This window comes from Gemella sp. 20925_1_85 (genome assembly GCF_041433735.1).
GTDB lineage: Bacteria > Bacillota > Bacilli > Staphylococcales > Gemellaceae > Gemella.
The window spans coordinates 1-44222 of sequence record NZ_JAPWCC010000017.1; the positions used below are offsets into that span (position 1 = coordinate 1).

41 protein-coding genes and 2 other annotated features are annotated in these 44222 nt (G+C 30.9%); of the genes, 28 read left to right on the forward strand and 13 right to left on the reverse strand.

Going from position 1 to position 44222, the window contains the following annotated elements; genetic code table 11:
* Positions 1-96: 96 nt before the first annotated feature.
* The 12 genes from murA to O3884_RS06100 all read left to right on the forward strand — a co-directional run bounded on the left by murA (position 97) and on the right by O3884_RS06100 (position 9891).
* A complete protein-coding gene (murA, locus tag O3884_RS06045) occupies positions 97-1368 on the forward strand; it encodes a UDP-N-acetylglucosamine 1-carboxyvinyltransferase (RefSeq protein WP_371452424.1) in 1272 nt (423 codons plus the stop codon).
* A 57-nt stretch (positions 1369-1425) separates the two neighbouring features.
* Positions 1426-1545 carry a DNA-directed RNA polymerase subunit beta gene (locus tag O3884_RS06050; RefSeq protein ID WP_224207478.1) on the forward strand — a complete coding sequence of 40 codons (120 nt, stop codon included), beginning with the start codon at positions 1426-1428 and terminating at the stop codon, positions 1543-1545.
* Positions 1546-1557: 12 nt separating this feature from the next.
* Positions 1558-2538, forward strand: coding sequence for a phosphate acetyltransferase (gene pta / locus O3884_RS06055; RefSeq protein ID WP_294681383.1), 981 nt, complete (start codon positions 1558-1560; stop codon positions 2536-2538).
* A 367-nt stretch (positions 2539-2905) separates the two neighbouring features.
* The gene (locus O3884_RS06060) at positions 2906-3553 is read left to right on the forward strand and encodes an O-methyltransferase (protein WP_371452426.1); all 648 of its coding nucleotides are present in this window, start codon (positions 2906-2908) and stop codon (positions 3551-3553) included.
* 48 nt (positions 3554-3601) lie between these two features.
* Positions 3602-4528 carry a peptidase U32 family protein gene (locus O3884_RS06065; protein ID WP_371452428.1) on the forward strand — a complete coding sequence of 309 codons (927 nt, stop codon included), beginning with the start codon at positions 3602-3604 and terminating at the stop codon, positions 4526-4528.
* Positions 4529-4624: 96 nt separating this feature from the next.
* Entirely contained in the window at positions 4625-5896 is a 1272-nt protein-coding gene (locus O3884_RS06070; protein ID WP_003146785.1) for a peptidase U32 family protein, read from the forward strand.
* A complete protein-coding gene (udk, locus tag O3884_RS06075) occupies positions 5896-6522 on the forward strand; it encodes a uridine kinase (protein WP_314397684.1) in 627 nt (208 codons plus the stop codon). The genes O3884_RS06070 and udk overlap by 1 nt, the downstream gene beginning before the upstream one ends.
* 48 nt (positions 6523-6570) lie before the next feature.
* Positions 6571-7059 (forward strand): transcription elongation factor GreA, encoded by a 489-nt coding sequence (greA, locus tag O3884_RS06080; protein WP_294681394.1) that lies wholly within the window; start codon positions 6571-6573, stop codon positions 7057-7059.
* 4 nt (positions 7060-7063) lie between these two features.
* The gene (mtnN, locus tag O3884_RS06085; protein WP_371452431.1) at positions 7064-7747 is read left to right on the forward strand and encodes a 5'-methylthioadenosine/S-adenosylhomocysteine nucleosidase; all 684 of its coding nucleotides are present in this window, start codon (positions 7064-7066) and stop codon (positions 7745-7747) included.
* Positions 7748-7823: 76 nt separating this feature from the next.
* Entirely contained in the window at positions 7824-8231 is a 408-nt protein-coding gene (locus tag O3884_RS06090; RefSeq protein WP_371452433.1) for a hypothetical protein, read from the forward strand.
* 98 nt (positions 8232-8329) lie between these two features.
* The gene (locus O3884_RS06095) at positions 8330-9295 is read left to right on the forward strand and encodes a lysylphosphatidylglycerol synthase domain-containing protein (protein ID WP_371452435.1); all 966 of its coding nucleotides are present in this window, start codon (positions 8330-8332) and stop codon (positions 9293-9295) included.
* Entirely contained in the window at positions 9292-9891 is a 600-nt protein-coding gene (locus tag O3884_RS06100) for a glycerol-3-phosphate acyltransferase (protein WP_371452437.1), read from the forward strand. Before O3884_RS06095 ends, O3884_RS06100 begins: the two co-directional genes overlap by 4 nt.
* Positions 9892-9911: 20 nt before the next feature.
* On the opposite strand, the gene O3884_RS06105 is transcribed toward O3884_RS06100, so the two are convergent.
* A complete protein-coding gene (locus O3884_RS06105; RefSeq protein WP_371452439.1) occupies positions 9912-10298 on the reverse strand; it encodes a hypothetical protein in 387 nt (128 codons plus the stop codon).
* A gap of 741 nt (positions 10299-11039) precedes the next feature.
* Between O3884_RS06105 and O3884_RS06110 the strand changes: the two genes are divergently transcribed.
* Positions 11040-11231, forward strand: coding sequence for a hypothetical protein (locus O3884_RS06110; RefSeq protein WP_060913667.1), 192 nt, complete (start codon positions 11040-11042; stop codon positions 11229-11231).
* Between the two features lie 60 nt (positions 11232-11291).
* Here O3884_RS06110 and O3884_RS06115 read toward each other — a convergent pair whose 3' ends face one another.
* On the reverse strand, positions 11292-12944 hold the full coding sequence (locus O3884_RS06115) for an L-lactate permease (RefSeq protein ID WP_371452441.1): 1653 nt from the start codon (positions 12942-12944) through the stop codon (positions 11292-11294).
* A gap of 559 nt (positions 12945-13503) precedes the next feature.
* Here O3884_RS06115 and O3884_RS06120 point away from each other — a divergent pair.
* Genes O3884_RS06120 through lpdA form a run of 4 tightly spaced genes read left to right on the forward strand, consistent with a single transcriptional unit; the run spans position 13504 to position 18764 of the window.
* Positions 13504-14484 carry a thiamine pyrophosphate-dependent dehydrogenase E1 component subunit alpha gene (locus O3884_RS06120; RefSeq protein ID WP_304096052.1) on the forward strand — a complete coding sequence of 327 codons (981 nt, stop codon included), beginning with the start codon at positions 13504-13506 and terminating at the stop codon, positions 14482-14484.
* Between the two features lie 56 nt (positions 14485-14540).
* Positions 14541-15533 carry an alpha-ketoacid dehydrogenase subunit beta gene (locus O3884_RS06125; RefSeq protein ID WP_371452443.1) on the forward strand — a complete coding sequence of 331 codons (993 nt, stop codon included), beginning with the start codon at positions 14541-14543 and terminating at the stop codon, positions 15531-15533.
* A gap of 31 nt (positions 15534-15564) precedes the next feature.
* Positions 15565-16962, forward strand: coding sequence for a dihydrolipoamide acetyltransferase (locus tag O3884_RS06130; RefSeq protein ID WP_371452444.1), 1398 nt, complete (start codon positions 15565-15567; stop codon positions 16960-16962).
* A 53-nt stretch (positions 16963-17015) separates the two neighbouring features.
* Positions 17016-18764 carry a dihydrolipoyl dehydrogenase gene (gene lpdA / locus O3884_RS06135; protein WP_371452446.1) on the forward strand — a complete coding sequence of 583 codons (1749 nt, stop codon included), beginning with the start codon at positions 17016-17018 and terminating at the stop codon, positions 18762-18764.
* 147 nt (positions 18765-18911) lie between these two features.
* Here lpdA and budA read toward each other — a convergent pair whose 3' ends face one another.
* Both budA and O3884_RS06145 read right to left on the reverse strand, forming a co-directional pair.
* A complete protein-coding gene (budA, locus tag O3884_RS06140) occupies positions 18912-19607 on the reverse strand; it encodes an acetolactate decarboxylase (RefSeq protein WP_371452448.1) in 696 nt (231 codons plus the stop codon).
* Between the two features lie 10 nt (positions 19608-19617).
* Entirely contained in the window at positions 19618-20151 is a 534-nt protein-coding gene (locus O3884_RS06145; RefSeq protein WP_371452450.1) for a GNAT family N-acetyltransferase, read from the reverse strand.
* A gap of 127 nt (positions 20152-20278) precedes the next feature.
* Between O3884_RS06145 and psiE the strand changes: the two genes are divergently transcribed.
* A complete protein-coding gene (gene psiE, locus O3884_RS06150; RefSeq protein ID WP_371452451.1) occupies positions 20279-20680 on the forward strand; it encodes a phosphate-starvation-inducible protein PsiE in 402 nt (133 codons plus the stop codon).
* A gap of 86 nt (positions 20681-20766) precedes the next feature.
* On the opposite strand, the gene O3884_RS06155 is transcribed toward psiE, so the two are convergent.
* The 4 genes from O3884_RS06155 to trpS all read right to left on the reverse strand — a co-directional run bounded on the left by O3884_RS06155 (position 20767) and on the right by trpS (position 24108).
* Positions 20767-21744: an IS3 family transposase gene (locus tag O3884_RS06155; protein WP_371452483.1), complete on the reverse strand. Its 978-nt coding sequence runs from the start codon at positions 21742-21744 to the stop codon at positions 20767-20769.
* Positions 21636-22190, reverse strand: a complete 555-nt coding sequence (locus O3884_RS06160) for a helix-turn-helix domain-containing protein (protein ID WP_371452453.1) — start codon at positions 22188-22190, stop codon at positions 21636-21638. The genes O3884_RS06155 and O3884_RS06160 overlap by 109 nt, the downstream gene beginning before the upstream one ends.
* 85 nt (positions 22191-22275) lie before the next feature.
* Positions 22276-23022, reverse strand: a complete 747-nt coding sequence (locus O3884_RS06165) for a DNA/RNA non-specific endonuclease (RefSeq protein ID WP_371452455.1) — start codon at positions 23020-23022, stop codon at positions 22276-22278.
* 69 nt (positions 23023-23091) lie between these two features.
* Positions 23092-24108 (reverse strand): tryptophan--tRNA ligase, encoded by a 1017-nt coding sequence (gene trpS / locus O3884_RS06170; RefSeq protein WP_371452457.1) that lies wholly within the window; start codon positions 24106-24108, stop codon positions 23092-23094.
* Between the two features lie 177 nt (positions 24109-24285).
* On the opposite strand from trpS, the gene lplA reads away from it, so the two are divergent.
* The 3 genes from lplA to srtB all read left to right on the forward strand — a co-directional run bounded on the left by lplA (position 24286) and on the right by srtB (position 26523).
* Positions 24286-25275: a lipoate--protein ligase gene (lplA, locus tag O3884_RS06175; RefSeq protein WP_048802038.1), complete on the forward strand. Its 990-nt coding sequence runs from the start codon at positions 24286-24288 to the stop codon at positions 25273-25275.
* A 24-nt stretch (positions 25276-25299) separates the two neighbouring features.
* Positions 25300-25623, forward strand: coding sequence for a YbjQ family protein (locus tag O3884_RS06180; RefSeq protein WP_371452460.1), 324 nt, complete (start codon positions 25300-25302; stop codon positions 25621-25623).
* A gap of 99 nt (positions 25624-25722) precedes the next feature.
* Entirely contained in the window at positions 25723-26523 is an 801-nt protein-coding gene (gene srtB, locus O3884_RS06185) for a class B sortase, LPKTxAVK-specific (RefSeq protein ID WP_371452462.1), read from the forward strand.
* A 55-nt stretch (positions 26524-26578) separates the two neighbouring features.
* On the opposite strand, the gene O3884_RS06190 is transcribed toward srtB, so the two are convergent.
* The 3 genes from O3884_RS06190 to pcp all read right to left on the reverse strand — a co-directional run bounded on the left by O3884_RS06190 (position 26579) and on the right by pcp (position 29196).
* On the reverse strand, positions 26579-27958 hold the full coding sequence (locus tag O3884_RS06190) for an MATE family efflux transporter (RefSeq protein ID WP_371452464.1): 1380 nt from the start codon (positions 27956-27958) through the stop codon (positions 26579-26581).
* 12 nt (positions 27959-27970) lie between these two features.
* Positions 27971-28375: a MarR family winged helix-turn-helix transcriptional regulator gene (locus tag O3884_RS06195; protein ID WP_371452467.1), complete on the reverse strand. Its 405-nt coding sequence runs from the start codon at positions 28373-28375 to the stop codon at positions 27971-27973.
* A 173-nt stretch (positions 28376-28548) separates the two neighbouring features.
* Positions 28549-29196: a pyroglutamyl-peptidase I gene (gene pcp, locus O3884_RS06200; protein WP_371452468.1), complete on the reverse strand. Its 648-nt coding sequence runs from the start codon at positions 29194-29196 to the stop codon at positions 28549-28551.
* Between the two features lie 375 nt (positions 29197-29571).
* Here pcp and O3884_RS06205 point away from each other — a divergent pair, with 375 nt between their 5' ends.
* From O3884_RS06205 to O3884_RS06230, 6 genes are all read left to right on the forward strand, one after another.
* Positions 29572-31188 carry an ATP-binding cassette domain-containing protein gene (locus O3884_RS06205; RefSeq protein WP_004392817.1) on the forward strand — a complete coding sequence of 539 codons (1617 nt, stop codon included), beginning with the start codon at positions 29572-29574 and terminating at the stop codon, positions 31186-31188.
* 370 nt (positions 31189-31558) lie between these two features.
* Complete coding sequence (nrdG, locus tag O3884_RS06210) at positions 31559-32206, forward strand: anaerobic ribonucleoside-triphosphate reductase activating protein (RefSeq protein ID WP_004392824.1); 648 nt, start codon at positions 31559-31561, stop codon at positions 32204-32206.
* A gap of 125 nt (positions 32207-32331) precedes the next feature.
* A complete protein-coding gene (locus tag O3884_RS06215; RefSeq protein WP_371452471.1) occupies positions 32332-34482 on the forward strand; it encodes a YhgE/Pip domain-containing protein in 2151 nt (716 codons plus the stop codon).
* Positions 34483-34655: 173 nt separating this feature from the next.
* Positions 34656-35657, forward strand: coding sequence for a glycosyltransferase family 2 protein (locus O3884_RS06220; protein WP_371452473.1), 1002 nt, complete (start codon positions 34656-34658; stop codon positions 35655-35657).
* 2 nt (positions 35658-35659) lie between these two features.
* On the forward strand, positions 35660-37684 hold the full coding sequence (locus O3884_RS06225) for a glycosyltransferase family protein (RefSeq protein ID WP_371452475.1): 2025 nt from the start codon (positions 35660-35662) through the stop codon (positions 37682-37684).
* A gap of 307 nt (positions 37685-37991) precedes the next feature.
* The gene (locus O3884_RS06230) at positions 37992-38345 is read left to right on the forward strand and encodes a YlbF family regulator (RefSeq protein ID WP_371452477.1); all 354 of its coding nucleotides are present in this window, start codon (positions 37992-37994) and stop codon (positions 38343-38345) included.
* A 67-nt stretch (positions 38346-38412) separates the two neighbouring features.
* Here the strand turns inward: O3884_RS06230 and O3884_RS06235 are convergent, their stop codons facing one another.
* Positions 38413-40254: a bifunctional homocysteine S-methyltransferase/methylenetetrahydrofolate reductase gene (locus O3884_RS06235; RefSeq protein ID WP_371452478.1), complete on the reverse strand. Its 1842-nt coding sequence runs from the start codon at positions 40252-40254 to the stop codon at positions 38413-38415.
* A 9-nt stretch (positions 40255-40263) separates the two neighbouring features.
* Positions 40264-42504 carry a 5-methyltetrahydropteroyltriglutamate--homocysteine S-methyltransferase gene (gene metE, locus O3884_RS06240; protein WP_371452480.1) on the reverse strand — a complete coding sequence of 747 codons (2241 nt, stop codon included), beginning with the start codon at positions 42502-42504 and terminating at the stop codon, positions 40264-40266.
* A gap of 83 nt (positions 42505-42587) precedes the next feature.
* Positions 42588-42830: a binding site (T-box leader), on the reverse strand.
* A gap of 59 nt (positions 42831-42889) precedes the next feature.
* Positions 42890-43108, reverse strand: a binding site (T-box leader).
* Positions 43109-43368: 260 nt separating this feature from the next.
* On the opposite strand from metE, the gene O3884_RS06245 reads away from it, so the two are divergent.
* The coding region (locus tag O3884_RS06245) for an SSURE domain-containing protein (protein WP_371452481.1) at positions 43369-44222 on the forward strand (854 nt) is incomplete at its 3' end.

Consider the following 44222-nt stretch of genomic DNA (forward strand, 5'->3'; position numbering starts at 1 on the left):
AATTTTAAAAATATTTATTCAAACTTTATTTATTTTTAAATTTGTGGTAGTATTATATGTGATATAAAATGTAAATATAGAGATGGAGGAAACAACTTGGAAAAGATAGTCGTTAAAGGTGGAACACCTTTAATAGGAGAAGTACAAGTTTCTGGTGCGAAGAATGCCGCTTTACCAATTTTAGCTGCAGGTTTATTAGCAACAGAGGGTACAAGTAAATTTTATAATGTTCCTAAGTTATCAGATATTAAGACAATAGGATTATTATTTGAAAGTCTAGGAGTAAAGGTAGATTATAGACCAGAAGAAAATACTTTAGAAATGGATGCAAGAAAACCTTTACTAACAGAGGCTTCATTTGAATTCGTTAGTAAAATGCGTGCTTCATTTTTAGTTTTAGGACCAATGTTAGCACGTGAAGGAAGTGCAAAAGTAGCGATGCCTGGAGGGTGTTCAATTGGAAGTAGACCTATTGATCAACACTTAAAAGGGTTTGAAGCACTAGGAGCTACAATTATTCAAGATGCTGGTTTTGTTGAGGCAAGAGCAGAAAAAGAATTAGAAGGAACAACGATTTTCTTCGATTTCCCAAGTGTGGGTGGTACTCAAAACGTTGTTATGGCAAGCTGTTTAGCAAAAGGAAAAACTACTATTGTTAATGCAGCTCAAGAGCCAGAAATCGAGGATATGATTAACTTCCTAATTAAAATGGGAGCTAAGATTGAAGGTAAAGGAACATCTGTTTTAGTTATTGAAGGAGTAGAAAAATTAGTAGGTACTGAATATACAGTGATGCCTGACCGTGTAGAAGCTGCTACATACATGATTGCAGCAGCAGCAACAAAAGGCGATGTGCTAGTTAAAGGTGCGCCTTATAAAGATAATGTTGCCTTAGTAAGTAAGATGCGTGAAATGGGCGTTAACATAGAAGTAGTTGATGAAACGTCTATGCGTGTAAGTAATAAACTAGAAAGTTTAAGACCGGTAGATGTTAAGACGTTACCTCACCCAGGATTCTTAACAGATATGCAGTCTATTATGTGTGTATTAACATTATTGGCTGATGGTACTAGTACTATTACTGAGACTGTTTTTGAAAATAGATTTATGCATGTTGAAGAGTTACGCAGAATGAATGCGAAGATTAGAATTGAAGGTAGAAGTTCACTAATCGAAGGACTACCTCATTTAGAAGGAACTACTGTTAAAGCAACGGATTTACGTTCTGGAGCAGCTCTTGTCATCGCTGGTTTAATGGCTACAGGAACTACTAAAGTTATTGATATTTACCACATTGATAGAGGTTATGTAGACATCGAAGAAAAAATGAGAAAACTAGGTGCAGATATTCAAAGAATAGATGAGTAGGAATTTATTATGAAATCAAATGATAAATTAGTAAGGTATTTGCGAAACATAGCCTTAATGATCATAATATTTTATATTGGATTGTTATTAGGGTATACTATATTAGGTAAGGGCAGTCTTTTCGATGCTTTAAGTTTAAAGCCGATAAGACATATTAAAGACATTATATACAATTAGGAGGAAATGAAGATGGCAAATGATTTATTTGTAGAACTTCAACAAAAATTAGAAGGGAAAAATGTACGTATCGTACTACCAGAAGCATATGATGAGCGTGTATTAGAGGCGGCTGTTAAATTAGGCGCTACTAGTTATGTTAAACCTGTGTTAGTTGGGAAAAAAGAAAAAGTAGAAGAAATCGCTAAAGGATTATCTTTAGATGCTTCTAACCTAGAAGTTATCGATCACGAAAACTACGAAAAATTAGAAGAATTAGTTGCTAAGTTTGTAGAACGTCGTGCAGGAAAAGTAACTGAAGAAAAAGCTCGTGAATTATTAAAAGATGTTAACTACTTCGGAACTATGTTAGTATACACTGGTGAAGTTGAAGGATTAGTATCTGGAGCAATTCACTCTACTGGAGACACTGTTCGTCCAGCATTACAAATTATTAAAACAAAACCAGGAACAAAACGTACAAGTGGTGCATTCATCATGAGTAAAGAAGACAAACGTTATGTATTTGCTGACTGTGCGATTAACCCAACATTAGATGCTGAAGGATTAGCAGAAATCGCAATCGAAAGTGCTAAAACAGCTAAAAGCTTCAACGTTGATCCAAAAGTAGCAATGTTAAGTTTCTCAACTTTAGGTTCAGCTGTTACTGAAGATACTACTAAAGTAGCAGAAGCTACTAAGTTAGTTAAAGAAAATGCACCTGAATTAGCGGTAGAAGGTGAATTACAATTCGATGCTGCAGTTGTACCTTCAGTAGCTAAATTAAAAGCTCCTAATTCAAAAGTACAAGGGGATGCTAATGTATTTGTATTCCCAAGCTTAGAAGCTGGTAATATTGGATACAAAATTGCTCAACGTCTAGGTGGGTTTGAAGCTGTAGGACCAATCTTACAAGGATTAAACGCTCCTGTAAATGACTTATCTCGTGGATGTAATGCAGAAGATGTATACAAACTTTCATTAATTACAGCTGTTCAAGCTTTAGAAAAATAAGATTATAATTATAAAGGGGCTGACTCAAAAGTCCTAAATTTGAACAAAGTGTATATGATAACTCATAGACGCAGTGGTTTATTGATATCTAAATTCGCTTTATAAAAGCTTTTTAGGTATCTAATAAACTGTGCGGGGGTGACTCGACAAAATCGATTTCTTTGAAATCGCGATTTTTGAGTCACTCCCTTTTTTAGTTTTATCCATGGCATTATTAGTAGTATTTAAAGAGTATACATAAATTTAGTTTTATTGTATAAAAATACTGTTGACTATATTTGAATATTTTGTATGTTCTAGTCTTTATAATTGCATTTATACCAACTTTTATGGTATTATAATATGATGTATAAATATGGAGGTAAACATGGTTGCAATAGAATCAAAAGATGATTTATATGTTATTAATTTGTTAGAAGATTTTGATGAATTTTATTTAGAATTAGAAAAATATGCCGAAGAAAATAGAGTACCTATTATAGATAAAATAGGGATAAGATTTTTAATTCAGATGCTTAAAGTAAAAAAAGCTAAGAATTTATTAGAAATAGGAACGGCAATCGGATATACATCTATTAAATTAGCCGAAAAAATAGGATGTAATGTCACAACTATCGAGCGTGATGATAAGATGTATAATCAAGCAAAAAACAACATAGAAAAGAGAAATCTAACTAATAAAATAACATTACTTCATGCTGATGCATTAGAACTTCAAGATGAAGTAGTGGCAAATGCCCCATATGATGTAGTATTTATCGATGGTGCTAAGAGTCAAAGTAGAAAGTTTTTTGAATTATATGAACCATATTTTGCTGAGGATGTTGTAGTTATTACGGACAATGTGCTATTCAAAGGGATGGTTGCCGATCCAAGTATTATTAAACACAGTAGAGATTTAAAACAACTTTCTAGAAAAATTAATAATTACAATGAATGGTTATTAAAACATGAAAACTATGAAAGTGTAATACTACCATTTGGAGATGGGATAACTATAACAACAAGAAAATAAAATTATAGAACTGTGAAGTTAGTATATTTTATTAAGAGAGGATAAAAAATGACAGTAGAGTTAGTTGTAACACCGAAAAGTATTGATCATATTTATGAACTGATAAATGTAGGAGCTGATAGTTTCGTTATCGGTGAAGAAAAATATGGATTACGTCTTGCTGGTGAATTTAAGAGAGACGAATTAAAAAAAGCTATTGAGATTATACACCAAGCAGGGAAAAAAGCATATGTTAGTGTAAATGCAATATTTCATAATGAGCATATAGATGACCTAGTTGATTATTTACATTATTTATCAACACTAAATGTAGATGCTCTAATATATGGAGAACCAACAATTATAACAATTTTAAGAGAAGAAAATCTTGATTTTAAACTTCAATGGGATCCACATACATTAGCTACGAATTCTTTCTCATGTAATTATTGGGGGAAACGTGGAGCTTATAGAACATGTCTTTCAAAAGAATTAACTATTGATGAAATTCTTGAAATTACAGAAAAAAGTGAATATGAGATTGAAGTACAAGTTCAGGGAATGCTTTGTATGTTCCAATCTGTAAGGAAATTGGTGGATAATTATTTTATGTATAGTGGTAAAGAGAAGTATATTGAAGAATATAGTAATTCTAAGAAACTATTCCTATACAGTCAAGATAGAAATGAACGCTATCCAATTTTTGAAGATTCGAATGGGACACACATCATGAGTGCAAATGATATCTGTGCGATAGAAGAATTAGATCGTCTAATCGAAGCAGGGGTAACTGCATTTAAGATTGAAGGTGTTTTAAAAGATGAAGATTACATCACAGAGGTTGTAACTATTTATCGTGATGCTATTGATCTTTATTATGAAGATAAAGAGGCATACGAAGATGAAAAACAAGATTTCTATAACGATATAGAAAGAATTAAACCAAAATATAGAGAAGTAGACTTAGGGTTCTTCTATAAGAAAACTATGTACTAGTCTATTCTTGAATTTTATAAAAGGGTAAGGTTTCCTATATAAAACCTAATAAAAAAGACAAGGAGGATGGGTCATACTTGAATGTGACCTTAACTTATGGCGATACCAAATATTTCAGAAATTAGAGACGGTAAGAGAGTAATAACGAAAAAACCAGAATTACTGCTTCCAGCAGGGAATTTAGAAAAATTAAAAATAGCTATTCATTATGGAGCAGATGCTGTGTTCTTAGGAGGGCAGGAGTTTGGGCTTCGTAGTAATGCGGACAACTTTACAATTGAAGAGATTAAAGAAGGTTGTGAATTTGCAGCAAAATATGGAGCTGACATTTATGTTACAGCGAACATTATTGCTCACGATGAGAACTTTGAAGGATTAGATGAATTCTTAATGGCACTTCAAGATGCAGGAGTAAGAGGAATTATCGTAGCGGATCCATATATCATTGAAAGATGTAAAGCTGTAGCTCCAAAAGTAGAGGTACATATCAGTACACAACAATCAATCTCAAACTATAAGGAAGTTAGATATTGGGAAAGTGAAGGAGTGCACCGCGTAGTACTAGCTCGTGAAACAGGATATGAAGAAATTAAAGAAATTCGTGAAAAAACAGATGTTGAGATTGAGATGTTTGTTCACGGTGCAATGTGTATAGCGTATTCTGGACGTTGTACATTAAGTAACTACATGACAGCTCGTGATAGTAACCGTGGAGGTTGCTGTCAATCATGTCGTTGGAATTATGACCTTTATGAAGAAGGAACTGATGAAGATACTAAATTATTCGATGAAGGTGCAAATCCTTATGCGATGAGTCCAAAAGATTTAACATTAATTGAAGCAGTACCAGAGATTATTGAATTAGGTATTGATTCGTTAAAAGTTGAAGGTCGTATGAAATCTATTCACTATGTAGCAACAGTTGCAAGTGTATATAGAAAACTAATCGATGATTATTGTGCAGATCCAGATAATTTTGAGATGACACCAGAATATAAATTAGAATTATATAAATGTGCTAACCGTGATACTGCGATGTCATTCTTCTATGAGATTCCTAAGTATTCTGAACAAATGTTTGGAAACGAAGGTGGTAAGAAAACAAACTATGACTTTGTTGGGCAAGTTCTTCACTATGATGAAGAAACTCAAATTGCAACAATTCAACAACGTAACTTCTTTAAAACTGGACAAGAAGTTGAATTCTTTGGACCAGAGATTGATACATTTAGACAAGTTATCGGAGAAATTTACGATGAAGATGGTGAATTACTAGATGCAGCAAGACACCCACTTCAAATTATTAGAACAAAATTAGACTCTAGAGTATTTAAAAGCAATATGATGCGAAAGGAAATGGGACGCTAATGGCTACAAAAAGACCAAAAATTATCGGTATTGTTGGAGGAAGCGGTAGTGGTAAAACTACTGTTACTAAAAGAATTATAGACGAGCTAACTCAAGATAAAGTGGCTTTAATCGAGCAAGACTATTACTACAAAGATCAAAGCCATATGACAATGGATGAAAGAGTTAAAACAAACTATGATCACCCTAGTGCATTTGATAACGAGTTACTGTATAATCATTTATTAGAATTAATCGATGGAAAAGCTGTTGAATTACCAGTATATGATTATGTAAATCATACTCGTAGTAAAGAACAAAAACATCAAGAACCTAAAGATGTAATTATTATCGAAGGTATGTTTGGTCTTTATTCAGAGAAATTACGTGAATTAATGGATATTAAGATTTTTGTTGATACACCGAGTGATCTACGTATTTTACGAAGATTATTACGTGATATTAATGAGCGTGGAAGAACTGTAGAATCAGTTATTAATCAATACTTAGTGTCAGTTAGACCGATGCATGAAAAATATATTAAACCAACTAAACAATATGCTGATATTATTGTTCCCGATGGTGGATATAATGATATAGCGATTGATATTTTAATAACAAAAATCAAATCGCTACTAGCAAAATAATAAAAAAAAAGATATAATATAGAGTAGACTAAAAAAAGGAGTATCACTATGGCTTTAGAAGAAAAATTAGAATATCAAATGACCCAAGAAGGTTATGACAAACTTGTTGAAGAATTAGAACACTATAAAAAAGTAAAACGTCCAGAAGTAATTGAAAAAATTAAAATTGCACGTAGTTTCGGGGATTTATCTGAGAACTCTGAGTACGATGCAGCAAAAGATGAACAAGGATTCATCGAGCAAAGAATTTTAGAGATGGAACAAATGATTCGTTATGCTGTTATTATCGAATTAGATGAGAAATCAAGCACAATTCGTTTAGGTAACAAAGTAACTTATCAAGAACTACCAGACGGGTTAACAGAAACTTACAAAATCGTAGGTAGTGCTGAGGCTAATCCATTTGAATACAAAATTTCAAATGAATCTCCAGTGGCACAAGCTTTATTAGGAAAAGAAGTTGGAGACATTGCAAAAGTTTCATTACCAACAGGGCCAGAAGATTCAATGGATATCAAAATTCTAGCGGTAGAATAGTATTATGATAGCATTAATCGGTGCAATGCCAGAAGAAGTGGCTATAATAAAAGAAAAAATAGAAAATTTACAAGAGAAAAAAATAGCACATGTAAAGTTTTATGAAGGTAAATATGAAGGACGCGATATTGTTCTTATGTTAAGTTTACCAGGGAAGGTGAATGCTGCTATTGCTACAACTTTATTATTAGATCACTATAAACCAGAATATGTGATTAATATAGGAACATGTGGTGCCTTACAAGGTGATATGGAAATTGGGGACATGATCGTTGCTACAGAAGTAAGACATTTTGATGTTGATGCAACAGAGTTTGGCTATGAAATTGGTCAAGTACCACAAATGCCAGCAGCGTATAAGAGTGATGAAGAGTTGCAAAAACTAGCTTCAGATATAAGTTTACCAGATCATAATATTCATTTTGGTTTAGTGGGTACGTCAGACTCATTTATCTCTAATAAAGAGTTGAAAAAAGGAATATTGAAAAACTTTCCTAATATGCAAGTAGTTGAAATGGAAGCAGCAGCGATTGCTCAAACTTGTTACCAATTTGGAACAAAATTTATAGTTTGCCGTAGTGTAAGTGATAAAGCAGAAGAAGGAACTCGAGTTACTTTTGATGAATTCTTACAAATAGCTGCAGTAAATTCATCTATATTAACTACAGAACTAATAAAAAAACTTTAAAATTAATTATAAATCAGCAAAGGAGAGCAAAAAGCTTTTCTTTGCTGTAATATTTATGTGAAGTAGGAGGGAAAGTATGATAACTATATTATCGAAATTATTTTTAATATTAACATCTGAAAAACTTCCGAGTTATACTTTGAAATCAATTAAAAGTGGAGGATATACAAAAGAAGAATTAGATATAATCTGTAAAATTGTGAAAGATGATTATACAAGATATAAAAAAGGTTTCAAAGTAGCAGTAGTAATGGTATTTTTTACAACTACATTCATATTATTCCTCGGATTATATCAAAGAGCCCCTGGAGCGTTTTTAATTGATATGTTGATTTTGTATATTGTGATATTTACATTGATATTTATGTTGATTTATGTACAAAAAGTCAATAAAATTCGAAAAACATTTTTAAAAGCGGTGAAAAAAGGTTATCCAGAATTATATAATGAATATGAAGATAAGTTACATGAATATGTAGATTAAAAAATATTATAGTCATAATTTTATGTAATTAATTGTATTGAAAAAAAAGTTATAAAATGTTAATATAAAGTAGATAAATATTATATAAGGAAAAGAAAATGAAAAATATTACTGAAAGAAGATCCTTTAATTATTTGAAGAACTTAGTTCAGATAAGTTTGGGATTATTGATATTTTATTTAATTTTTTCCTATTTTAAAAAAGAGATAGTTAGTTTAGACTTCAAAAAAATACATCATCTCACTCTAACTATAGGAGAGATGAAATTTTTAGTGGTTTTATTAAGTGGTCTATTAGGTATAAGTATTTTATGTTTATATGATTATTTTGTTCTAAAGGCTATTAATTTAACGAAAAATATGTCTTCATTCCGTATTTTTAAAATTAGTTTTATGACTAACACATTAAATATGGTACTAGGTTTTGGTGGCTTTATCGGTGCCGGACTTAGATATTATATGTATAAACCATATACAAAAAACGGAAAAACATTAGTTACTGCAATAGGGATGATTCTTATTTCTATGCTTTCTGGAATCAGTCTATTGTCAATTTTTGTAGTATTAAATGTCTTTCCAGGACAAGCGTTATATGCTAATAATAATATCTTTTATTATTCATTAATATTGATGTCTTTATTTTTACCACTATATCTATTTTTTAATTTGAGAAAACCAAGAATTAGAACGGATAGATACTTAAGTGTTAAATTGACAGTAATTTCTTTTTTAGAATGGGTATTTGCAGCCCTTATTATTCTTATGATTCTTTATTTTTATACGGGAGATTTAGTAGCTGATAAGGAATTACAGATAATGGGAGTTATAATAGTAGCATCAATAGTAGGCTTATTAACTATGATTCCAGGAGGATTAGGTACTTTTGATACTTTAGTTCTTATCGGACTTAAAAATTTGGGTATAAATCCAGAAATTATAGGTGCGACAATTATAATATACAGATTGTCATATTATGTTGTTCCTTTTACTATTGGATGTTTTATGTTCCTAACTGAAGGAATTAGAATGATAAAAGATAAATTTAAGAGAGGAGAAAAGTTATGATTACGACGATAATTTATGCGATAGTTGCCTATTTTATTGGAAATGTTATGGGTGGAAAATTATTAGAAAAGATTTATAAAGAAGAATTTACTAATAAAGGCTCTGGTAATGTTGGGGCAAGAAATGCAGGACGCGTTTTAGGTCCTAGATCGTTTTTATTTGTTTTAGCAGTAGATTTTTTCAAAGGATTTTTTGTGGTTATATTACTGAAAATATTAGATGTTGATCAAAAAATTATATATATTTGCATAGTATTAGTATTATTAGGTCACATAAAACCTATTATCTTTAAGTTTAAAGGTGGTAAAGGGGTTGCGACATTCTTTGGTTGTTTAGCAGCATTATCATTAAATTTATTCTTAATCTTAATACTTTGTACATTAGTTATAGCTATTATCGTAAAAAGTTTAACAATTGGGTTTTATTCTAGTCTTCCATTTGTAACGTATATAAACTATGTAGAAAATCCATCATTTATAATACTAGGAATTTTTATACTAGCAGTTCTATTGATAAGTGTAGTAGCTGTAAAAGATATAGAAGATTCATTCAATAAATATTTTAGTGCAAGAAAAATTAAGAAATCAGTTCGATAGTGAGCTGATTTCTTTTTTTGTTATTTAGAATTGTTTTTTCGTAGTTCTTTTCTTATAAGTAGAGTACGTTTAAAACAAATTATCGCATATAATAAAAGAAAAATCACAGAAGTTATATAGGCAATAGTAAAGTAGTTTTCTACTTTTTCAATTTTATAGGTAAAACTAACAATGTATGGTATTATTACTGCAAAAGTGTAAAAAATACGCTCATATTTTAAAAGATTCAAGATTTTATTTGTTTTTATTGATAACTTATTTTTTTCTTGAAAATATCCAATAATACTAGCGCATATGATTATTGGAATAGTTGAATAGAAATAGAAGATATTTTTTGTATAAAGAAATGTAGTTAATAGTATAATAAAAATAAGTAAAGTGATGATTAAGTATTTTTTATATTTCATATAATTTCCTCCCTTTTTTATATGAAAATTAGTATATTAAGAATTATAAAAGAAGAATTGGATAAGTTTTAAGTCCTTTATTTCAATTTCATTATAACATAATAAGCACAAGTAGAATAATATTATATATCATATTTTATATAATTTTATTCTAAGAGAGATTTTCAACTATAAAATGCAGATAATTTTTCAAGTATAGGCATTGAAGGTGTTATATCCGTGTTAAATAAATAAATTATCTAGAAAGAAGTCTTGAAGTAATTTATGGCGTTTTAATTAATAATTTGTGTTGATTTAAGTGATTTTAAAGTTAATAATATATAATATATTCATCTGATAAATTAAAAGAAATAAAAAATAGGAGATTTTTCATATGTCGTTAAAGAAGATAGCGAAGTTATTAGCGAATAAAAAAGTTAGAAGGATTGCATGGATGTTAATAAGTCATCCTAAATTTATAAAGATGCTGAAGAATAATATAAAAAGAAGATAAAACGAAGAAAATACATTTCAAAGAATATAATTCAACATGCTTATTGAATAATAAATTGGTATCAATCTTCATACACTAGAGTAGTATTTATAGATATTCTTTATGTTAATTCAAATCCGACCTCATTACGATTTAAGAATGTGTAAATCGTAATAGTTACTTAAGACGAGAATCTATTGACTTGTTATATAAAACATAATAAAATTTAACTATAGAATAATTAATTAAACAATACGGAGGCGATTAATATGAGTAAATGTGAATGTGAACACCACTGTCACTGTCATGATGCAGTAGAAGATTGTAAATGTGGAAACTGTGTTGAAGGAACATGTGAATGTAAAGAAGGTTGTGCTTGTGGATGCCATAATGCAAAAGAAGATTGCGAATGTGGAAACTGCAAAACAGGAGAATGTCATTGCGATAAGCATGCTGCATAATATTCCTATAAAAAAAGAGATCTGGTATTTTACCAAATCTCTTTTTTTATTAACTTAAAATTATCTAAGTGTAATTAGAAGGTTAAGTACTCCTGCAAGAACAAGAAGTATAACACTCCATTTAATTGTTTTAGCGAAGATTTCGCTATCTCTGTTAACTAATCCAACGGCTGCTGCTGCAACTGCGATAGATTGAGGAGAGATCATTTTAGCGATAGCTCCACCAATGATGTTTGAAGCTACAAGCAATGAAGGGTCAACTCCAATTTGAGTTGCTGTAACATGTTGTAATCCAGCAAATAGAGATCCACTGTTAACAACAGATCCTGTTAAGAATACCCCAATCCATCCTAAGATAGGAGAGAATAATGGGAAGATTTTACCTGTGTTAGCAAATGCTAATCCTAATGTTGATGACATTCCTGAATATGTTGAAATGTAAGCAAAAGCAAGTACAGAACAGATTGTTAAGATTGGACCCCATAATTCAACAGCTGTTTCTCTAATTGTAGAAATAACAATACGACTGTTAACTCTAAAAATAATGATTGTTAGAACTGCAGCAAGGACAATCGCTGTTGTAGTCGAAGTAAATGGAGCAAAACTAAATACTGCTTTAATTGGAGTAGCTTGTTTTACAATAGGAGCAACACGTGCAACTGTACCATCGATATAGTATGGGAAGTTGAAAATTAGTGAGTTTAAAGCTCCCGCTGCTTGACCTGTTTTAGGATTTGCAGGTTGGATTAGTTGTTTGAAGAATCCAGTGTTTAGTAAAGTAACGAATAGTGTTAAAAGAATGAACGGTGTCCATGCTCTAACAACTTCTTTACCAGTTAAAACTTCTTTATCATGAGAAATTTCTTTAGTTTCAGCTGTAAGTTGTTGTTTTGGTTGCCAGAATCTTAAGAATATGATTAAAGCAAGTAAACTCACGATAGCTGAAGAAACGTTAACAAGTTCTGGTCCTACGAAGTTTAAGAAGATGAATTGAGTAATAGCAAATCCACCACCAGAAACTATAATTGCAGGGAATGTTTCTTTGATACCTTTGAAACCATCTACCATAAAGACGATTAAGAAGGCGATAATAACAGTAACAAGACATAAGATTAATGAAGTGTTTTTACCAAGAGTTAATGCATCTAAATCTGTTAAAGTAGCTGGAACAGTTACTGGGATACCCATCGCTCCATACGCACCACCAGCGATATTAGCAACTAAACAAATTGCAGCAGATTGTAATGGTTTGAAACCTAAACCTACTAAAATTGCAGCTGTAATAGCAACCGGTGCACCAAATCCTGCAGCACCCTCTAAGAAAGCGTTGAATGAGAATGCGATTAAAAGAACTTGAATTCTTTTATCTGGTGAAATAGATGAGATACTTTGTTTCATTACATCGAAGAATCCCATTTTAACTGTTAATTTGTATAAGAAGATTGCAGCAAGAACGATACTAGCAACAGGCCATAAACCTGAAACGATACCTTGTTCTGCAGCCCCTGCAATTTTATCAACAGGCATCTTATAACATACAGCAGCTACGATAGCTGCACTAAGAATACTTAAACCTCCGGCTGTATAACCTTTAAGTTTAAAAACTACTAATGAAATTAAAAATATAACTATAGGAAGAGCAGCAACAGCAGCAGATAACCAAATATTACCCATTGGATTGTACTGTTGTTCCCAAATAGTATTAAGAATCATTATAATTCCTCCTAAATTGAAAATTTGTATAAAATAATTATATATAAAATACTGTACTAATGCAAGCTATTAAACTACATTTTCATGAGATTTTCAAAAATATAATGTTTACATAGTTTTAAGAAATTAATCGAATATATTCAATTTTTTAATTAAAATGAGCATCTTTAAAGGTTAGTAAACGTTCCAAGTAATTTATAAAATGAAAAGATGAAAAAATATTAATTATTAAAAAAAATTTCTATATAAAAAATAGAGAAATAGTATAATTTTTATTTTTAAAAATCTGTATCTATATATTTTTCATTTTATTACGACAGGTTGTAAAGAATAAAGTATATATGGTGTATAAGGAAAAATGCTTTCTTTTAAACTGTGCTAATACAGTTGAAGTTTATGTTGGTATGTGAAATGAATAATATTACTGAGATAAATATTATTATTTTATTGTGATTATAGATTTGACATTTTTCGTGAAAAATAGTATATTAATAGTGTAATATATGATTAATAAATAATTTATATACATTTAATATATATACAAACTTTGGAGGTTATTATGGTAAAAACATCAAAAGATTTAACTAAACAAGAGCATTTAGAAATGTACGAACTAATGCAGCTTATTAGAGATTTTGATATGGAGTTGAGTAAACTATACTCTCGTGGTTTAGTTCACGGTATGACTCACTATTCAGTAGGAGAAGAAGCAGCAAACGTTGGTGCTATTTATCCATTAAGAAAAGAAGACTTAATGTTTTCTAATCACCGTGGTCACGGTCAAACAATTGCAAAAGGAATTGAAATTGATCGTATGATGGCGGAAATCCTAGGTAAAGAAACAGGTCAGTGTAAAGGTCGTGGAGGAAGTATGCACATTTATGACCTTGAACAAGGAAACATGGGATGTAATGGTATCGTTGGTGGAGGACACGGTCTAAGTACTGGTGCTGCCCTAGCTCAAAAAATGAAAAAAACAGGTAACATTGTTATTTGTTGTATGGGTGACGGAGCTACTAACGAAGGAAGTTTCCACGAATGTTTAAACATGGCTTCTAACTGGGATTTACCACTTATTTTCTACGTAATTAACAATAAATATGGTATCTCAATGGCTCAAGAAAGATGTATGCGTGTTAAAGAAATTACTGAACGTGCAGCTTCATACAGAATCAAAGGTATTCACGTTCCAGACGGAAACGATGTATTAGCAGTATATGATGCAATGCAAGAAGCTATTGAACACACTAGAAGTGGAAAAGGACCTGTTTTAGTAGAAGCAGTGTCTTACAGATGGTTCGGACACTCTGCATCAGATGCAGGTAAATACCGTAGCCGTGAAGAAGTAGCTGAGTGGAAGCTTAAAGATCCTAACGTAAAATATAAAAACTACTTATTAGAAAACGGAATTGCTACAGAAGAAGAATTAAAAGAAATCGAAGATAGATCAAAAGCAACTATCGATGATGCTGTAGAATTTGCGAAAGAATCACCATTTGCTGATGGTGCAATAGCGTTCCAAGATAACTACGCTGACTAATATTTTAAGTTAAAATAATTTTAAATAATATTTTATATAATAGGAGATTAATAGTTATGACTAAAGAAACAAAAATTATGACAGTTCGTGAAGCCATAAAAGAAGCTATGACTCACGAAATGCGTGAAGATGAAAATGTATTTTTAATGGGTGAAGATGTTGGTATCTTCGGAGGAGACTTCGGTACTACAGTTGGTATGTTAGAAGAATTCGGTTCAGAACGTGTTATTGATACACCAATCAGTGAAGCAGCTATTTGTGGAGCTGCTGCAGGGGCTGCATCAGTAGGTATGCGTCCAATCGTTGACGTAACATTCATGGACTTCGTAACAATCGGTATGGATGCAATTGTTAACCAAGCTGCACCAATGCGTTACATGTTAGGTGGAGAAGTACAAGTGCCAGTTACATACCGTTGTGCATCTGGATCAGGAACAGGAGCTGCTGCTCAGCACTGTAAAGCGTTAGAAGCATGGTTCTGTCACATTCCAGGTCTTAAAGTAGTAGCACCAGGTACTCCTGGAGATGTTTACTCAATCTTAAGAGCTGCAATCAGAGATAACAACCCAGTCATCTACATTGAACCAAAAGCGTTATTCGGACGTAAAGGTGAAGTAGAAGTAGGTAAAATTGGTGTGATCGGTAAAGGTGACATCAAAGTAGAAGGATCTGATGTAACATTAGTATCTTGGGGAAGAATGTTAGAGCGTAGCTTAAAAGCAGCTGAAGAATTAAAAGAAGAAGGAATCTCAGTAGAAGTTCTTGACCCAATTACATTAGTACCACTAGATACTGATCTAATTGTAGACTCAGTTAAGAAAACTGGAAAATTAGTAGTATGTCACGACTCATTCAAAACTGGTGGATTCGGTGGAGAAATCGTTGCTCGTATCGCAGAAAGTGATGCATTTGATTTCTTAGATAGCCCTATTTACCGTGTTGCTGGTGCTGACACACACATTCCATCAGCTAAAAACTTAGAAAAATTAGTTGTACCTGATGTAGAAGACATCAAAGAAACTATTAGAAAAGCTGTAAACAAAAAATAAAAATTTAGTTAGTGAAGGATGTGAATAGAATATGGCAGTAGAGGTAATAATGCCAAAAGCCGGTAGTGAAATGGAAGAAGGCGAAATCGTACAATGGTTTAAGCAAGAAGGTGACGAGGTAAAAGAAGGTGAAATTTTACTTGAAATCGTAACAGATAAAGTAAATATGGAAGTTGAAGCTGAAGCAAGCGGAACAATACTTAAAATCGTACACCCAGCTGGATCAGTTGTACCAGTAGTTCAAACTATCGCATGGATTGGACAACCTGGAGAAGCTGTACCTGGAGCTGGAGCAGCACCTGCAGCTGCAGCTGCACCAGTAGAAGAAGCTGTTGTTGAAACTAAAGTTGAAGAAGCACCTGCTCAAGAAGTAGTAGTATTTGACAACTCTGGTCTTCGTGCTACACCAGCGGCAAGAGCGTATGCTCGTGAAAACGGAATCGACTTATCTCAAGTAAAAGGTACTGGAGCTAAAGGTCGTGTTCATAAAGATGATGTAGTTGATTATAAACTAAATGCAAAAGCTAAAATGTCTCCACTTGCTGCACGTATTGCAGAAGTTGAAGGAATTAATACCGACGGTATCGTTGGTACTGGACCAAAAGGTAAAATTATGAAAGCAGATGTTCTTTCTGCTCTTAACGGAAGTGCAAGTGAAGCTGCTGCAACTGCTGAAGTTGCTGCACCAGCAAGCGCTAAATCTGCTAAAGCACCTAATGAAAATCAATGGGGTGTTGTTGAAACTGTACCAATGTCACCAATGCGTAAAGTTATTTCTAAACGTATGAGTGAATCTTACTTCAGTGCACCAACATTCGTTGTTAACGTAGAAGTTGATATGACTGAATTATTAGCATTACGTAAAAAAGTTGTGGATGCAATCATCGAAGAAACAGGTAAAAAAGCAACAGTTACAGACTTTATTTCATTAGCGGTAATTAAATCATTAATGAAACACCCATATGTAAATGCTTCTTTATCAGGTGATGAAAAAGAAATGTACTTACACCACTATGTAAACTTATCAATTGCTGTTGGTATGGATAGTGGATTAGTAGTACCAGTAATTAAAGGTGCTGATAAGATGAGCCTTAAAGAGCTTGTAGTGGCTTCTAAAGAAATTACAACAAAAGCTCTTGCTGGTAAATTAAAACCAGATGAAATGGCAGATTCTACATTTACAATTAGTAACTTAGGTATGTATGGAGTTAAGAGCTTCGTACCAATCATTAACCAACCAAATACAGCTATTTTAGGTGTAAGTGCTACTGTACCAAAACCAGTAGTATTCAATGGTGAGGTTACTGTAAGACCTATCATGACATTAACATTAACAGCGGACCACCGTGTTGTTGACGGATTAGAAGGAGCTAAATTCATGAAGACTCTGAAAGAAGCTATCGAAAATCCACTATCATTACTAATCTAATAATGATATAATATTTATAAAACAAGATAAAGTGTATAAGGAGTGATTAAAACATGGCAGTTGAAGTTATAATGCCAAAAGCCGGAAGTGAAATGGAAGAAGGCGAAATCGTACAATGGTTTAAGCAAGAAGGTGACGAAGTAAAAGAAGGTGAAGTCCTACTTGAAATCGTAACAGATAAAGTAAACATGGAAGTTGAAGCTGAAGCAAGCGGAACTTTATTAAAAATCGTACACCCAGCTGGATCAGTTGTACCAGTAGTTCAAACTATTGCATGGATTGGACAACCTGGAGAAGCAGTTCCTGGAGGAGACAGCACTACTGCAGTAGCTCAAGAAATCGTTAAAGAAGTTGCAGCAGATGTTAAAGTACCAGAAACTAAAGTAGGAGAAGAAGCACCAAAACGCGAACGTCGTGGTGAATATGACGTAGTAGTAGTTGGTGGAGGTCCTGCTGGATATGTATCAGCTATTAAAGCTGCTCAACTAGGTGGTAAAGTAGCATTAGTAGAAAATCGTGAACTAGGTGGAACATGTCTAAACCGTGGATGTATTCCAACAAAAGCATTCCTACACAATGCAGAAATTATTAACCACATCCGTTCAGCAAAAGACCGTGGTATTAAACTTGTGAATGATGCATTCTCAGTTGACATGGAACAAACTGTAGCTGTTAAGAATAAAATCTCTAAAACTCTATCAGGAGGAGTTGCAGGATTACTTAAATCTTACGGTGTTAAAGTATTTAATGGTGTAGGACAATTAACAGCTGACAAGAAAGTTTCTGTTGATGGAAAAGAAACAATTGATGCTGACAGAGTAATCTTAGCTGGTGGATCAAAAGTAAGTAGAATTAACATTCCTGGAATGGATAGTGATAAAGTTCTTACAAGTGATGAATTCTTAGATATTACTGAAGTACCAGCTCGTTTAGCTGTTATTGGTGGTGGAGTTATCGGATCTGAATTAGGTCAAGCATTCTCTACTTTTGGTTCTGAAGTAACTATTGTTGAAATGGCTGATCGTTTAATCGCTGGAATGGATAAAGATGCATCTGCAGCATTAGAAAAACAATTCAAAAAACAAGGTATTAAAGTTCTTACATCAACTAAATTATTAGAAATCGTTGACAAAGGTCAAGAAGTAGTAGTTAAAGTTGAAGGAAAAGAAGATATCGTTGCTGATAAAGTATTATTATCAATTGGACGTGTTCCAGACAACACATGTCTTGGAGAATTAGCAGATCAATTCGAAATGGAACGTGGTCGTGTTAAAGTTAACGAGTACATGGAAACATCTGTTGAAGGTATTTACGCTCCTGGTGATATTAACGGAACTAAGATGTTAGCACACGCAGCATTCAAGATGGGAGAAATTGCAGCTGAAAACGCAATGGGTCACCACAAAAAAGTTGATCTTAAAGCTACTCCAGCAGCAATCTACACTCACCCAGAAATCGCAATGGTCGGTTTAACTGAAGAGCAAGCTCGTGAAAAATATGACATCAAAGTTGGTAAATTTAACTTTGCAGCTAATGGACGTTCATTAGCATCTAACCAAGGTGAAGGATTCGTTAAAGTAATTATGGATACTAAATACAGAGAAATCTTAGGTATCCATATTGTAGGACCAGTTGCAGCTGAGTTAATTAACGAAGGGTCTACTTTAATTCAAACAGAGATGACAATTGATGACGTTATGGATATTATCCACGGTCACCCAACATTCTCTGAAGCTTTATATGAAGCTATGACTGACTGTGTTGACTTATGTATACATTCACCTAAGAAAAAAACTAAATAATAGTTTATAAAGAAAAAGATGGCTAGCAAATTGCTAGTCATCTTTTTTTCTGTATAATGTATCTCTGTTAAATTTAGGATATGAGAAAAAATATACTAGGAATATAGGCATATTTTTCTACTAAAATTCCTAATGTAATTTAAATTTTTAGTTTTTAACTTCTGCGATACTAATTTTTTCATGAAGAGTAGTTTCATCTATTTTTATATTTTGATATTCGTCATTTACTGGAAATTTTAATGAATAATTTAAAGGTTTAGAAATTTCTACAAGACCGTTTAATATTTCAAAATCAAAGATATGTCCACCCGCTTTTAAATCATTACTAATGTAGTGTAAATGAAATCCACCAACACCTAATCCTTGGGCATAATAAGGAGAGAAAAAACCAACTATTATACCTTGTGTATTTTCATAATGAAAAATATTTTGATTCTCTAGTACTTCTAGTAGAGGTGGATATGGTTTTTCTTGTTTTTTTGGAGATCTAGTATTCATCTTCTGAAAGTTTCCTGAAATTTTTATTGCATAGAAATAATTTTGATTTAAGTAATCTTGAACTTTTTCTAATAAGTTTTTAAACGTAAGATTATCAAATTTCTGGTATTCTTTTTCGAATGTAGTAATTGTAGCGAATGGTGTACTTTCTTTGATTGATTGAAGATATGAATTACCGAAATAATCTGTTTTATAAACTTTACTATCTAAAATTACCATTTCACCATCAATGCCATCAAATGTACCAATTCCAAAATTACCGTATTTTAGTAGTTCTTCTATAGTTAGGCTTCCACTATAAGCGCCTTCTATAATTCCTGCCATAGTTCCATATTGAAATATCATTTTTATCCTCCTAGTAACTAATAGAATTAAATTCTTCTCGCAATATACCGTATTTTATAGAATCGTAGTATACACCATTGTAATATCTAACTTTTCTAATTCTTGCTTCACAAAGAAGTCCTAGTTTTTCTGCGAGTTTCATCATCCTAGTGTTTCCGCTCCAAGTAGTTAGGCCAATATGTTGTATTTCAGGGAATTTATTAAAACATAGCTCAATCCACTTATGTAAAGCAGTATATCCTATACCTTTTGCCCAGATATTCTGATCATATATTACAATTCCAATTTCTAACCATCGAGTAGCTAAGCTTTCCCAATAATATGTTACAATGCCGATTGGTTTATTATTTAAAAATATACCTAAGACACGCTCACTTAAGAAATATTCATGATGATTTTTTAGTAAGAATGTCTCTAAATCAATGTATTTATATTCATTAAAATAAGGTGCATTATATTTACTCCACTCAGGAGTTTCTGATGAGTAAATTATTTTATATAAATCCTTTAAATGTTTTTCTTTAATCTTTTTTAATGTAATCATATGTATCTCCTTTTCTTTATTATAGCATACAAGATGTCTAAAATATTATTTTCATAGTTGAATTCATTAGAATATTAAATTTTATTATGATATAATGATTCTTGTATAAAATGTTAAGAGGTGAAAAATGGAGAGGTTTAGTAAAATAATATCGGATATTTTCCTTTGGATAATGAACATCGGGTTATTAATCATAGGAGTATTACTATCATTTGGATTAATAATGGAAGCTAAAGAAATATATCATGAAGGTGTAAAATTTTTAACTGAACAAGGTAATTATCAACACTTTGTTGAAGGAATATTAGTATTCTTTCTATATTTTGAGTTTGTAGCTCTGATTGTGAAATATTTTAAAAATAATTATCATTTTCCACTAAGATACTTTATTTATATTGGAATAACAGCGATTATTAGGTTAATTATAGTTCAGCATGATGATCCTTACAGCGTCTTAATATGGTCTGGAGCAATTTTATTGTTAGTTATAAGTTTAGCTATTGCTGAGAAATTTATAAAAAAAGATTAAAAAAGACTTCGAATGATCTGACCCCAAAAAGTTAGACTTAGGATAGCGTAGTAGTTATAATGACTGCTACGCTATCTTTTTTATATTTATACAGTCATATGTTTTATTCTATATTGCTTAGGACTTAACCATCCTAGTTTCTCTTTTATTCTCTCTTCATTATAATATTTTATATATTTTTCAATAGCTAATTTCAGTTCCCTATAACTATTATATGTTGTTCCATAGTATATCTCTTGTTTTAATATTCCGAAGAAATTCTCCATTACCGAATTATCCAAACAATTTGCTTTTCTAGACATACTTTGGTAAATATGTTCTTCTTTTAACCTTTTCGAGTATGCCTTCATTTGATAAGCCCATCCTTGATCAGAGTGAAAAGTTCTCCTATAAGGAGATTTAGCTGTGACTTTAATAGCTTTTTCTAGTGCGTCCATTATATTTTTAGCTGATGGGCTCTCACTTATACTATAGCTTATTATCTCACCATTATACATATCCATAAATGGATCTAAATAAAGTTTCTTTACTACTAATTTACCTCTCTCACTAACTTCATAATATTTAAATTCAGTTGTGTCTGTAGTGATTTTTTGATGTGGAATATTAGTATTGAATCGTCTTCTAATTCTATTCTTAGCTGTTTTTCCAATTTTTCCTTTATATGAATTGTATTTTCTACTTTTTCTAGTGAATGATGTAACCTGTAAGCCTAATTTTTGTATAATTCTTTGAACTTTCTTTTTGTTTATTATATATCCTAAATTACGTAACGCACCATATATACGTCTATAACCATAATCTTTGTTATTCTTTCTTATTTCTAATATTTTCTCTTCGATTTCTTTATCTGGATTAACTCTATCGAATCTCTTCTGCCAGTACATATATGTTGCTTTTGGCATTTTCGCATATAAAAGAAGGTCTTTAAGTATGAATTCTCCTCGGAGACTGCTTATAATTCGCGCCTTCTTTTCATTTCTGCTTCTTCCGCTAAACGCAATCTCCTCGCTTCTTTTAAAAATGCATTTTCTATCCTTAGTTGTAGTAATTGATCTTCTAATTCTTTTACATATTCTTTAGATATATTATCATTTGTAGTTTGATTTGTTGTTTCTTTACTTAACTTTTTAGGTGATTTATCCATTAAGATTTCCCGACCTTTCCTTCGTTCTCTCAATGCATCAGGACCAGCTACTCTAAAGCGATTAACCCAGTTACAAATAAGTGCTGGATTATTTATACCTTCTTGTAAAGCTAAGTCATTGTATGAGAGTTCACTTGTTAAGTATAATTCTACAACATATATCTTTTTTTCGAAAGAATATTCTTCATTTTTTCTTGAACGATATAATCCTTCATCTCCATATTTCTTATATTTGGCAACCCAAATTTCAATATTATTATGAGATTTTATAGCATACTTTTTCGCTAACGATCTTATGCTTATATTTTCATTTATATACTCTAGTACGACTTTCTTTTTAAATTCAAAATTATATTTAGTCATAAAAATATCGACCTCCAAAAAGTTAGATTTTTTGGTCTAACTTTTTGGGGTCGGTACAGAACAAAATTTGTTCGAGGTCTTAATTCTATTTCACAGTATATTTACCTGTTTTGTAGTCGATAGTAACACCTTTTTGGAAGTTTGGTAAGAATACATTGTATTTAACACTCTTACCATTATCTTCAACTGACATTGCTTCCATAATAACCCCTTGAGCAACTAGGTCATCGCCTTTAAAAACAGGAGTTACACGGTAACGTACGTGTTTTTTAGTTTTCTTAACATAATCAGCAACTTCATTTTCAAAAGGAATCATATTAAGATTCATAAACCTTGTTCCTGTCATAAGGTTTTTATCATTATCATTTTCTCCTGCTAGTTGGAAAGCAATTAAATGCGATCTATCGTAAACATGAGTTCCTCTGTTACTTTGCCATCCACTAGGACGAACATGTGCAATTTCCTCACGTTTATCAGTTGGCATTAAGTCAATCCCTATAATACCATTAGCTTGTCCAACACGTCCAAGTTTATCTAAAGGACTATAGTTTTCAAATGAAGTAGTAGATAAATCTTCTTTAGAAAAGTAAGGATTATTATTGTTTAATACTTTATATTTATTATTTTCTGTTGCTTCGCTTTCTTTAGGAGCTGTAAGTGAATTTATCACATCATCAGGAATTTTTGATACGCTTGTAAATGTAGTAGCAGTATTCGAATTTTTGTTTGATGATTTATTCGTGTAATAAGTAATAGCGAACGATGCTAAAATTATTATTGCAATTGAAATAATTGAAAATAGTGATAATTGTTGTTTTTTTCTTTTTACCATAGGGCCTCCTTATTCTTTAATAATTCAAACGACTAAGAGGAAGAGTAGAGCTCTCCCCCTATAAAAAATTTATTTTTTGAAGTAATTAATTCCCATTGCATCTTTCACTTCATCTAAGGTAGCAGCTGCAACTTTCTCAGCTTTTTCACTTCCAGCTTTAAGCATTCTGTATACTTCAGCTTTATCTTTTGCGAATTCTTCACGACGCTCTCTTATAGGGCGTAAGTAGTCTTGCATTACATCATTTAAACGACGTTTTAGTTTCATGTCACCAAGTCCACCACGAGAGTAATGTTCTTTAAGTTCTGCTACTTCATCAGCTCGAGTATCGAAAATGTCTAAGTATTTAAATACTACATTTCCTTCAACTTGGCCTGGATCTTCAATCTTAATATGATTTGGATCAGTGTACATTTTCATGATTTTAGCTTTAATGTTTTCTTCGTTATCACCTAGGTAAATACCGTTATTTAAACTCTTACTCATTTTTCCTTGTCCATCAATACCTACAAGACGAGCATGATTTTTTGGTGGAAGTACAATCTCAGGTAATACTAGAACTTCTTTATTGTATGTTCTATTGAAGTCACGAACGATTTCACGAGTTTGTTCAAGCATTGGTTTTTGATCTTCACCAACAGGAACGTGTGTTGCTTTAAAAGCAGTAATATCAGCAGCTTGGCTTACAGGATAAGTAAAGAATCCTGCAGGAATACTTTCACCAAATTTTTTATCATTAATTTCCTGTTTAACAGTAGGGTTACGGTGTAATCTAGAAACTGATACTAAATTCATGTAGTACATGTATAATTCTGCAAGTTGTGGAATTTGTGATTGGATAAAAATAGTAGTTTTTTTAGGATCGATTCCAACAGCAAGATAATCAAGTGCTACTTCTGTAATATTTTCAATAACTTTTCCTGGGTTATCAGCATTATCAGTAAGTGCTTGTTGATCGGCAATCATAATAAATACTTCAGTGTCATCTTCGTTTTGTAAAGCTATACGATTTTTTAAAGAACCAACATAGTGCCCTAAGTGAAGTTTACCAGTTGGTCTATCTCCAGTTAAAATAATTTTTGTCATAAAAGGGTAACTCCTTTAAAATAATTTTAATAATTCCTTATAATTATACCATAATCTTGATGAAGTTTGTTTGAAATAATATAAAAAATATTAATTTGGATAAAAATTTAGTGTTTTACTTAGTAAAAGATGGTATAATAAGGAGTAAAGAAATAGTTAATTATTAAGGAGATTAATATGATATATATAGAATCAAAAAGTAATGATCCACGCTACAATACAGCATTAGAGCTTTATGCTTTTAACGAACTTGCAGAAAAAGATGATGTGTTTATGCTATGGATAAACTCGCCATGTATCGTTGTTGGTAAGAACCAAAACACAACAGAGGAAGTAAACCAAAAATTCTGTGACGATAAAGATATTAAAATCGTTCGTCGTGTAAGTGGTGGTGGTGCAGTTTACCACGATTTAAACAACTTAAATTACACAATCATTTCAAATGGTAGAAGTGGTGAAGAATTCGACTTCAAATCATTCTCACAACCTGTGCTTGACGCATTAGACTCATTAGGAGTTAAAGCGGAATTTACAGGACGTAATGACTTAGAAATTGATGGACAAAAATTCTGTGGTAATGCTCAATACGTACGTAATGGGCGTATTATGCACCATGGTTGTTTAATGTTTGATGTTGATACATCAGTTTTAGCAGATGCTTTAAAAGTATCTAAAGATAAGATTGAATCAAAAGGTATCAAATCAGTACGTTCTCGTGTAACAAACATTAAAGATCATCTTCCGAACCAAGATATGACAGTTCAAGATTTCGTAGCTGCACTTAAAAAATATATGAGTGAAAAATACGAAATGACTGATTTTGTTGCAACTGAAGAAGATGAAGCTGCGATTTTAGCTATCCAAGAAGAAAAAAATAACTCATGGGATTGGGTATACGGTAAAAATCCTGACTTCAATATTAAACGTAATAGAAGACTTAAAACTGGTAAAATTGAAGCTAATATCATGGTAGAACAAGGTGTTATTACTAATATCAAATTCTATGGAGACTTCTTCGGAGTAATGGATGTAGAAGATATTGCTAAAAAATTAGTAGGTGTAAAATACCAAAAAGAAGATGTTCAAAAAGTGTTAGAACAAATTGACATTAACTCTTACTTCTTAGGAGCAACATTAGAAGAAGTAGTAGATATTTTAGTAGACTAATAAATAATTTTGGAGTGAAGTAATATGATTATTGCAACAACAAACTATATACCAGGAATGGAAGTAGTAGAATATAAAGGTTTAGCTACAGGAGAAGTAGTAGCTGGAATTAATGTCATCAAAGATATAGGAGCAGGAATTCGAAACCTTTTTGGTGGAAGAGTTCAAGGGTATGAAGATGAAATTATTCAAGCAAGAGCACAAGTTTTAAAAGAGTTAGAAGATCGTGCAGCTGAGATGGGTGCTAATGCTGTTATCGGAGTTAGAATTGATTTCGATCCTATAGGAGGCGACGGTAACAATATGCTTTTAGTTACAGTTACTGGAACAGCTGTAGTAGTAAGATAAACTTATATAAATTATAAAATAAAAATAATAGCAATATTTGTTGATATATTGTATAATGTTAAACAGTGATTAAAATTTCAATAGAGAGGAATAATATTAATGAAAAAAGTATTTAACTTTAAAAAGCTTTTCTCTATTTTACTTTTAGCAATTGCTTTAGTAACGTCTGCTGTATTTGTAGCAGGATGTAGTGATGATAAAGGAACAAGTTCTAGTACATCATCAAAAGCAACTTACACAGTAAGTAAAGAAGAGAAAGACTATTTATCAAAACGTTTTTCAGAATTATCTAAGACGAATAATGAAACTGTAGCTTATGTTTATGCTCCAGGTACTCAATTAGATGAACCAGTAGTTCAAACTAATGACAATGAAACATACTTAGATAAAACTTTTGAAGGTGGACACGTTCCTTACCTTGGTACTGTATTCATGGATATGGATAACAAAAAAGATTTCCATGATAGATTAACTTGGTTATTCGGACATGCTCGTGGAAGTAAAGTTGGAGATCACCGTATGTTCAACGATGTTAACTACTATGACAAACAAGAATACATGGATAAACACAAATTCGTAGTTATTGAAACTCCTGAGAGAAAATACTACTATGAAGCAGCATTCCTAACAATCGTGCCAGAAACAACTTCTTTCTATCGTTTAGACTTTGAAAATGATGAAGATTTCTTAAGCCAATTAACAAATGTTAAGAAAGATGCAGCAACTAAAAACGATAGCGTTCAACTTAAAGGAAATGATAAATACTTAGTATTATCTACTTGCCGTGAGGAAGACGAAACAATTCGTTCTAACCTGTACCTACGTCAAATTCCAGATAACGAAATGAACGATTTCTTAGCTAAACATAAAGATGAATTAAAATATGTAGCTACAAGATAATAAATAACAAAAAGCAATCTAATGATTAAGTTCACTAGATTGCTTTTTAGTTTATCTAAATAATATTTTGTTTAGGCATAGTTCTAAATTCTCTTATTAAGAAGAATAATGAAACTGAGATTGCACAAAGGTCAGTTACTGGAGTAGCATAGATTACTCCCTCAATCCCAAAGAAATGTGAAAGAATAAATAACATTGGTATTAGCACTATAAGTTGCTTAGTTAAGGCGATAGTAACACCAATCTTTGGTTTTCCTATTGCAGAGAAGAATGTAGAGCTTGAAATTTGAACACCGTTTATAAATGTGAATAGTAAGAAAAATCTCATGTACTTAACTGCAAACTCAAAGTAAAGTTCATTACCATTACCAAATAAACTAACAATTTGTTTAGGAAAAATCTCGAAAATTAAGAAGAATGTAATTGAGATTATCATCGCATACTTCATGGTATATCTCATTGTAGTACGAACTCTTTCGTATTTTTTAGCTCCGTAATTATATCCAAAAATTGGTTGAGCCCCTTGAATTAATCCAATAATAATAGCTATAAATATTATATTAATTTTAGCTACGATTCCAGCTACAGCTATAGGAATATCATTCCCATATACAGAATTAGTACCGTGAATATTTAATAAATTGTTTGTTACTATTTGAGCTATCATATTAGAACCCTGGAAAACAAATGAAGGCATTCCAAATCCTGCAGCGACTTTTAATAAAGGTATCTTAGGTATGAAGTCTTGCTTAGTAAATTTAACACTTTTGAATTTTGGAAAATATAAAACAAGAATCAAAGCAGATAAGAATTGACTTATAACTGTAGCCCAAGCTGATCCAGCAATTCCCCAACCAAATCCAAAGATAAAGATTGGATTAAGAATAGTATTAAGTACTGCACCAAAAATAATGGCAAACATTGAATATTTTGGACTATTATCCGAACGAACAATAGGATTAGTACTAATAGAAATTAGTAAGAATGGAATCCCTAAAGATGTAATACCTGCAAATGTCATTGCATATTCTAAAATTTCGTCTGTAGATCCAAATGCATACATAAGAGGTTTTAAGAATATATGAACTAAAATTGTGATAATAATACCAATTATAAATAATGAAGATACTGCAGTACCAACTACAGATTTTGCTTTTTCAGGATTTCCACGACCTAACTCAAGATTAAAGTTAGAGGCAGCACCAATTCCTATCATTAAACCTATAGCTAGGCAAATAGTTGTAAGAGGAAAGGCGACATTTGTTGCAGCATTACCTAAGTAGCCAACACCTTGACCGATAAAAATCTGGTCAATTACACTATACATCGCATTAATAATATTTGCTGTAATAGCTGGCCAAGCAAATGATGTAAGTAATTTTTTTATAGGTTTTGTACCTAGCGGATTTTCTATATAATTTTGTGTTTTCTCCATATGATTTCCTCCTTAAGTTATTTTATTCAATAGTGTGAAGAAAGTAGAAATTTCTTCTTCAGTTAAGTTTTTAAGAACTTCTTTTTCAGCTGTATTTAATAGATTAGAGTATGTTGATAAAACCTCTCTACCAACTTCAGTTAAATGTAGTGTAAAAGAGCGTCTATCTTTCACTCCACGTTTTCTAATAACAAAATTTTGTTTTTCAAGAGCATCAATATTACGTCCAACAATATTTCTATCTTTTCGATGTATTTCAGCAAGCTGGGCTTGTGTTACCCCCTCATTTTCAGAAATGTAAATAAGGGTAATGAAATGTCCATGTGTAATACCTATCTCAGCCAGAGGTTGTTTAGTATAACTTCTCATATTCTCTAATAGTGTAATAAGCTTATAACCCAACGCATCTTTTAACATAATTTCACCACCTAAAAATAATATAGCTAATATATTATATACCTAGTATACTACTTTGTCAACACGAAAAAGAAAACACTGAAAATAGTATATTTTATACTTTTTCTTCAGTGTTTTCTTACTATTTATGAAACTATGATTCTGTTTGAACTGATATAGAACTTTAGCATTAATTAATGTTCTAAACCACCTGTTATTTTTGTATCGTCCTTATCATAAAAAATCACAGCAGTTTTTATTATTAATTTTAAAGCAATGATAATATCTTCTTTTTTCATATAAGGCATGTTAGGTTTGTCTGCAACCTGTTCTTCAATATATGGGATATGAATAAATCCAGCTTTAATATTTGGATATTTTTTTGAAGTTATATATAAAGCATCATACATAATGTGATTGCAAACAAAAGTCCCAGCAGTATTAGAAATAGCAGAAGGGATATTATTTTTATTCAATTCATCAACAATAGCCTTTATTGGTAGTGTAGAAAAATATGCATTCTCACCATCTTTTCTTATAGTTTCATCAATAGGGCTATTTCCAATATTATCTGGGATTCTAGCATCATCAATATTAATAGCGATACGCTCAGGTGTAATCTTACTTCTTCCACCAGCTTGACCAACACATATAACAATATTAGGAGAAAATGATTTTATGTTTTCTTCTAAAACTTGTGAACTATCTTTAAAGATTGTAGGTAGGGTAATTTTCTTAATTTCTATATTATCTATTACATCTGGTAAGCTATTAACACATAAACTAGAAGGATTAATACTCTCGCCACCAAACTTATCAAAACCAGTTATTAATACTCTCATAATGCACCTCGTAATTTATATAAAAAATATATTGTAATAATTAATTTAATAATATTCCATGGTAATTATTACTTTTCAATTAAATGAATTTTTAAATTATAATAATTATAAAACAGTTTAGAAAATTTGAAAATAGTATTTCTATATTTTTAGGAGATAAATTCTAATCAATCATAAAATAAGAGATATAAAATCATAAATTTACTAGTTTTAATTTTCAGATTTTTAATAATTAAATTTACATTATTCTGAAAAGATGATATAATCTATTTATTCTCTAAGATGTATTTTTTAAAAAGATAAGTTTTACTCTATTGTTAGCTAATAAAATAAGGCTACGTGAAGTAATGTGTAATAAATGGATAGGAGAAGTTTATGGATCGTACAAAAAAATACTATGATAATAAGTTGTATATTGTTCAACTTATTACTATAATTTCTATATTACTAAGAACTATAGTAAATTTAACATCAATTTTTATTATTCAAGTTATCTTGGATAGTTTGATATCAAAAGATTTTGAGAGAGTTTATCATTTTGTTAAATACTTGATAGTAGTATTAGTATTTTATTTTTTATTGTTATTTCTTTCTCAATATTTTTTAAGAAAACTTTTCTTTCTTGGAAATTTTTCTGTTTTAGAGTATTTTTATGATAAGTTTTTAAAAAGTGAATATAATGATTTTAAAGAAGCAAAAAGCGGTGAAATATTATCTAAGTTAACGTCAGATAGTATAAAGATATCAGATTGGTATTCTCAAGGTAAAGTTATTTTAGTAACGCAGTCTTTTATTTTGTTTTCTATATTGATGTTTATGTGTAGGTATAATGTTTCGATAACACTTATATTATTTTCTGTAATACTTGTATGTTTTTTTATTATAAAACAAATAAGTAAGAAGCTTTCGAATTGTATGAAGAGTGAACAGAAATTATTAGGTGAAACTAATCAATATATACTTCAGTCAATATTAGGTTATTTTGATTTAAAGCAATTAAATAAAGAACAGTACTTTATAGATTATCTTAAAGAAAATATTATAAATAAGAGAATAAAGGTCAATACTGACTTAGCAAAGTATTTTTCATTATATATAGGTATATCTGCTACTGTTGCATTTATACTACCTATTGTTTCTCTATTACTTTCAGTGTATTTTATAATATATAAAGATTTTTCCATAGGTTCGGCTATTGCAATATTTTCTACAGTTAGAATGTTAGATGAACCTATAAATTCTATATCAGATAAAATAACTGTTAGGCAGACCGCTTATAAGATAGAAAGTGAGTTGTCTAAGACTTTTAATAATAAAAGCAATGAAGAGAAAGAAGTATTAAAAATAAGTAAATTTAATAGTGTAAATGTGAATATAGCTAGTTTTTATTTTAAAGACAATCTGATTTTATCTGATTTTAGATTAAACATAAATAAGGGTGATTTTCTAGTTCTAAAAGGACGAAGTGGAGTAGGAAAGACGACGGTATCTAATCTTATATTAAGAAACTTGCAAGAGGGTGCATATAAGTTAGATGGGGAAGTCTTAATCAATGAAAAAGATATATATAAGAATAATATTCAAGTTTTAGGAGAATTTTTGAAAGTAAGTCAAGAACCATACATATATGAAGCTACAATAAGAGACAATCTTCTCTTAGGTGATTCATACGAGGATAGACTTGATGAGATAGTTAGATTATTACACCTGCAAGAATTGATTGATAAATTAGGATATAATTATTTATTGAAAGAAAACGGAAAAAACTTAAGTGGTGGAGAAAAGCAAAGATTAGAGTTGGCTAGAATATTAATAAGAAGACCTGAGTTTATTATTTTGGATGAACCGACAAGTGCTATGAATACCAATTTGAGTGAATTAATAGTAGAAAATATTTTTAACTACTTAAAAGAACACAATATTACAAGTTTAATAATAACTCATAGTAAGGAATTTGATAAATTTGCTACAGATATCATAGAAATTAAATAAGAGTAACATTATAAATATTATCGCAGATAAGTAATACTTATACATCGAGTTAGATATTAGTGACTTAGGATTTTGATTTTATAAAAATTAATTTTCCTAAGTCTTTCTTTGTTGTTTCATATAAGATATATTTTGAAGGCGCTGAATCAAAAGTTTCAAATTTTAGAAAGTTTATATGAGAATCTTAGATATAGTACTTTATTGATATCTAATTACGATTTATAAAAACTTTTTATGTATTTAACAAACTGTGTTATTGTTACTCAATAAAATCGATTCTCAAAAATAAAGATTTTTGAGGATCTCTTTATAGGATAAATTGTAATTCATTTTTAAAAGTGATATTATATGAATATAAGGGGTGAGGATTATGTCAAGAGAAGAAAAATTAAGAACTATTATTAGTACGATAGATAATTCAGAGTATAGTGCTACTAAGAAAACCACTAATAATAAATGTATGATGAAAACATTTAAAGAGGCTAATGACACTTGGCTAGCTGAAGCTTATTCTAAGAAAAAATATGCTGATTATAAACCGTTTCAATTCGTTGATGGAGAGGGAGTAAGGTGTTCAATATATTTAAGTGGCTGTTTATTCGCTTGTAAAGAATGCTTTAACGAAAGTATTCAAAACTTTAATGCAGGTCAATTATACACGAAAGAAATAGAAGATCAAATAATCCAGGATTTAAGTAATTCTTATGTGCAAGGACTAACGATTCTTGGAGGAGAGCCGTTCCTTAATACTCAGGTAGCTAGAACGTTAGCGAAAAGAGTAAGAGATGAATTCGGTTCAACAAAAGATATCTGGGTATATAGTGGTTATACATATGAACAACTCCAAAATGGTAGTGAGGACAAAAAAGAATTATTAAGCTTGTGTGATGTCTTGGTAGATGGACCATTTATGATTTTTCTAAAAGATTTAAGCCTTAGATTTAGAGGAAGTAGTAATCAAAGAATTATAGATTTAAAAAATTCGAGTAAAGATAATGTAGTATTATATTTAGAATAGTAATACTTGCAATGGAATTACTTTTAATAGAATATTTTTCGTGATATAATAATTATGTTAACAATTATGGATTTATTATATCTCTAATTGTTTTGTAAATTAATTTATAGAGAGGAGATTAAAAATTGAAAAATATTATAGAGATTTTTCGAAAGGATATAAAAGAAGTATTTAGAAAAACTAATACGTGGATAATCATAGTAGGGTTAATATTTTTACCATCAATGTATGCATGGCCGAATATACTATCCTCATGGGATCCGTATGGACATACTAACAATATAAAAGTTGCTGTAACATCAGAAGATGAGGGAGCTACTGTTGATGGAAAAGAGTTAAACTTAGGTAATAGTTTAGTTGAAGGATTGAAAAATAATAAAAATCTTGACTGGCAGTTTGTCTCTAATAAACAACAAGCTGAGGATGGAGTAAGAATAGGGGACTATTATGCGAGTATTGTTGTACCGAAAAATTTTAGTCAAGATATGACATCGGTTAGTAGAACAGAACCTAAGAGAGCCACTATAGAGTATACGGTTAATGAAAAAATTAATGCGATTAGTCCAAAAATAACAAACAGTGGTGCTTCTGCAATAGCTAATAATATTAGTAAAAACTTTGTAGAAACAGCTAATGGTATAATTTTTGAAAAACTGCATGAAGCGGGGATAAAATTTGAAGAAAATCTTCCATCAATTGAAAAAGCAAAAGAGGAAATCTTTAAATTAAATGATAATTTTTCTACATATGAAAGTACTTTAAGTGAATTAATTGGAAAAGTGGAATACGGGTATAATATTTTAAACAATGTTCAAAACACACTTCCAGAAATAGATAGAGTAGCTACAAATAGTATTATGATTGCTGATAAGGCTGGGATTACTATTAATAATATTCAGGGATTCAATGAAAGATTATTACCAATTATTAATAGTCATCTTAATGTTGTTGAGGAAGTATCTAAAGAAGCTAATGTGATAGCAAAAGAGTTGCAAAAGAAACCAGATAAAACAGAAGAAATAAAGGCGAGACAGAAAGCTTTAGATAGTAGACTACAAGCTAGTATAGAAAGATTACAACTTGTGAAGAATATTTTTGAGTATTTCAATAAATTATCAAATGAGAGATTATTTAATAATCAACTTGAAAGAGTAACTACCTTATCGAATGATATTACGGCGATAAAAGAAGTAAATAATAATATCTACAATAAGATGGATCATTATGATGAGATAGCAGATACTGTAAAAGAGGAATTTGTAAATAAATCTGCTAGAATAAATGAAGTTTCTTCAAATATGAATTCAAAATTAAACGTTGAAGTTGCTCCTTTAATCTCTCAAGTTCTTAGTAAGGCAGAAGTTAATATAGATAAGGTAAGTGGCATAATTGCTGGGGCACAAGGAGAACTACCTGCAGTCGAGAGAAAATTATCTGAAACTGAGGTGAAGATTAGTAATGCATATGGTAAACTATTATCATTACAAGCCCAAATGCCATCTGCAAAGAGTAAAATTCAAAAGTTAACGGATGAAATTAAAAAGGCTGACAGCGGTATAGATAAAAATCAACTGTTTAATTTATTAAAGGTTGACTATAAACAACAGGCAGAGTTTTTCGCAAATCCTGTTAAACTTCAAGAGAATAAGCTTTACCACATAGAAAACTACGGTTCAGCCATGACACCATTCTATACAGTTCTTTCTATTTGGGTTGGTTCATTATTAATGTCTTCGTTATTAACTACTAAGGTAGAAGATGAGGAAAATAAATATAAACCATATCAAAAATATTTTGGTAGAGGGTTATTGTTTGTAATTATATCGTTATTCCAAACATTAATAATTACATTAGGGGATATGTATGTTCTTGGAACGCAAGCGACCTCACCATATAGGTTTGTACTATATGCATTACTGATTTCTCTGCTATTTTCGTCAATTATTTATACTATAGTGTGTATTCTAGGAAATGTAGGGAAAGCAGTTTGTATAGTGCTGTTAGTATTACAATTAGGAAGTTCGGGGGGGACATTCCCAATTCAAATGACTTCAGAATTCTTCCAAGCGTTATATCCAAAAGTACCGTTCACTTATTCTATAGGTCTACTACGTGAAGCGGTAGGTGGGGTATATATTCCAGCGGTAGAACGTGATATTAAAATATTATTTATCTATCTAATTGTCGTTCTTGTAGGAGGAGCAATTCTAGTTAGTCTAAAAGCACGTTCAGCTAAGTTAAGTAGAGAAAGAGAACGTTCTAAGTTATTCTTGTAGAATATAATTTTTAAAATAGATATATAGTAATAGTAGAGTGATTCAAAGGAATTGATTTAATGCAATCAAGTCTTTTGAGTTACTTCTTTTGTTTGTTTTCTCATACTAAATGAAAAAACTTAGTATTTATGATATAATAAAATGATAAAACCTTAAAATATAGAGGATAAATTATGGTTAAAACATTAGATAGAACAAAAGACATCTTCTTAGATACGATGCTTTTGGGAAATGAAATATTAACGAAAAAAATAAAAACAACTAATAAAACAAAAATTACAGTAGTCTTGGCAGCATATAGAAGTGTTGATAGACTAGAAAGTATTGTAAAAGACATTTTTAATCAAAGTTTTCAAGAATTTGAAATAATAGTAGTTGATGATCTTTCTGATTCTGAGATAGAAGAAGCGGTAGCCGTATTAGATAATAACAAAATTAACTACATAAAAAAACAGCTAGGTTCTAATTCATCAGCGAAAAACTGTGCTTTGGACTTTGCTAAAGGAGAATATGTAGTTTTTGTTGAAGAGAGTTCGAAATTAAAATCAAATTATTTGGAATTACTATTTAATGAAGTATCACAGAAAAATCTTGATATAGCAATGTTAACTAGAAATGGTTATCCAAGCATACTAAATGAAACTGTATCATCAGGACAAACTTATCTTATAGAAGAAATTAAGAGATTAAAAAGTGATTTGAATTATAATGTTACGGCTTGCATGTTTAAAAGAAAATTTTTAGACATCTATAATTTAAGATTTCAAGAAGATATGTTAGCATTAGAAAATTTATATTTTAAACTACGCGTCTTTGATGTTGCGGGTAAAGTAAGTCAAGTAGCAAAAGTTGGTTATAAAGATTTACAAGAAAGTAAATCTATAAGAAATAATGCGATGATTGAAGCTTCAACTAGAAGAATAATGATTGCATTTAATAAAATAGAAGAATTTAAACAAAATAAAAAATATGAGGATAGTTTAAATCTTCTTTGTGGATATCTACTTTTTGATGTATTAAGAATGCAGGAAAATATGTCCGAGGAAATAGAAATATTAGATCTAATAAAATCAAGAAAAAATTATTTTGATAGTGACACATTCATTAATAAAACGATGATATCAATGTCTCCGATAATGTTTGCAAATCATCTTAACAGAAAGGATAGAAGATAATTATGAGGCGAATATTACATAATGTGTTTTCATATGCGTTTATAGCCTTGTTTACAATAGCTTTAACCTGGGCATATGTTGCACCATTTGTCTATGAAAGAATATTAAATCCGTTGGCACTTCTGTTAGGTGTACCAGTGGTTTTCATATTGTTTATTTATGCAGTAAAAAAAGTTTTAGCAACTGATGAAGTTGGATTAAAAAAATACAATAGAATTATAGTGTTAGTATATTTAGTATTTCAGGCGATTATTTTATCTATGGATACACTTAACTTTTCGGATGGTGCAGAAATAGAAAATGAAGCCCACTACATGCTAAACTATGGAAAATTTTCTGGTGAAAGATATTTTCTAGTTTATCCGAATAATATTACACCGACAATTATTTTATACTGGATATATCGTATTGCCGCATTCCTACATATATCAGAAGTGTGGACATTACATATATTCTGTTTCTTAGTAACAACAGCGACAATATTTTTAACATATAAAACAGCTGGAAAATTACTTACAAAACAAAAGCAAACGATAATTTTAGGATTAATGATATTATACATTCCTTTCCAAATGTATAGTTTATTCTATTACTCTGACACATTAATGGTAATTATGGTTGCTTTAATAATATATGTTCTTATACCATCAGATGGAAGTTTTATTTTTAGAACAAAGCATATTGTAGCAGTAGCTATTTTAGTTGCATTTGCATGGAATTTAAGATCTAATATTATTATTATCTTACCAGCGTTAATAGTGTACTTACTATTTTTTAAATGGTATAAAAATTTAGTTCTATTATTAGTGACCTTTGGAATTGCATTTGTATTCTTTGGAAAAGGATTCGATATGCTGTGGGCGCACTATGGATTTTGGAAAGATGATGGCTATAAGTTCCCGATGTTACACTGGGTAATGATGGGAATGAGTATCCAAGGTGGAAGCTATAACTGGCAAGACTTCCAATTTACATATCTTAGTCAAAATAAGATGACAGATGATCTAGGCTTATTCTTTAATAGATTAACTCATAGACCAATCTTCCTTAACTTACTTATGGTAGTTCTTAAAGTAAGAGGAAATTGGAGTGATGGTACTATTAACTATACGAATGGTACACGCGCATTAAGAGATGGTGATGGCTTCTTGTGGCAACTTTTCTATGGAAGTAATAATAGTTTCTTCATATACCTATCGCAAATGATGTATGTTGTGATTATTTTTGGGATGGTATATTACATCTATAAACGTAGAAAAGAATACATTACTTCATGCTTCTTATTCCAAATTATTATCTTCGGGGTATTTATGTTCCATTTAATCTGGGAAGCTAAACCGAGATATGTTTATGCATGGATGCCGATAATTTTCATTCTAGGAGCAAAAGGTATAATACTATTTGCCGAAAGATATGAGACGACTATATTTGATAAATACAAGAAAAAACTTTATATTGCTTTTGGAGTAGTATTTGCTCTTCAAGTAGGAAGCGATAGTTTCTTGAGACCATCTTATTCGATGAACCTAGACTATGACTCACGTGTAATTAACGGTATTAGTATTTATGCAACGGATAATTATTTAAGAGATGGAATAGTTAGAGTAAATAAAGATACAGAGGTAGAACAAACATTTAAAGCTAATCGTAGCTTCAATTATGTTCGAGGATATATCTCTTCATATGATGAGAAAAACAATTCGAAGTATAAAGTAGAGATAATAGATAAAAAAGATAATAAAGTTGTGAGAGAACATGAATTTATTTATCGTGAATTGTATTGGGAAGTACCATTACAAACATATACTCTTCGTTGGTATTTCGATGATCTTCCAGCGGGAGACTATAGTGTAAAATTCTCACAAGTAGAAAGTGATAATAATGGAAGCATAGTTATTTCTAGTGTACCAAATGAAATGATTGATATGTATGAAGCTGGTAAATTATATATTAATGGTGCCGATCAAAATAAAAAAGATCTTTCATTACAAATAGGACATAGATACCAAAAACTTTGGTGGTATTAATGAAATAGAGGAAAATAATATCTTTAATTAAGATAAGAGGCTCATCTTCGGATGAGCCTTTTTTCATATTTAAGAGTAAGGTGGATTTTAATTTAAGTTAAGCTATAGTATAAGGTTAACATAAAGTAGAGGATATATAATATAAATACGAGAGTAACTCGATAAAATTGATTTTTATAAATCACGATTTTTAAGACACTCCCTTTCTCCAAATGACATAGCATATTACTAATTTGCAAACGATTTATTGTCAAAGAAGGTAAAACTATGTTATAATTAGAATACAACATAAAAGGAGCAAATAATTATGGTAAATATTTATGATAAAGCAAATGAATTTGAAAGAGCATTAAGAGAATCTGATGAGTATAAAGCATCATTAGCAGCATCTGAAGAATTATACGCAGATGAAGAAGCTAACGCTTTATATACAGAATTCGTATCAAAACAAAAAGATTTAATGGAATCTGCTCAAGCAGGAAATGAACCTACAGAAGAAGAATTATCAGTATTTGAAGAAATCCAACAAAAATTATTAGGAAATGCTAAATTCTTAGAGTTTGTACAAACTCAACAAAAACTACAATTTTTAATTGAAGATTTAAATAAAGTAATGTACAAACCTTTAGATGAACTTTTCGAAAAATACGGAAATAAATAATAGAAATACAATAAATCCAGGTGTTAGAATGATTCTAACACCTGGATTTTCTATATACATTTAACTTTTATTTATCTTTGTTTTCTTCAACATAATCTATTAATTCTAATGTAAGATCATATCTAAAGAAAGGTGTTATTAGATAAATTCCTTTGAAGTGTTTCAAAGCAACATCTAGTAGTTTTTTACTTTCTTCTAAAGCAATTTTTTGACAAAGTTCTTTGTCATCTTTTACTTCTTCTAATTTAGCTAAGAATTCTTCTGATAACTTGATACCAGGTACCTCATTGTGTAAGAATACAGCATTATTGTAACTAGTAATTGGCATTATACCAACAAAGAATGGTGTATCTGGATAATCAGCGGCAAATTCTGCTAATTGTTCAATTTTTTCAGCTTCAAAGACAGGTTGTGTAATAAAGTAGTCAGTACCTGCTTTAATTTTCTTCTCAACTAAACGTTTTGTTTTACTTAAATCACGAACATTTGGATTATATGCTGCAGCAACTGTGAAGTTTGTAGTCTTTTTCAGAGAAGCCCCGTTATATCCAAGTCCTTCGTTAAGTTGTTTAATGAAAGGAATTAACTTAAGACTAGTCATATCATAGACACTAGTAGCTCCAGGGAAGTCACCAAGTTTACTTGGATCCCCAGTAAGAGCAAGAACATTATTAATTCCAAGAAGATCGAATCCCATTAATCGAGATTGTAACCCGATAAGGTTGTGATCACGACATGTTAGATGCAGAAGTGTAGGGGTAGAAATGTGCTCTTTAAGTAATGTAGCAGCAGCTAAATTACAAATTCGAGTACTAGCTAAAGAATTATCAGCTAAAGTTATAGCTTCGATATTCTTTTTATCTATAGCTTTAGCACCTTCGATAAATTTATCTACATTTAAGTGTTTTGGTGGATCTAGTTCAGCAATTATTGTTACTTGTTTCTTCACTTTATCAACAATTGTTGGTTTATTATTTGCTACTCTAACAAGTTCTTCCTCAGCTGGTAAAGGTGTGATTATTTTTCTTCTGACAGGTTTTAAATCTTTTATTCCTTTTTTAATAGCACGAATATGCTCAGGAGTAGTTCCACAGCAACCACCGATTAATCTTACTCCTTCTTCGACTAGTAACTTAGCACTTTGTTCAAAGTATGCTGAGTTTTTTCTGAAACGATATTCATTACCATTAATTGTTTGTGTTAACTGTAATAAGCTGGCATTAGGATAAGCTGATAGATAGCTTTGTGCGAATAATGGCACTTGTTTTAAACTTTTTATCATATGATAAGGACCTAAATGACAGTTTAATCCAACTATATCAGCACCTAAATTAACAAGTGCGCTTAAAGCATCAGTAACTTTTTCCCCGTTTTGAGTTATACCTGCTTCTAATAATGAAATATTAGTGATAATAGGTAAGTCGGTTAATTTTCTTGTTTCAGTTAAAACAGCACGAATTTCTTCTTGATCATAATAAGTCTCAAAAAGTAATGCATCAATTTTATTTGTTGATAATAATACTTTTACTTGATCAAGTGTTTCGTTAACGATTGTTTCTAATGATAGTTCACATTCACGAAGACCGCGAATAGCTCCAATAGTACCGAAAACAAAAGTATTTTCTCCAGCAGCTTTACGAGCTATTTCAGTAGCGCGAATATTTATTTCTTCAAACTTATCTTCATAACCATAAGTTTTTAGCTGACATTTTTTTGCAGCATAAGTATTTGTTTGAATTATATCTGCTCCAGCTTCGATATAAGCCTTATGTATTTTCTCTACAGAATCTGGATTAGAGATATTATTATATTCATGACAACTTTCCAATCCATTACTATAGAGAGCTGTACCCATAGCTCCATCAGCTACGAGTACATTTTTTTCTAATCTCTCTAGTAAGTTTCTCATATGAACCTCCTATTTAGCGGCAAGTTCACTTCTGATTTCTTTAGTTACCTCAACTAAAACTTCTAATGCTTCGATTGTTTCTTTTTCAGCACGTGTTTTTAATCCACAGTCAGGGTTAATCCAGAATTGTTCTGTAGATAGTTTTTGAAGTGGACGTAAGATGTTTGTACGTACTTCTTCTTTTGTAGGAACACGTGGAGAGTGGATGTCGTAAACTCCTAAACCAATACCTAATGGGTAGATTGCAGTTTCGAATGCAGAGATTAATTCTCCGTGGCTTCTACTAGTTTCGATAGAAATAACGTCAGCATCTAGTGCGCGGATAGAATCGATAATTTCATCGAAGTTAGAATAACACATATGAGTGTGAATTTGTGTATCATCTTGAACTGATGAAGTAGCTAGACGGAATGAGAATACTGCTTCTTCAAGATATTTTTCTTTTTTGTTATCTCTTAGAGGTAATCCTTCACGGATAGCTGGTTCATCAACTTGGATAATTGTAATTCCAGCTTTTTCTAAAAGTTCAATTTCATTTTTAAGAGCGATAGCTATTTGGTTGAAGATTTCTGCTTTAGAAATATCAGTTCTTTCAAATGACCAGTTTAGAATTGTAACTGGTCCAGTTAACATACCTTTAACAGGACGGTTAGTTAAGCTTTGAGCATAAGCAGTTTCTTTAACTGTAACAGCTTCAACGTGTTTTACATCTCCGTAAATGATTGGTGGTTTAACACCACGAGAACCGTATGATTGAACCCAACCGAATTTAGTAGATGCAAATCCAGCGAAACGTTGACCGAAGAACTCAACCATGTCTGTACGTTCGAATTCACCGTGAACTAGTACATCGATGTCAAGATCTTCTTGGATTTTAATCCAACGAGCGATTTCTTCTTCGATGAATTTTTCATATGCTTCATTAGATAATTCACCTTTTTTCCATAGAGCACGTTGTAGACGTACTTGTTTAGATTGAGGGAATGATCCGATCGTAGTAGTTGGTAATAATGGTAAGTTGTATTTTTTGTTTTGAACTTCACGACGAACTTTGTAATCAGATGGACGAGTTGAACGAACATTTTCACTAGATTCTAATTCAAGGTTTCTGAAATCAGCATTTTGTAATTTATTGAAGTCTTCAACGTGTTTTTGGTATGCTGCATCTTCTTTACCATCTAATTTGTTAGCTAGTAAGTTAAGTTCTACTAATTTTTGATCAGCAAATGCTAAACCGTTTAGTAATGTTTCTTCTAATTCAGTTTCATTTTTAGTTGTTACTGGTACGTGTAGTAATGAACATGAAGGTTGAATTACTAATTCAGCAACGTTAGCTTTAATTTCTTCTAATAATGCAGAACTATCTTCGAAATCATTGCTCCATACGTTACGTCCATCAACAACCCCAGCAAATACTTCTTTATTTTTGAATAAACCAGCTTTTACATTAGCTAAGTTTTCTTCTCTACCATGAACGAAGTCTAAACCGAAAGCTACTGGTAAATCAGCAAGTTTTTCAGCTTCTACTAAAGCTTCAAAGTAAGTTTGGAAGATGAATTTAGCATCTACTTCGTTGTTGAAGTGGTTGTATACTTTGTGAGCTAATTCTACGTAGTTTCTACCTTCATCAGTAACAAAGATTGGCTCATCTACTTGGATGTAAGAAGCACCAGCTTCAGCTAATTCTTTAAATACTTGAGTATATAATGGTAATAATTTGTCTACAGCTTTTTCAAATTCTCCTTCAGCTAGACCACTAGATAAAGCAACATATGTAATTGGTCCAGTGATTACTGGTTTAGCTTTATCTCCTACTATTTCTTTTGCTTCTTTATATAAGTCTAATAGACGAGTATTGTTTAATTTAGGGTTAACATTTTCCCATTCTGGTACGATGTAGTGGTAGTTAGTGTTAAACCATTTTTTAAGTGCAGATGCAACATTATCTTTGTTACCACGAGCGATATCGAAGAATAAGTCTACATCAACTTCTCTTCCTTCAAAACGTTGTGGAATAACGTTGAATTGAACTGATAAATCTAAAATGTGATCATAAAGTGAGAAATCACCAACTGGGATAAAATCTAATCCAGCATTTAATTGTTTCTCGATATAAAGACGACGAAGTTTTCCTGCTTCTTCAAATAACTCGTTTTGACGAACTGTACGCGCCCAGTATCCTTCAATTAATTTTTTCCATTCTCTTTTTTCCCCTAAACGTGGGTATCCTAAACTTGAAATTTTTGTCATTATTTTTTCCTCCTGAGATTTTCTCTTTTTGTGTATATTGAATTATAAAAATAAAAAACGCCCTTAAACAATATCTAATATTGTCTAAGGACGTGCGTTTTATACGTGGTACCACCTTATTTTATGGAAAATCTAAAATGATAAATTGAATTTTTTAGTTTTCCACCTCATTAAAATTTTAACGCTATTTTCTGCGTAATTATCTAACTTGTGCTCGATAATTAAAACTCAAAGACCATCTTCAAAAAAACTCATTAATCTCTTTTCAGCTACCGAGACTCTCTGGTGTAAATCCTTTTTTCTACTCATCTTATCCATGTAATAATATATTAATTTGTAAAAATATTTTTTTATTCAGTCTTAAATACGACAAAAGGGTAGTAACACAAGGGACGAAATGACCGTGTTACCACCCAATTTTATAATCTTAAAATAAATTTTAATCTTACCTCAATGATTATTAACGGTTATCAACCGGAACTAACTTATATATACTCATTAGTTCAGCTCTGTGACCATTTACAATACACTCAAATCCTTTTTTTCACCAACCAAAAGGTCTCTAATAATTAAGAAATATTGCTCTTCACTTCTTCGCTTTTTAAAACTGTTAAAGAAATATTAACATAAGATATTTTCTTTGTCAACACTTTTTATTAAAAAAATTAAAAACTTTTTTCGAAATTGTCAGAAATCTAAGGCGAACCATATATATTAGTATATTTTTAAAATAATATTTTTATAATATCTATTTAAGAATTATTTAAACATTTACTAATAGTTAGTTAATATCTATAAGGTATACTGTATTCATCAAACAAAAAGTTTTGGTAATAAAGTATTAATAAGAGGAGAAAAATACAAATGAAGAATAACTTTATGAAATCAGAAAATTTTACAAAATGGGCAATAAGAAAAGTTAGTGTTGGAGTAGTATCAGCAGCAATTGCAAGTGGTATTTTTGTAATTGTAGGAGGTGGAGAAGCTCACGCAAGTGATAAACAATTAGATAAAGCACCAATAGTTGAAACTGTAAAAACGCAGGTAGATGAAAATGTAGTTACTAAACCAACAGAAAAATCTGAATCAGTAGAAACAACAACAGTAAAACCTAAAGAAACTGATAAAACAGTCGAACAACCTGTAGTTGGAACAGATAGAGAAGCTAAACCTGAGGTAACAGAAAATAATATCTTAAGTCTTGCTAAAGATACTGTAGATGCACCAAAAATGGATGCACCAGATATGACTACACACAAAACAACTCCAGTTGAAGTTAAAAAAGCAGTAATGGAAAATACGAAAGATGAAGTTAACGTACCAGCTAAATACCTAGATAAAGCAAACTTCCCTGGACCATTTACAGCGGGTGTAAACCAAGTAATTCCTTATCACTTATTCGCAGGTGATGGAATGTTAACTCGCTTAATCTTAAAATCATCAGACACAGCTCCATGGTCAGATAACGGAACAGCGAAAAATCCAGCTCTTCCACCAGTGGAAAATTTAACAAAAGGATTATACTTCTATGAAGTAGACTTAGCAGGAACACAAGGGAAATCAGATAAAGAATTATTAGATTTACTTAAAGCAAATGGAACACAAAGTTACAAAGCAACAATCAAAGTATACGGTGAAAAAGACGGAAAAGCAGATTTAACAAATGTAGTAGCTACAAAAGATCTAAATGTAAATCTAAATGGATTAACAACTGTTAA

Bases quoted from the DNA above. Each gene is read 5' to 3' on its own strand.
- O3884_RS06050 (WP_224207478.1), top strand. From the start codon at position 1,426: ATGATCATAATATTTTATATTGGATTGTTATTAGGGTATACTATATTA.
- pta (WP_294681383.1), top strand. From the start codon at position 1,558: ATGGCAAATGATTTATTTGTAGAACTTCAACAAAAATTAGAAGGGAAA.
- O3884_RS06060 (WP_371452426.1), top strand. From the start codon at position 2,906: ATGGTTGCAATAGAATCAAAAGATGATTTATATGTTATTAATTTGTTA.
- O3884_RS06065 (WP_371452428.1), top strand. From the start codon at position 3,602: ATGACAGTAGAGTTAGTTGTAACACCGAAAAGTATTGATCATATTTAT.
- O3884_RS06070 (WP_003146785.1), top strand. From the start codon at position 4,625: ATGGCGATACCAAATATTTCAGAAATTAGAGACGGTAAGAGAGTAATA.
- udk (WP_314397684.1), top strand. From the start codon at position 5,896: ATGGCTACAAAAAGACCAAAAATTATCGGTATTGTTGGAGGAAGCGGT.
- greA (WP_294681394.1), top strand. From the start codon at position 6,571: ATGGCTTTAGAAGAAAAATTAGAATATCAAATGACCCAAGAAGGTTAT.
- mtnN (WP_371452431.1), top strand. From the start codon at position 7,064: ATGATAGCATTAATCGGTGCAATGCCAGAAGAAGTGGCTATAATAAAA.
- O3884_RS06090 (WP_371452433.1), top strand. From the start codon at position 7,824: ATGATAACTATATTATCGAAATTATTTTTAATATTAACATCTGAAAAA.
- O3884_RS06095 (WP_371452435.1), top strand. From the start codon at position 8,330: ATGAAAAATATTACTGAAAGAAGATCCTTTAATTATTTGAAGAACTTA.
- O3884_RS06100 (WP_371452437.1), top strand. From the start codon at position 9,292: ATGATTACGACGATAATTTATGCGATAGTTGCCTATTTTATTGGAAAT.
- O3884_RS06105 (WP_371452439.1), bottom strand. From the start codon at position 10,298: ATGAAATATAAAAAATACTTAATCATCACTTTACTTATTTTTATTATA.
- O3884_RS06110 (WP_060913667.1), top strand. From the start codon at position 11,040: ATGAGTAAATGTGAATGTGAACACCACTGTCACTGTCATGATGCAGTA.
- O3884_RS06115 (WP_371452441.1), bottom strand. From the start codon at position 12,944: ATGATTCTTAATACTATTTGGGAACAACAGTACAATCCAATGGGTAAT.
- O3884_RS06120 (WP_304096052.1), top strand. From the start codon at position 13,504: ATGGTAAAAACATCAAAAGATTTAACTAAACAAGAGCATTTAGAAATG.
- O3884_RS06125 (WP_371452443.1), top strand. From the start codon at position 14,541: ATGACTAAAGAAACAAAAATTATGACAGTTCGTGAAGCCATAAAAGAA.
- O3884_RS06130 (WP_371452444.1), top strand. From the start codon at position 15,565: ATGGCAGTAGAGGTAATAATGCCAAAAGCCGGTAGTGAAATGGAAGAA.
- lpdA (WP_371452446.1), top strand. From the start codon at position 17,016: ATGGCAGTTGAAGTTATAATGCCAAAAGCCGGAAGTGAAATGGAAGAA.
- budA (WP_371452448.1), bottom strand. From the start codon at position 19,607: ATGATATTTCAATATGGAACTATGGCAGGAATTATAGAAGGCGCTTAT.
- O3884_RS06145 (WP_371452450.1), bottom strand. From the start codon at position 20,151: ATGATTACATTAAAAAAGATTAAAGAAAAACATTTAAAGGATTTATAT.
- psiE (WP_371452451.1), top strand. From the start codon at position 20,279: ATGGAGAGGTTTAGTAAAATAATATCGGATATTTTCCTTTGGATAATG.
- O3884_RS06160 (WP_371452453.1), bottom strand. From the start codon at position 22,190: ATGACTAAATATAATTTTGAATTTAAAAAGAAAGTCGTACTAGAGTAT.
- O3884_RS06165 (WP_371452455.1), bottom strand. From the start codon at position 23,022: ATGGTAAAAAGAAAAAAACAACAATTATCACTATTTTCAATTATTTCA.
- trpS (WP_371452457.1), bottom strand. From the start codon at position 24,108: ATGACAAAAATTATTTTAACTGGAGATAGACCAACTGGTAAACTTCAC.
- lplA (WP_048802038.1), top strand. From the start codon at position 24,286: ATGATATATATAGAATCAAAAAGTAATGATCCACGCTACAATACAGCA.
- O3884_RS06180 (WP_371452460.1), top strand. From the start codon at position 25,300: ATGATTATTGCAACAACAAACTATATACCAGGAATGGAAGTAGTAGAA.
- srtB (WP_371452462.1), top strand. From the start codon at position 25,723: ATGAAAAAAGTATTTAACTTTAAAAAGCTTTTCTCTATTTTACTTTTA.
- O3884_RS06190 (WP_371452464.1), bottom strand. From the start codon at position 27,958: ATGGAGAAAACACAAAATTATATAGAAAATCCGCTAGGTACAAAACCT.
- O3884_RS06195 (WP_371452467.1), bottom strand. From the start codon at position 28,375: ATGTTAAAAGATGCGTTGGGTTATAAGCTTATTACACTATTAGAGAAT.
- pcp (WP_371452468.1), bottom strand. From the start codon at position 29,196: ATGAGAGTATTAATAACTGGTTTTGATAAGTTTGGTGGCGAGAGTATT.
- O3884_RS06205 (WP_004392817.1), top strand. From the start codon at position 29,572: ATGGATCGTACAAAAAAATACTATGATAATAAGTTGTATATTGTTCAA.
- nrdG (WP_004392824.1), top strand. From the start codon at position 31,559: ATGTCAAGAGAAGAAAAATTAAGAACTATTATTAGTACGATAGATAAT.
- O3884_RS06220 (WP_371452473.1), top strand. From the start codon at position 34,656: ATGGTTAAAACATTAGATAGAACAAAAGACATCTTCTTAGATACGATG.
- O3884_RS06225 (WP_371452475.1), top strand. From the start codon at position 35,660: ATGAGGCGAATATTACATAATGTGTTTTCATATGCGTTTATAGCCTTG.
- O3884_RS06230 (WP_371452477.1), top strand. From the start codon at position 37,992: ATGGTAAATATTTATGATAAAGCAAATGAATTTGAAAGAGCATTAAGA.
- O3884_RS06235 (WP_371452478.1), bottom strand. From the start codon at position 40,254: ATGAGAAACTTACTAGAGAGATTAGAAAAAAATGTACTCGTAGCTGAT.
- metE (WP_371452480.1), bottom strand. From the start codon at position 42,504: ATGACAAAAATTTCAAGTTTAGGATACCCACGTTTAGGGGAAAAAAGA.